Origin of the sequence: Dermacoccus sp. GAS27A (assembly GCF_044909235.1) — a bacterium.
Classification (GTDB): Bacteria; Actinomycetota; Actinomycetes; order Actinomycetales; family Dermatophilaceae; genus Dermacoccus; species Dermacoccus nishinomiyaensis.
Genome location: NZ_JBIYDW010000008.1, coordinates 108758 through 166428, shown reverse-complemented (window position 1 = coordinate 166428; position 57671 = coordinate 108758). Strand labels below are relative to the sequence as shown.

The following is a 57671-nucleotide window of genomic DNA, read 5'->3' as shown; positions in this document are numbered from 1 at the left end:
GCGGCGCGGCCTGCACGTGCACGTCGAAGGCGCGCCGCACCTACCTCAAACGACTGTCCGGCCCGCTGCTCGATCGCATCGACGTCCACCTCCAGGTCAACGCGGTCACCCGCAGCGACCTCGCGGCCGGGCCGGGGGAAGCGAGCGCGAGCGTCGCCGACCGGGTCCTCGAGGTGCGCGAGCGATCCGCCGCCCGATGGGCGCCGCTCGGGCACCGCCTCAACGCTCAGGTTCCGGGCGCCGTGCTGCGTTCGTCACCCTGGGCGCTCGAGGCGGGCGACATCGCGGTGCTCGACCAGGCGCTCGACACCGGTTCCCTGACGTTGCGTGGCTACGACCGCATCCTGCGGCTCGCGTGGACGCTGTGCGACCTGCGTGGAGCGAACCGCCCCACCCGTGAGGACGTCTTCACGGCCCTCACCCTCAGAGAAGGACACCCCGAGTCATGACCGATCTCGACCCTGTTCCCGACGACGGCATCTCGGCGTTCGGCGCTGCGACGCTCGATGCCTCGATGCTCGATCCCCAAACCCGGCGCGCCGCGCCCCTGGGCGGGACGTTGTTCTCCGTCACCGAGTCGACAACCCTGGGGGCCTGCCTCGATCCCGGCCCTGCCCACGCGGCTGCGCGAGCGGATCGAGCGGGGGCGCGCGACGATGCGCCGGCCCCGGCCATGAGTGCGGGCGAGCGGGCGGCGCGCCTCGTGTGGGCCCACATCGCGGAACCGCGCGATCCCAAGGCTCACGCCCTCGTCGACGCCCTCGGGCACGAGGAGGCGCTCTCCGCCGTCGAGGAATCCCCTGACAAATGGGAGAACTTCACGACGCGGCTACGCGCCCTCGACCTCGACGAGCAACGCCGGCGCCTCGACGTCGTGGGAGCGCGGGTGCTCGTACCCGGCGACGAGGAGTGGCCCACCGGGCTCGACGAGCTACCCGAGACGCCGCACGCACTCTTCGTCATCGGGGAGGGGGATCTCGCCTGCGCCGCAGAACGTTCCGTCGCGCTCGTCGGGGCGCGCGCCGCGACGCACTACGGGCAGCGGATCGCGGCGCAGATCGCGCTGGGCGTCGGCGCGCACGGGGTGAGCGTCGTGTCCGGGGGAGCCTTCGGCATCGACGCCGCGGCGCACCGCGGGGCGCTCGCCGGAGACGCCGACACCGTCTGCGTCGTCGCGGGAGGCGTGGATCGCGTGTATCCCACGGCGCACGAAGAACTGTTCGCGCGCATCAGGGAGCGCGGCGTCATCGTCAGCGAGATGCCCCTGGGATTCGCGCCGATGCGCCAGCGTTTCCTTCATCGCAACCGGCTCATCGCCGCGCTAGCTCCCGGGACGGTCGTCGTCGAAGCGGGGCTGCGTTCCGGATCGCTCAGCACAGCCCGGCGAGCGGAGGAACTCAACCGCGTCGTCGGCGCGGTGCCCGGCCCGGTCACGTCAGCGGCGAGCGCCGGCTGCCACGAGCTCGTGCGTGACGGAGTCGCCGTGCTCGTCACCGGGGCGGAGGACGTCATGGAACTCGTCGGCTCCTACGGCCCGCGCGCCACGACACGTGACACGCTGCCCGTGCTCGCGCGGCCCGAGGACGCCGTCGGGCCGCGGGCGCGCCTGGTCTGGGACGCGCTGCCGCTGCGTGAGCCGACCTCCCTGGAACGTGTGGCGCGCACCGCGGGACGCCCGGAGCGCGAGGTCGTCTCAGCCCTCGGGGAGCTGCTCGCGGCCGGTCTGGCAGCGCGTGAGGACGGAGGGTGGCGCAAGGCGTGAACGGATCGCCCACCCACACAGCACCAGGGGATCGCGAACGCCACTTTCGCGGTCGTTCGTGGGAACGCCCCCGGCGCTGGACCAGGGACGACGCGCGCTTCCTGCGACGTGTGCTGCGAGCGGTGTGACGCGGCGGGACGTACTCTCGTCGGGTGAGTGGACCGAGCCAGCCACGTGGGCCGAGTGAACGGGTGATCGAGCAGTTCCTCGATCACCTGAGCGCCGAACGCGACCGTTCGACCAACACGGTGCGTGCCTACTCCGTCGACCTGGCGTCCCTGCGCCTCCACCTGACGGAGGCCGGCGTCGCCTCGTGGTCCGACCTCACCCTCAACGACCTGCGCAGCTGGCTGGCCGCGCAGAGCGAGGCGGGCAACTCGCGCAGCACCCTGGCTCGACGGGTGTCGACGGTCAAGACGTTCTGTCGTTGGGCGCGCCGCAGGGGCGTCATCGCGACCGACCCGTCGGTGCGACTCAGCGCGCCGCGCCGCATGACGTCACTGCCCGAGGTGTTGCGAGTCGATCAGGCCGCCGCGATCCTCGATGCGGCGGACGAGGCAGCGGCCGCGGCCGTCCCCGCCGCACGCGGCTGCGGTGAAACAGCCGCTGATGCCGGCTCCGCCACACGCCAGTCGGTTGAGGCGGCCGTCGACGTCGACTCCGAAGCGGGTGAGGCAGGGGCAGCGCCGACGGAGACCGTCTCGCCCCATCAGTCAGCACCGACACCTGCGGCCGGTCCCGAAGAGCGCGCCGTCAGGGCTCGGGACGCCGCCGTCCTCGAACTGCTCTACGCCTCCGGCATGCGCGTGGGCGAGCTGGCCTCCCTCGACGTGAGTGCGCTCGACGAGGCGAACCAGCTCGTGCGTGTCATGGGCAAGGGCCGCAAGGAACGGATGGTGCCGTACGGTCTGCCTGCGCGGGAGGCACTGGAACGGTGGCTGAGGTGCCGTGGGGCGCTCGCGGCCGATGGGGAGCGAGCCCTGTTCGTCGGGGTGCGGGGGCGTCGGATCGACCAACGCATCGTCCGGGAACTCGTCAACCGCGCGACAGCGTCCGTCGACGGCGCGCCGACGCTGTCGCCGCACGCTCTGCGACACAGTGCCGCCACGCACCTCGTCGAGGGCGGCGCCGACCTGCGCACCGTCCAGGAATACCTTGGCCATGCCTCGCTCGCGACGACGCAGATCTATACCCACGTCTCCGCCGAACGCCTCCGGGCCGGGTTCGAACAGGCCCACCCACGCGCGTGAGGCGCGCGTGTCGAGAAACCGCGTCTCTGGTGCCGCGGGGGCCAACCCAAGCCCCCTGACGTGTCGGCGCCGCCGACGAGGCCAGATGCTCACAGGGGCGGAAGAAGTACGGGGCGTCGGTGCGCGATGAGCGTCAGCGGGTCGCGGTAGCTCTTCGGCCCCACCTTGTAACCCCAGTGCAGGCATGCCGGCTCGCAGTGCCCGGGTTCGAGATCGGCCACGTGCTCGCCGCGATGCACGCTCGCCCCCTTGGACACCTGGTGACTGACAGGTTCGTAGGTCGTGTCGAACCCCTGGGGGTGACGGATCGTCAGCACGCCGCGCCCGGCGACACTGCCGCTGAAGGTGACGACCCCGTCAGAGGGCGCGACGACGGGTGCTCCCGGTGACGAGCGCAGGTCGACGCCGCGGTGACCGGCGCCCCACACGACCTCCGGCGGGTCGAAGCGACGCACGACCTCGTGCGGCGTGACCGGCCAGGCGAACCCGGCACTGGGCGCATCGTCCAGCGCGCCGACGCCGGCTCGGGCGAGCGCTTGCGCGGTGGTTGCTTTCTGGCTCGTGTCGACGCTCGCCTGAGTGAGAGCCTGCGTGATGGGCTCTCCCCGGTGCGTGCCGACGACCGCCATGGGCTCGAGCGACGGTTGCGGTGGTGCCGAACGTCGTGGCGGCAGCGGCGCAACGCCCCGGCGTTCGACCCTTGGCCCGGTGAGCCGCGGCCCGACGGGCATCGAGGCCCTCGGTTTCTCAGCCCCGCCCACCACCGAGGGGCCCACCACCGACGATCCCACCACCGACGGGCTCACCACGGCGAACCCCACGAGGCCGGCGGAACCCACGGCGAGCAGGGACGAGACGATGCGCAGGATGGCCATGTCGGCAGTCTGCAGCGCACACGCCGTGGGGCCGCGGCGTCAGCCCGAGACCCTGTGGACGGGCCTGCAGATCACGTCGTTCGCGCGCTGCGGCCGTACGTATCCACAAGCCGCTCGATCGCAGCGTCGATGACGGAGCGCTGCTTGCAGAACGCGAAGCGCAGCACACTCGTCATGCCGGAGGCGTCCGGATCGTCGCAGAACACCGACGCCGGAATCGCGACGACCCCCGCCTCCGTCGGCAGGCGCAGCGCGAACTCGGCTGCGTCGTCGACGCCGAGGGGCGCCACGTCGGCGAGGACGAAATAGCCGCCCTGTGGCGCAACGGCGTCGAACCCGGCGCGCGTCAGTCCGTCGACGAGCAGAGCACTGCGCGCCGCCATCTCGGCGCGCTGTTCGGCGAAGAACGCGTCGGGCAGGCACAGCCCGGCCGCGATGCCGTGCTGCAGCGGCGTGCCGCTCGCAAAGGTCAAGAACTGCTTGACGCTCGCCACCGCGGCGACGAGGTCGGCAGGGCCAGTGACCCACCCGATCTTCCACCCCGTCGTGCTGAACGTCTTACCACCCGAACTGATCGTCAGCGTGCGCTCGGGCATGCCGGGGGTGCTCGCGAAGGGCATGTGCTCGTGCGGCGCGAACGCGAGGTGTTCGTACACCTCGTCGCTGATGACGACGGCGTCGTGGCGCGCGGCGTGCTCGGCGATCGTCGCGCACTCCGCCGCGGTGAAGACCTTGCCGGTCGGATTGTGCGGCGTGTTGAGCAGGACGAGCGCGGTGCGCTCGCTGAACGCCGCGGCGAGGGCGTCCTCGTCGAGCGCGAAGTCGGGGAAACGTAGCGGCACCGTGCGCCGCACGCCGCCGGCACGCGCGATGTCAGCGGCGTAGGAGTCGTAGGTGGGTTCGAACACGACGACCTCGTCGCCGGGTTCGACGAACGCGAGGATCGCGCTCGCCAGCGCCTCCGTCGCTCCGACGGTGACGAGGACGTCGGTGTCGGGGGAGACCTCCAGCCCGTACCAGTGGTGCTGGTGCGCGGCGATCGCCTCGAGCAGCGTCCGCTCACCACGCGCCGGCGGGTACTGGTTCGCGCCGTCGGCGATGGCCTGGCGGGCCGCTGCGAGCACGGCCTCGGGGCCGTCGGCGTCGGGGAAGCCCTGGCCGAGATTGAGCGCGCCGGTCTCGGCCGCGAGCGCCGTCATGCGCGAGAAGATCGTCTGCCCGCCGGCGGGGCGGATGGCGCTGCGTCGGCCCGTACGGGGCGCGGGCGAGGTCTGCGGTGCTGGCGTCGTCGAGTCGCTCATCGCTCCAATCTAGGACCCCTGGCGGCGATTTCGGGTTGCCCCCTCGAGCCGGTAGGCTGGAGACACGTCTTGTGTGCCCTGATGCGCGTCGCCCACCTGATCGCACCTCCGGCTTCGAGTTCCGTCTCGAGAGCCGGGTCGAGCAGAGGTGATGTGTGGGCGGGCCGCGAGACGAATTCGCGTGGCCTCACGCCTCGTACATCCTGCTCTCGCAGGGCGTACGTCGCGGGCCCTCGCCCTTCGGTCCGTCGATCGTGAACCTCTGTGAGGGGAATGGCCGACGGTGGGTGATGGTCGGGCCGCCAGGGCAGCAATCCGGCTGCACGAACTGAAACCTCGACATGAAAGGGGACTTCGGCATGGCCGTCGTCACCATGCGCCAGCTCCTCGAGAGCGGCGTCCACTTCGGACACCAGACACGTCGTTGGAACCCGAAGATGAAGCGCTTCATCATGACGGAGCGCAACGGCATCTACATCATCGACCTCCAGCAGTCGCTGACCTACATCAACGACGCCTACGAGTTCGTCAAGCAGACGGTCGCCCACGGCGGCACGATCCTGTTCGTCGGCACGAAGAAGCAGGCTCAGGAGTCGATCGCCGAGCAGGCCACCCGCGTCGGCATGCCGTACATCAACCACCGTTGGCTCGGTGGCATGCTCACGAACTTCCAGACGATCAGCAAGCGCCTCGCGCGCCTGAAGGAGCTCGAGGCTCTCGACTTCGACGACGTTGCCGGCTCCGGCTACACGAAGAAGGAGCTGCTGCTCCTGTCGCGTGAGAAGGCGAAGCTCGAGCTCGTCCTCGGCGGCATCCGTGAGATGTCGAAGATCCCGTCGGCCGTCTGGATCGTCGACACGAAGAAGGAGCACCTCGCCGTCGACGAGGCGCGCAAGCTGGGCCTGCCGGTCATCGCGATCCTCGACACGAACTGCGACCCCGACGAGGTCGACTACAAGATCCCGGGCAACGACGACGCCATCCGTTCGGTCGGTATCCTCACCCGCGTGATCGCCGACGCCGTCGCCGAGGGCCTCGTCGCCCGATCGTCCGGCAAGTCGGCCGCCGAGCCGATGGCCGAGTGGGAGCGCGAGCTGCTCGCCTCCGACGCCGGCGCGAAGGCCGCCGCTGACACGGACACGGAGACGGGTCCGTCGTCGATCAAGAAGGCTGCTGACGAGACGGCTGCCGCTGACTCGACGAACGCTGACGAGGCCGCTGCCGTGGCCGAGGTCGACGAGAAGACGGCGACCGAGGTCGCCGACTCCCAGGCCTGAGAAACTGGCTCGACGTTCATGACGTCTTCACCCGGCGCCGGCACTGCTCGTGGCAGTGTCGGCGCCGGGGGAGCGTAAACCCCCTGCATTCTTTCGACTCAGAGGAGCGAAACACTCATGGCGAACTACACCGCCGCTGACATCAAGGCGCTGCGCGAAGCTACCGGCGCCGGCATGATGGACGTCAAGAAGGCACTCGACGAGGCTGACGGCGACAAGGCCAAGGCCACCGAGATCCTGCGCGTCAAGGGCCTCAAGGGCGTGACGAAGCGCGAGGGTCGTTCCGCTTCGAACGGCCTCGTCGCCGCGAAGGTCGAGAACGGCGTCGGCACGCTGGTCGAGGTCAACTGCGAGACCGACTTCGTCGCGAAGGGCGACAAGTTCATCGCCCTCGCCGAGCAGGTTCTCGACCAGGCTGTCGCGGTCGAGGCCGCTGACGCCGATGCGCTGCTGAAGAGCAACATGGGCGGCAAGACGGTCGCGGAGGTTCTCGACGAGGCCAACGCGACGATCGGCGAGAAGATCGAGGTGCGTCGTGTGGCGCGTCTCGAGGGCGAGAACGTGACGGCGTACCTGCACAAGACGAGCCCTGACCTGCCGGCGCAGATCGGTGTTCTCGTGGCACTCAAGGGTGGCGACGAGGCGACGGCTCGTGACATCGCGATGCACATCGCCGCGTTCTCCCCGTCGGTGCTGACGCGCGACGAGATCGACGCCGAGGTCGTGGAGAACGAGCGTCGTGTCGCTGAGGCCACGGCCAAGGAGGAGGGCAAGCCGGAGGCTGCTCTGCCGAAGATCATCGAGGGCCGTGTCAACGGGTACTTCAAGGAGAACGTGCTGCTGGAGCAGCCGTTCGCGAAGGACGCGAAGAAGACGGTCAAGAAGGTCGCTGATGAGGCAGGCGCGGAGGTTTCGGGCTTTGCGCGGTTCAAGGTCGGTGTGTGACCGAGCCGGAACCGGAGGTTGAGGCCCAGACGCGCGCAGCGCGTCCGGGCCTCGGCCGTAGGTGAGCGCGAAGTCAGACGCCAGAAAGAATGGCGTCTGGCACCGCTCGTTCAACTCACCGCATGGCGCCAGACGAGGCCCGGATCGCGCGCAGCGCGTCCGGGCCTCGCGGCGTGAGGTGGGGGCTCGTCACGTCGCTGGAGGGACTAGCGTGTGTCCATGAGTGGCTTCATGGTGGATCTGCCGGAGTGCGTGCGTCGCGTCGAGGGGGTCTCGGGCCTGCCGGCGCTGGAGGTGTTAGGGCCGCGGTCGTCGGGTGTCGTGCAGTTGCACGGCGGTCAGGTGACGAGTTTCGTGCCGCGTGGTGGGCGTGAGCTGTTGTGGCTGAGTCCCTTGGCACAGGCGGGTCCGTCGACGGCGATCCGCGGCGGCGTCCCGGTGTGTCTCCCGTGGTTCGGTGCGGGCCGTGACGGCGGGCTGTCGCCGTCGCACGGCCTGGCGCGTCGGGCGCGGTGGAGGCTGCACTCGGTGCGCGAGGAGGGCGAGGCGGTCATCGTCTCGCTCGTGGTCACTCCCGAGGCGGTCGCGCAGCTCGACGGCGCCGAGCACTGGCCGCCGGGGCTGTTCGCAACCCTCGAGATCACGTTCGGCGATGCTCTCGGGCTGCGCCTCGTCGTGCGCAACGAGGGCTCAGACCCGCTGACGTTCGAGGCAGCGCTGCACACGTATCTCGCGGTCGACGACGTGCGCACGGTGCGTGTCGAAGGGCTGACGGGTGCGTCGATGCTCGATCAGGCCAGCGGGGAGCGCTCACGCGTCGAGGGTGACCTGACGTTCGACGGCGAGGTCGACGCCGTGGTCACGGCGCCGAAACAGCCCATCACCGTCGTCCAGGGGCGGACGGAGGGGCGGACGCCGATCTACCGCATCGAGCGCGAGAATCTGCCGGATGCGGTCGTGTGGAACCCCGCCCAGCAGAAGACCGCCTCGCTCGCGGACGTGCCCGACGACGCGTGGCCGCGGTTCGTCTGTGTCGAGGCGGCCACGATCAAGGACGACGCCGTCACCCTCACCCCCGGGCAAGACACAGCACTGGGCGCGACGTACGCTCCGCTCGCAGACTGAAGTTTTTCGGCTGCCCTCAGCAGTGTGAAAAGATTGGCCGACTCATGCCCGACGAAGCGCCAGGAGGCGAAGTGAGCGACACCGACGCGAGCGAGAGGGTGAACGCCTCCCCGGCGATCCCCAGGTACGACCGAGTGCTGCTCAAGCTCTCCGGTGAGGTCTTCGGCGGCGGCAGCGTCGGCGTCGACCCCGACGTCGTGCGGGGCATCGCTCGCCAGATCGCGCCGGCCGTGCGCAGCGGCATCCAGGTCGCGGTCGTCGTCGGTGGCGGCAACTTCTTCCGCGGTGCCGAGCTGCAGCAGAAGGGCATGGATCGTGCGCGTGCCGACTACATCGGCATGCTCGGTACCGTCATGAACTGCCTGGCGCTGCAGGACTTCCTCGAGAAGGAGGGCATCGACACGCGCGTGCAGTCGGCCATCGAGATGACGCAGGTCGCCGAGCCGTACATCCCGCGCCGTGCGATCCGTCACATGGAGAAGGGCCGCGTCGTCATCTTCGGTGCCGGCGCGGGCATGCCGTACTTCTCGACCGACACCGTCTCCGCGCAGCGTGCGCTCGAGACGAAGTGCGACGCCGTGCTCGTCGCGAAGAACGGTGTCGACGGCGTCTACTCCGATGACCCGCGCAAGAACCCCGACGCGGTGAAGCTGGATGTCGTCACGCACGCCGACGCGTTGGCGCGCGGGCTCAAGATCGTCGACGCCGCAGCGTTCAGCCTGTGCATGGACAACAAGCTGCCGATGGTCGTGTTCGGCATGGAGGGTGAAGGCAACATCACCCGCGCCCTGCAGGGTGAGAAGATCGGCACGGTGGTCTCCGCGTCCTGACGCGGGGCCGAACGTGGCTGTTCCCGAGAACGTCCGAGAAACGAGAGCGAAACCATGGATATTGACGAGATCCTCCTCGAGGCCGAGGAGAAGATGGACAAGGCGATCGAGGCCACGAAGGAGGACTTCGCCTCCATCCGCACCGGCCGTGCGAACGCGGCGATGTTCAACCGCCTGACGGTCGACTACTACGGTGCGCCGACGCCGCTGCAGCAGCTCGCGTCGTTCCAGACGCCCGAGGCGCGCACGATCCTCATCATCCCGTTCGACAAGTCGGCCATCTCCGAGATCGAGAAGACGCTGCGCGACTCCGACCTCGGCGTCAACCCGAGCAACGACGGCAACCAGATCCGCTGCATCCTGCCTGCCCTCACCGAGGAGCGCCGCAAGGACTACATCAAGATGGCCAAGGACAAGGCCGAGAACGGCCGCGTCAGCGTGCGCAACGTGCGCCGCAAGGCGAACCAGGACATCGACAAGCTGGTCAAGGATAAGGAGGTCGGCGAGGACGACGGCGCCCGCGCCGAGAAGGACCTCGACGCCATGACGAAGAAGCGCGTCGACACCGTCGACGCGCTGCTCAAGGGCAAGGAGGCCGAGCTGCTCGAGGTCTGACCTCGACGCACGCTCGCATTCGGTATGCCCGCTTCGGCGCAGCCTTCGAGCCCACCCCCGCCGGGGGTGGGCTCGAAGGTCGTGTCCGAGACGCTCGCGCCCGCCCCCGCGAAGAAGAACAAGGCCGGGCGCGACCTCAAGGCCGCCATCACGGCCGCACTCGTGCTCGGCGTGCTCGTCCTCGCGTCTCTGCTCATCCGCAAGGAGGCGTTCGTCGTTCTCGCGACGGCGGCGTCCGTCGTCGGCACGCGCGAGCTGCTCATGGCGATGCCGCCGGCCAAGTTCCGCCCGCCGTGGATCCCCGCTCTCGCCTCGGCGGCCGTCATCCCCGTCGCGGCGTACCTGCTCGGGCCGTCGGCGATGCTCGCGGCGCTCGTCGGCAGCGTGCTCGTCTTCATCGTCTGGGGTGCGGCGAGCAACCGACTCGCGCCCGACACCGCGTCGGCGGCGCTCATCGCGCTGTACGTGCCGGCGCTCGTGTCGTTCGCGATGATGCTCCTGCATGCTGACGACGGCGTCAGCCGTATCATCACGTTCATCCTCGTGACGATCGGCAGCGACATCGGCGGCTACGTCGCCGGCGTGCTGTTCGGCAAGCACCCGATGGCGCCGACCGTCAGCCCCAAGAAGTCGTGGGAGGGCTTCGCCGGGTCGTGGCTGAGCTGCGTCGTCATCGGCGTGCTGACGGTGACACTCATCCTGCACGCGCCGTTCTGGGTCGGCATCCTGCTCGGCTCGCTCGTCGTCGTCGCGGCCACCGTCGGCGATCTGTGCGAGTCGATGATCAAGCGCGATCTCGGCATCAAGGACATGAGCAACCTCATCCCGGGTCACGGCGGTCTCATGGATCGTCTCGACTCGCTCGTTCTCGCGGCCCCCGTCACCTGGGCCGTTCTCACCGCGTTCGCCAGCTGAGGCGAGGAGTTCTTCCATTGAGCACCACCGAATCGACCACGACCGACCTGCCCGAGCCGACGACGAAGCGTCCCGTTCCGGGCCAGCTGACGTTCACCGCGCCGCGGCGCGGCAAGCCGCCGAAGCACCTGGCGGACTTCGACCTCGCCGGGCGTCAGGCGTTCGCGAAGGAGCTCGGGCTGCCCGCGTTCCGCGCCAAGCAGCTGTCGAACCACTACTTCGAACGCTTCGTCGCCGACCCTGCCGAGATGACGGACCTGCCGAAGAACGGGCGCGAGGAGATGGTCGCGCAGCTCATGCCGACGCTGTTGACGAGCATCAAGACGCTCGTCGCCGACGGCGGTAACACGCTCAAGCAGGTGCACCGCCTGTTCGACGGCGCGCTCGTCGAGAGCGTCATCATGCGCTACCCCGGCCGCGTCACGATGTGCATCTCCAGCCAGGCCGGCTGCGGCATGAACTGCCCGTTCTGCGCGACCGGGCAGGAAGGGCTGACGCGCAACCTCACGACGGCGGAGATCGTCGAGCAGGTCGTCGCCGGCGCGCGGTTGCTGCGCTCCGGCGAGCTGCCCGGCCTCGACGACGACGAGCGCGAGACGCCGCTGCGCGTCAGCAACGTCGTGTTCATGGGCATGGGGGAGGCGCTCGCCAACTACCGCCAGGCGATCGACGCGATCAAGCGGCTCGTCTCGCCCGCCCCGGAGGGGCTCGGCATGTCGGCTCGCGGCGTGACGATGTCGACGGTCGGTCTCGTGCCGGCCATCGACAAGCTCGCGGCCGAGGGCATTCCGGTGACGCTGGCGCTGTCGCTGCACGCGCCCGACGACGAACTGCGCAACGAGCTGGTGCCCATCAACACGCGCTGGAGCGTCGACGAGGCCCTCGATGCGGCGCATCGCTACTTCGAGGCGACGGGGCGTCGCGTCAGCATCGAGTACGCGCTCATCAAGGACATCAACGACCAGGGCTGGCGCGCGGATCTGCTCGCGAAGAAGCTCAACGCGCGTGGCAAGGGGTGGGTGCACGTCAACCCGATCCCGCTCAACCCGACGCCGGGCTCGAAGTGGACGGCGTCGCGCAAGGGCGTCGAGCAGAACTTCGTCGAGCGCCTACGCGCGGGCGGCATCCCGACGACGGTGCGCGACACGCGTGGTTCCGACATCGACGGAGCGTGCGGGCAGCTCGCCGCCAAGACGGCCTGACACGAGCAGCTCGCCCCGATCATCGCCCCAAATGCGTCATTCGTGATGCGTTTGGGGCGATGATGCGTCAAGCCTGAGGCTGCGATGAGCTCAGGCGCCCGTCAACACCGCGAACGCCTCCGCGGGCGTCTCGACGAGGTGGAGGTGGTCGGCGAAGCGTCGCCCCGCCGCGAGCGCGGTGAGCGCCGGCCAGACGGGGACGACGTCCGTCCACTGTGCGCGCCCGACGAGGACGAGGTGCGGCAGCGGCACGTCGTCGGCGGCGTAGTACAGCGGCGTGACACTCTGGAAGATCTCCTGCACGGTGCCCGCGGCGCCCTCGAGGACGATGATGCCGCCGCTGGCGCCGGCGAGCAGGTCGTCCTCGCGCAGGGCGTTGGAGAAGAACTTGGCGATGACGTCACCGAAGACGTTGGGCGGTTCGTGGCCGTAGAACCACGTCGGGATGCCGACGCTGCGCACGTCGTCACCCGCGCCATCAGCCACGCCCAGCAGCTCGCGCGCCGCGAAAGCGCTGTGCGCCCAGGCGTCGATGCTCGGACGGAACGACTCGACGCTCGCCAGGCACTCCAGCGCCGCGTCGAGGCCGCCGACGCGGTCAGCCGCGCCGAGGTTCGCAGCCTCCATCGCGCCGGGCCCGCCGCCGGTCAGGACGACGTGGCCGCCGCCGGCGAGATCGCGCGCCAACCGGGCGATCTCGGCGTACGCGGTACTCGTGCGTCCCATCGCGTGACCACCCATGATGCCGACGGTGCGTCGGCCCTCGAGGCTCTCGTGCAGGGCGTCGCGCATCGACTCGTCGTGCAGCCCGCGCATGGCGCCCGCATAGGCGTCATGCGCCACGCGGCAGTCACGCGACCAGCGATACGCCTGCGCGTCAGGGGTGTGCGCGTAGCCGCGCGTGAGGCCCGCGTAGAGCTCGCCGGCGGAGTAGAGCCGCGCGCGGTAGGGGTCGATCGGTAGGTGCGGATCGCTGGGAAACAGGATGGCGCCGCGGTCGGTCAACGTCCGGGCCGTGGACGCCGGCACGTGGCCGCCGAGCACGACGAGACCGTCGAATCGGTTCGGCAGAGCGATCAGCGCCTCGCCGGCAGCGCTGGCGAGGTCGACGCCCTGCAGCCGCAGACCGCTGACGGTTCCGCCGTCCTGCAGATGGGCGAGCAACTCGTCCGCCGAGTGGATCTCACGAAGCATGAGGCCAAGCGTGGCACACGGGCGATTCGTCGCCGAGCACGTCGGCGAACTCACCCGGAACCTCGCCATCACGAGGCAAGATGGGTGTATGACCGACGTCACGTTCGACCACGCCTCACTCCACGCGCGCAGCGACGACCCCGAGGGGTTCTGGCTCGAGGCCGCCAGCGGCGTCGACTGGATCACCCGACCCAAGCGGGCGCTCGACGCCTCGAGCGCCCCGCTGTACCGCTGGTTTCCCGACGCGCGGCTCAACACCTGCTACAACGCGCTCGACCGGCACGTCATCGCAGGCCGCGCCGATCAGCCGGCGCTCATCCACGACAGCGCCGTCACCGGCACGAGCCGCACGTACACCTACGCCGAACTGCTCGACGAGGTCGCCCGCCTCGCCGGGGTGCTCCAGGCGCTCGGGGTGGAGAAGGGCGACCGGGTCATCATCTACATGCCGATGATCGCGGAGGCCGTCATCTCGATGCTCGCCTGCGCGCGCATCGGGGCGGTGCACTCGGTTGTGTTCGGCGGCTTTGCGCCCACCGAGCTGGCCGCACGCATCGACGACGCCCAGCCCAAGGTCGTGCTGTCCGCGAGCTGCGGCGTCGAGCGCACCCGCGTCATCGGGTACAAGCCGATGCTCGACGCGGCACTCGCCCGCGCGTCGCACGAGGTGGGGCACTGCGTCATCGTGCAGCGCCCGCAGTGCGAGGCGAGCCTGGGGGAGAAGGACTTCGACTGGGCGCAGGTCATGGCGCCCGGTGCGGTGCAGCCCGCCGGCTGCGTCGCCGTCGCGGCCACCGACCCGCTCTACATCCTCTACACCTCCGGCACGACGGGGCGGCCGAAGGGCATCGTGCGTGACAACGGTGGCCACGCCGTGGCCCTGACGTGGTCGATGAAGCACGTCTACGGCATGGAGGCCGGTGACGTGTGGTTCACGGCCAGCGACGTCGGCTGGGAGGTCGGCCACTCCTACATCGTCTACGCGCCGCTGTTCGCGGGCCTGACGACGGTGCTGTACGAGGGCAAGCCCGTCGGCACCCCGGACGCGGGCGCGTTCTGGCGCATCGTCGAGCAGTACGGCGTCGCGGGCCTGCTCACGGCGCCGACGGCGATCCGCGCGATCAAGAAGGAGGATCCGGACGGCTCGTTGATCGCCGAGCACGACCTGTCGTCGTTGCGGACGCTCTTCCTCGCCGGTGAGCGCCTCGACCCCGACACCTACGCCTGGGCGCACGACAAGCTCGGGGTGCCGGTCGTCGACAACTGGTGGCAGACGGAGACGGGGTGGCCCATCGTCGCGAACCCGGTCGGCATCGAGTCGTTCGCGCCGAAGCCCGGATCGGCGACCAAGCCCCTGCCCGGCTACGACGTGCAGGTGCTCGCGCCCGACGGCTCGCCCGTCGAACCAGGCGTCGAGGGTGCCGTGTGCCTCAAGCTGCCGCTGCCGCCCGGTACGCTCGCGACGCTGTGGGGTGGCGACGAGCGCTACGTCAGCTCCTACCTGTCCGCGTTCGAGGGCTACTACCTCACCGGTGACGGCGGCTACATCGACGACGACGGGTACGTGTGGATCATGGGCCGCACCGACGACGTGCTCAACGTCGCGGGGCATCGCCTGTCGACGGGCGCCCTCGAGGCCGCGCTCGCGGGGCACCCCGCCGTCGCCGAGTGCGCCGTCATCGGGGTCGCCGACCAGCTCAAGGGCCAGGTGCCGCGGGCGCTCGTCGTGCTCAAGGCCGGGCGGGAGTACACCGACGACGAGTTGCTCACCGTCCGCGACGAACTCAAGGCGCGCGTGCGCGCCGAGGTCGGGGCGCTCGCCTCGCTCAGCGACGTCGACGTCGTCCAGGCCCTGCCGAAGACGCGATCGGGCAAGATCCTGCGCAAGACGATGCGCCAGATGGCCGACGGTGAGACGCCCCAGGTGCCCGGCACGATCGAGGATGCCAGCGTCCTCGACGCTCTCGGTGACGTGCTGCGCCACCACTCGTGACGTTCGCGACGCCGCGCGGCGTCGTCCGCGCCGGCTATGACGAGCTGGTGCTGCACCTCGGCGCGGCGGCTGCCGATCTCGGCGCATGCCGAGAACGGTTCATCCCCGGCACCGCATCGGTGCCGGGGACGAACGCTACGTCACTCGAACTCAGCCGAGCTTTCGAAATCAGCCGAGCTTCGTCACCTCGAGCGTCACGCCGTGCTGACGCAGGCGCTCGGCGTACGGCGCCCCGAGGGCAACGGCGGGCGTGAGAACGCCGCCGTCCGCCTCGCCGGGCAGCGTCGGCAGGTCGCCGAGCGCCAGCGTCACGGCCGCCTCGCCGAGCATGACGGCCGTCGCCTTGTAGCCCGGGTCGCCCTGCGAGGAGACGATCGAGCGGTAGCGGGCGCCGCTCGTCGTCGTCGAGCGGATGTCCATGCGGAAGAAGCCCTCCTCGCGCGCTTCCTCGCTCGGGCCGCTGCCCGGCGCGGGGACGACGCGTTCGAGCAGCGGGCGCAGACGCTTGACGCCCATCGCGCCGAAGCCCGCCCCCAGCGCACCCGCGACGGCGTACGCCATCGCGCGACCCTTGACGCCCTTGCCGGCCTTCATCACCTCGCGGTAGCGGAAACCCGAGCCGTACGCGTGGCCGAGCAGCGCGTTGCTGCGGCGCACGATGCGCGTGTTGTAGGAGGCCATGAGGAACGGCGCGACCCACGCGTCGACGTCGTCGGAGTACCACACCGACAGCGAGTCCTTGAACTCGCCGTTCGGCTCGCGCGAGCGGTCGGGGGAGAGGGAGAACTTGTCGCCGGCGATCTTGCGGCGAGCGGGGTCGTCCGCGATGTCGTCGGCCTGCTGCATCGCCGAGGCGATCGTCCCGCCGCTCATGCCGCCCTTCATCGACGCGTACTCGGTCGTCGCCGTGAGCTCCCCGTCACCGGCTTCACGCGCCGTCTGGGCGAGCAGGAAGACGCCGAGGTCGGAGGGCACCGAGTCGTAGCCGCACGAGTTGACGATGCGTGCGCCGTTCGCGCGGGCCGTCGCGTCGTAGCGGTCGATGCAGTCGTGGGCGAAGAGCACCTCGCCGGTGAGGTCGACGTAGTGGGTGCCGGCCTCGGCACAGGCGCCGACGAGCGGCAGGCCGTGGCGCGCGTACGGGCCGACGGTGGAGATGACGACGCGTGCCCGGTTCGCGAGGGCGTGCAGCGACGCCTCGTCGCCGGAGTCGGCTGTCACGATGCCCCAACCGGCGGCGGCTGCGGCCTCGGTGCTCAGGTCGTCGCGCACCTTCTCGACCTTCGAGGCGGTGCGTCCGGCGAGGGCGATGCGGATGTCATTCGGCGCGTGCTCGGCGAGGTGCTTCGCGACGAGCCGGCCGACGAACCCGGTTGCGCCGTAGAGGACGATGTCGAATTCTCGCGTCGTATCAGTCATGCTCCGCAGGCTACCGGTGAGTCACCTGCGCTGCCCACATACCTGAGGGGGGCCTCGATTACTCGTGTGGCCACATTGTGTGCGAATCTGTCCGCATGATGGATGGTGTGGCATGGCGCTGAGTGCATTCGAACTGTACTCGATCGGTATCGGACCCTCGTCGTCCCACACCGTCGGTCCCATGCGAGCCGCGGGGCGGTTCCTCGAATCCCTGCGCGAGGCAGGGCTCTTCGACGACGTCGCGCGCGTCCAGGTCGAACTGTGCGGGTCGCTCGGGCAGACCGGCCACGGGCACGGCTCCGACAAGGCGGTCGTCCTCGGCCTGATGGGTGAGGACCCGGAGACGGTCGACACCGACACCGCGGACGCGCGTTTCCACGCGGTCAAGGAGACCCACCGCCTTCTGCTCGGCGGCCTGCGCGAGGTGCCCCTTGACGGCGACGACCTCGTCCTGCACCGCCGCAAGACGCTGCCCGGGCACCCGAACGGCATGATCGCTCGGGCGCTCGGCGCTGACGGATCGGTGCTGCTCGAGCGCGTCTACTACTCCGTCGGAGGCGGGTTCGTCGTCGACGAGGACGCGCTCGGCGCCGACCGTGTCGTGCAAGACACGACGCCCGTCGAGTTCCCGTTCAACACGGGCAAGGAACTGCTCGAGATCTGTGCGCGCACGGGTCTGCCGATCAGCGAGGTCATGATGCGCAACGAGCTGTCGTGGCGCACCGAGGAGGAGGTGCGCTCGGGCATGCTGCACCTGTGGTCGGTCATGGATCAGTGCATCACCAACGGTTTCTCGACCGAGGGCACCCTCCCCGGCGGGCTCAAGGTGCCGCGCCGCGCCCCCGCCATCCACCGTGCGCTGCAGCAGCAGGTCGAGCCCGGCTACCCGATCGACCCGCTCGATGTCATGGACTGGGTCAACCTGTTCGCCATGGCCGTCAACGAGGAGAACGCCGCGGGCGGCCGCGTCGTCACCGCGCCGACGAACGGTGCGGCCGGCATCATCCCCGCCGTCCTCAAGTACTACGTCAAGTTCGTCCCCGGCGCCGATGAGGACGGCATCGTCCGGTTCCTGCTGACGGCTGCGGCCATCGGCATCCTGTTCAAGGAGAACGCCTCCATCTCGGGCGCCGAGGTCGGCTGCCAGGGCGAGGTCGGTTCGGCGTGCGCGATGGCGTCCGGTGCGTTGTGCGAGGTCATCGGCGGCAACCCCGAGCAGGTCGAGAACGCCGCCGAGATCGGCATCGAGCACAACCTCGGCCTGACGTGCGACCCCGTCGGCGGGCTCGTGCAGATCCCGTGCATCGAACGCAACGCGATCGCCTCGATGAAGGCGATCAACGCCGCTCGCCTGTCGCGTCGCGGTGACGGCAAGCACACCGTCAGCCTCGACCAGGCGATGAAGACGATGCGCGAGACCGGCCGAGACATGAGCGTCAAGTACAAGGAGACGGCACGCGGCGGGCTGGCCGTCAACGTCATCGAGTGCTGACGTCCGGGCGAGCGGCGGCCGTCACCGCGTCTCACTGAGGCGCTGAGTGGCGACGCCTCGCGTCGTGAGCGATGGTTCGTCGCAGCGGGCTCGGGGGCGGTTGTCAGGCGTCTCGTACACAATGGGGGGCGTGACCACCCAGCGCACCGTCTCCCTGCTCGGCTCCACCGGTTCGATCGGCACCCAGGCGTGCCAGATCGCGCGGAACAACCCCGAGCGCTTCCGCATCGTCGCGCTCAGCTCCGGCGGGCGTGACCTCGAGCTCGTCGCGCGTCAGGCCGTCGAGTTCGACGTCGAGCTCGTCGGTATCGCCTCCGGTGACGCGGCGCGGCTCGAGACGCTCATCGCCGATGCGGCGTCGGGCGCAGGCAAGCAGGTTGTCAGCCGCGTCGTCAGTGGTGACGACGCGTCGGTGCAGGTCGCGAGCGTCGGTGCGGACGTCGTGCTCAACGGCGTCACCGGCTCGATCGGTCTGCGCCCGACGATCGCAGCGCTCGAGGCGGGCAGCACGCTGGCGCTCGCGAACAAGGAGTCGCTCATCGTCGGTGGCCCGATCGTCAAGCGTCTCGAAAGGCCCGGGCAGATCGTGCCCGTCGACTCGGAGCACTCGGCCATCGCGCAGGCGCTCACCTCCGGTACGCACGACGAGGTGCGCAAACTCGTCGTCACCGCCAGTGGAGGGCCGTTTCGCGGCATGAGCCGCGCCGAGCTGGCCGGCGTCACACCCGCACAAGCCCTGAAGCACCCCAACTTCGCGATGGGCAAGGTCATCACCACCAACTCGGCGACGCTCGTCAACAAGGGCCTCGAGGTGATCGAGGCGCACCTGCTGTTCGACATCCCGATCGATCGTGTCGAGACGGTCGTGCACCCGCAGCAGTACATCCACTCGATGGTGGAGTTCGTCGACGGCGCCGTCGTCGCGCAGCTCGGCCTGCCGACGATGCTCGTGCCGATCGCGATGGGCCTCGACTGGCCGCACCGCATCGCGGGCGTGGAGACACCGATCGACTGGACGAAGGCGATGGACTGGCGGTTCGAACCTCTCGACGACGAGGCGTTCCCCGCCGTTCGCCTCGCCCGTCAGGTGGGTGAGGCCGGCTCGACGTACCCGGCCGTCTACAACGCGGCCAACGAAGAGTGCGTCGAGGCCTTCCACGACGGGCGCATCGGCTTCCTCGACATCGTCGACACCGTCGAGAAGGTCGTCGACCAGCACGCGCCCGAGAGCGGCGAACCTGACGTCGACGCCGTCCTCGCCGCAGAGACATGGGCGCGCCGCACCGCGCACACGCTGATCGAGAAGGGGCTGCGCTGATGCTGTTCGTCCTCGGGGTGCTGTTCATGATCGTCGGCGTGGCTGCCTCGATCGCGCTGCACGAGATGGGGCACATGGTGCCCGCGAAGAAGTTCGGCGTCCGCGTGCCGCAGTACATGATCGGCTTCGGCCCGACGCTGTGGTCGAAGAAGCGCGGCGAGACCGAGTACGGCGTCAAAGGCATCCCGCTCGGCGGTTACGTGCGCATGATCGGCATGTACCCGCCGAAGGCGGGCGACCCGGACGGCTCCGTGCGCGCCTCGTCGACCGGTCGGTTCAGCCAGCTCGCCGACGAGGTGCGTGAGCAGACCTTCGAGGAGCTGCGCCCCGGTGACGAGAACCGCGTCTTCTACAAGCTCAAGACGTGGCAAAAGGTCACCGTCATGTTCGGTGGGCCGTTCATGAACCTCGTCATCGCTGCGGTCGTCATGACCGTCATGGTGTGCGGCGTCGGCCTGCCGAAGCTCACCGGCACGAAGGTGACGTCGCTGACGACGTGCCTGACGAAGGTCGAACCCGGTCAGAAGTGCCCGACGGGGCAGGAGGCGCCGGCGGCCTCGAGCGGGTTGAAGCTCGATGACGTCATCATCTCGGTCGCGGGGCAGAAGGTGAACAGCAACCTCGAGGCGACCCGCGTCATCCGCGCGCACGGCGGCGAGAAGATCCCGTTCGTCGTCGAGCGTAAAGGCCGGCAGCAGACGCTGCAGGTCACGCCGAAGACGACGAAGGTGGCGAAGCTCGACGCCGACGGCAACCCCGTCACCGACGCGGGTGGCCAGAACGTCATGATCGACGCCGGGTACGTCGGGCTGTCGATCGGTCAGTACACGTTGCAGCGTCAGGGCCCGGGTGCTGTCCCCGGCATGCTCGGCACGAGCATCAAGCAGACGGCGGGCGTCGTGCTGCACATCCCGGAGAAGATGAAGGGCGTCGCGCAGGCGGCGTTCAGCGACGAGGCGCGCGATCCGAACGGGCCGATCTCCGTCGTCGGGGTGACGCGCATCGCGGGCGACGTCGCCGAGTCGTCGAAGGTCGAACTCGGCCAGAAGGTGCTGCTGCTGCTCAACCTGCTCGCCTCCCTCAACCTCGCGTTGTTCGTGTTCAACCTCATCCCGCTGCTGCCCCTCGACGGCGGCCACATCGCGGGTGCGCTGTGGGAGGCGATCAAGCGGCCCATCGCGCGGGCGCGCGGCGTCGCCGGCCCCGTCTACGTCGACGTGACGAAGGCGCTGCCGGTCGCGTACGCCGTCTCGCTCGTCCTCATCGGGATGTCGGTGCTGCTCATCTACGCCGACGTCGTGAAACCCATCACCATCCGATGAGTCTCGGCCCGGCCCAGGGCGTCGCGCGGCAGTCGTAGGATGGGCTCATGTCGGTTTCTCTCGGTATGCCCTCGGCGCCCGCGCCGGTCATCGCTCCTCGTCGCAAGACGCGCAAGATCAAGGTCGGCAAGGTCGAGGTCGGGGGAGACGCCCCCATCTCGGTGCAGTCGATGACGACGACGCCGACGACCGACATCAACGCCACGCTTCAGCAGATCGCCGAGCTGACGGCCACCGGGTGCGACATCGTCCGTGTCGCGTGCCCGAGCCAGGACGACGCGGAGGCGCTGCCCGCCATCGCTCGCAAGGCGCAGATCCCCGTCATCGCCGACATCCACTTCCAGCCGAAGTACGTCTACGCGGCGATCGAGGCGGGGTGTGCGGGTGTGCGCGTCAACCCGGGCAACATCCGCAAGTTCGACGACCAGGTCAAGCAGATCGCCAAGGAGGCGAAGGACGCCGGGGTCTCCATCCGCATCGGCGTCAACGCCGGTTCGCTCGACAAGCGGCTGCTCGAGAAGTACGGCAAGCCGACGGCCGAGGCGCTCGTCGAGTCGGCCGTATGGGAGGCGTCGCTGTTCGAGGAGCACGACTTCCACGACTTCAAGATCTCCGTCAAGCACAACGACCCCGTCGTCATGGTGCGCGCCTACGAGATGCTCTCCGAGCGCGGCGACTGGCCGCTGCACCTCGGTGTCACCGAGGCCGGGCCCGCATTCCAGGGCACGATCAAGTCGGCGACGGCGTTCGGCGCGCTGCTGAGCCGCGGCATCGGCGACACGATCCGCGTCAGCCTCTCGGCTCCGCCGGTCGAGGAGGTCAAGGTCGGCAACATGATCCTGCAGTCGCTCAACCTCAAGCCGCGCAAGCTCGAGATCGTGAGCTGCCCGAGCTGTGGGCGCGCGCAGGTCGACGTCTACACCCTCGCCGAGCAGGTGACGAAGGGCCTCGAGGGCATGGAGGTGCCGCTGCGCGTCGCCGTCATGGGCTGCGTCGTCAACGGCCCCGGTGAGGCGCGCGAGGCCGACCTCGGCGTCGCCTCCGGCAACGGCAAGGGCCAGATCTTCGTCAAGGGTGAGGTCATCAAGACGGTGCCGGAGAGCCAGATCGTCGAGACGCTCATCGAGGAGGCCATGCGCATCGCCGAGGAGATGGGCGAGGACGCGGGCGCCGACGGCGCCGGCCCCACCGTCTCGGTCGGCTGACGCCGGCATGCTGCGACGTTCGGGGGTGCGAGCCCTCGACGCCGGCGACCGCGCCGCCGCGCGGGCGTTGTGCGACCTCGACCCGGTGACGAACGTCTTCGTCGCCGCCCGCCTCGACGAGGGCGCGCTCGGTTCGACGAGCGCTGCCTTCGGTCTCGACGGTGACGTTGGCCAGCCACTCGCGGCAGGGGCGGACGCTTCGGGGTTCGATGCCGACGGGCTGGGTCGAGGCGGCGCTCGCTCGCTCGAGTCCAGTCAACGGCCGCTGCGCTCGATGCTGTGGGCGTCGGCGAATCTGGTCCCCGTCGAGGCGAGCCCTGACGATCTGGAACGCTACGCGGCCCGCGTCAAGTGTGCGCGACGCCGCGTCAGTTCGCTGTTCGGGCCGGCCGAGCAGGTGCTGCCGCTGTGGCAGCTCGTGTCGCGTTCGTACGCGCCGGCGCGCTCGTTCCGCCCCGAGCAGCCGCTCATGGTCGCCTCGCGGGAGGCGCGCGCGCGTCAGGGCATCGAGCCCGAACCGCGCGTGCGCGTCGCCCGGCTCGACGAGGTCGACGCCATCGTGCCCGCGGCCGCGGCGATGTTCACCGAGGAGATCGGCTATGCGCCCTACGTCGGCAGTGCCGCGGCCTACCGCGCCGGGGTGCAGCGCCTCGTCATGGGTGGGCGCACCTTCGTCCTCATGGACGGTGCGCGCGTACGGTTCAAGGCCGACGTCGGATCGCTCGCCTCGGGCGTGGCACAGATTCAGGGTGTGTGGATCGACCCCGCCTGGCGCGGCCGCGGGCTCGCCGCACCGTGCATGGCGCGCGTCGTCGACCTCGTCGAGGCGGAGCTCGCGCCCACCGTCAGCCTCTACGTCAACGGGTACAACACCCCCGCGCTGCGCGCGTACGAACGCGCCGGGTTCGAACGCGTCGGGACGTTCGCGACCGTCATCCTCTGATGCGGCGGCGCCGGCACAGAGGCGTCGCGGTGGCACCGCTTCTGGATGGGACGAGCGCCCTGCCCCCGCACTTCGACCCGTTTCAACGGCGTTGTCAGGGCGATGTGATGGGGTGGGGGCATGAATCCTGTCACCGGTCTTCGTGAACTTCCGCCCCTGATGCGCGGGCTCGTCGGCGCGTACGTCGTCTCCGGCGTGACGCACCTCGTGCGCCCGCAGGTGTTCGAGCCGACCATTCCGCCGCAGCTACCCAAGGCGCGCGAACTCGTCTACCTCAGCGGTGTCGCCGAACTCGTCTGCGCCGCGGGTCTCGTCAACCCTGCGACGCGCCGAGCCGCGGGTTACGCCTCTGCCGCCCTGCTCGTCGCCGTGCTGCCCGCGAACGTCGAGATGGCGCGTCAGGCGCAGGCGAGCGTCCGACGCCGCTCCACGCCGGGCAAGCAGGCGCGCCTCGCCGGCATGCTCGCGCGGGTCCCGGCGCAGTGGCCGCTCATCAAGGCGAGCCTCGACATCGCTCGCCGCTGACGAGGGTTCGCAAGGCCGACCGTGCGCCGTGCGTGGGTCGCCGTCACTGTGGGTGACGGTTCGCGCCGGACTGATGGGCCCGCGCCGCATTGGCGGGCCCGCGCCGTGCGGTCGGCGTCGACTCCTGCGCGCAGACGCCGCCCGGGCACCGGGCCGGCGATCTACAGTGGCGTCATGACTGACGTGTTCGCGCTCACACCAACCAATCAGGCCGACGTCATGGCCGGGTTCGACGCCGTCGACGCCGACGAGGCGCTCAAGGACGCGGCGAGCGCGTTCGCCTCGCACGAGCATGCCGACGTTCTCGGCCCCCTGCGCGAGCTCGGTGTCATGGCCGGCAGCGAGGAGGCTCGCGAACACGGCATGGCTGCGAACACGTTCACGCCGCGGCATCACGCCGTCGACCGGTTCGGCGCGCGTACCGACGCCGTCGAGTTCCACCCGTCCTGGCACTGGCTCATGCGCCGCGGCGTCGAGTTCGGTCTCGCGGGCGCGCCCTGGCAGGACGCGTCGGCGGACGCTCACCTGCGGCGGGCAGCGGGCTTCATCACGTGGTCCGGCGTCGAGCCCGGGCACGTCTGTCCGCTGACGATGACCTATGCCGCCGTCCCCGCCCTGCGCGCGGACGAGGCCCTGACGCAGCGTTACGCCGACGGCCTCGCGGCGAGCGTCTACGAGCCCGGCGATCTGCCCGCGGCGAGCAAGGATGGGCTGCTCGCGGGGATGGGGATGACGGAGAAGCAGGGCGGCTCCGACGTGCGCACCAACGTCACCGAGGCCACCCCGGCCGGTTTCGACGACGACGGCGCCGCCGTCTACTCGCTGCGCGGGCACAAGTGGTTCACGAGCGCGCCGACGAACGATCTGTTCCTCGTCCTCGCGCAGGCTCCCGGCGGGCTGACCTGCTTCGTCGTGCCGCGCGTGCACCCTGACGGCACTCGCAACGCGCTGCGCATCGTCCGGCTCAAGGACAAGCTCGGCAACCGCTCCAACGCGAGCAGCGAACTCGAGTTCCACGACGCCTACGCCACCCGCCTCGGTGACGAGGGTGCCGGCGTGCGCACGATCATCGAGATGGTGAGCGCGACGCGGCTCGACTGCGTCCTCGGCTCGGCCGGGCTCATGCGTCGCGCGACGAGCGAGGCGGCCTGGTACACCGCGCGCCGTCAGGCCTTCGGCGGCGTCCTCGCCGACAAGCCCGCGATGCAGAACGTCCTCGCCGATCTCGCGATCGAGTCGGAGGCCGCGACGGCGCTCGGCATGCGCCTCGCGGCGAGCGTCGACCGTATCGAATCAGGCGATCCCGGCTGCGAGCACGAGCGCGCGTTCCGTCGCTTCGCACTGCCGCTCGCGAAGTTCTGGGTGTGCAAGCGCACGCCGATGCACGTCGCCGAGGCCCTCGAATGCCTCGGCGGCAACGGGTACGTCGAGGAGTCGGGCATGCCGCTGCTGTTCCGCGAGTCGCCGCTCAACTCGATCTGGGAGGGCTCGGGCAGCGTCAACGCCCTCGACGTCCTGCGCGCCCTGACGCGTTCGCCGGAGGCGTTCGAGGCCTTCAGCCGCGAGCTCGACGTGACCCGCGGCGACCACCCCGGGCTCGACGTCGCGACGAAACAGGTGCTCGCCGACGTCGTGTCGTTGACGCCCGACGACGCGGAGTACCGCGCCCGCGACATCAGCGCTCGAATGGCCGTCGTCCTCCAGGCGAGCCTGCTGCTGCGCAGCGCGCCGTCGAGCGTCAGCGACGCGTTCATCGCGAGCCGCGTGCAGGGGGAGTGGGGCGGCGTGTTCGGCACCCTCGGCACGTCGGCCGCGAGCGCCGCCATCGCCCGACGCGCGACGCCGCGGCCCTGACCCCCTGGCGGTCAGTCGAACAGCCCGCCGAGGCCGCCCTGCTCGTTCGTCGAGGGCATGAGCTTGGCGGCCCACTCAGCGAACGCCTGCGGGTTGCGTGACTGCAGGAGCACGCGCCCGGGCCTGACGAAGTCGAAACGAGCCCTTCACCGGACTTCATCGACTGGATCGAGCGTCCTTCGACCGCCCGACGCGTTGTGAACTGCATCCCCAGGTCGTAGGCGATGACGTGCCCGGTATGGATGACGTCACGCTCGCCCGGAGCGAGGTCCGTGGCGTCGACCGCGCCGTAGACGCTGAGGCCCTGACCGCTGGCCTCGAGGCCGAAGCCGCCCTCGCCGCCGAAGAGGTTCTTCATGCCACCGAACTGCGAGGTGACCTCCATGCCCTCACTGCTGGCCATCCAGTTGCCGCTGATGACGAAGCAGGGGCGATCGGGCTGGGTCTCGAGCGGCAACATGTCGCCGGGCAGGACGCCGGCGATGTCGACCCACCCGCCCTCGGCGGGGGCGGTGTACGTCGTCGAGAAGAAGGACTCACCGCAGAGCACGGAGCGCTTGAGCCCCTTCATGATGCCGCCGCTCGCGGCCTTGCTGGAGATCTGCACGCCGGGCGAGTGCGCAGGAGACGGGAGACGGCGAAGGACGGATTGTGACGCAGTCGAATCTGCATGGATCTCAGGAAGGCCTCGCGGCCCGAGCATCGGGTGGATGCGGGCCGTGCACGCCCTGGGCGGGCCGGGATATTGTGGGGCCGAGTCACGCGGAGCGACCGCGACACGACCCGAGGAGAGACCGTGGCCCAGCGCATGTCCAACCTGTTCCTGCGAACGCTTCGCGAGGATCCGGCGGACGCCGAGCTGCCGGGCCACAAGCTGCTCGTGCGCGCCGGCTACATCCGACGCGCCGCGCCCGGCGTGTACACGTGGTTGCCGCTCGGGCTCAAGGTGCTGCGTAACGTCGAGACCATCGTCCGCGAGGAGATGGAGGCCATCGGCGCGCAGGAGCTGAGCTTCCCCGCGCTGCTGCCGCGCGAACCCTATGAGGCGACGAACCGCTGGGACGAGTACGGCCCCAACCTGTTCCGCCTGCAGGACCGCAAGGGCGTCGACATGCTCCTCGGCCCGACGCACGAGGAGATGTTCACCATCACGGTGAAGGACATGTTCTCGAGCTACAAGGACCTGCCGACGACGCTGTTCCAGATCCAGACGAAGTACCGCGACGAGGCCCGCCCGCGCGCCGGCCTGCTGCGCGGGCGCGAGTTCATCATGAAGGACTCGTACTCCTTCGATCACACGAAGCAGGGCCTTGAGGAGAGCTACGCCAAGCACCGCGGCGCGTACGTCAAGATCTTCGACCGCCTCGGCTTCGAGTACGTCGTCGTCCACGCCGACTCGGGTGCGATGGGCGGTTCGGCATCGGAGGAGTTCCTCGCCGTCAGCCGCCACGGTGAGGACACGTTCGTCCGCTCGCCCGGCGGTTTCGCGGCGAACGTCGAGGCCGTCGTCGTGCCGCAGGCCGAGCCCGTCGAGGTGAGCGTCGGCCCTGCACACATCGAGGACACCCCCGAGACCCCGACCATCGAGACGCTCGTCGCGGCCCTCAACGCGAATCACCCGCGCGACGACGGACGCGAGTGGACGGCTGCCGACACGCTGAAGAACGTCATCGTCATGCTCGTCCACCCCGACGGCACGCGCGAACCGCTTGCGATCGGCGTGCCCGGCGATCGCGAGGTCGACGCCAAGCGCCTCGAGGCTCAGGTCGCTCCGGCTGACGTCGAGGCGTTCGAGGAGAAGGACTTCGCCGCCTACCCGATGCTCGCGAAGGGCTACATCGGCCCGGGCGTGCTCGGCGAGGAAAAGGCCTCCGGCATCCGTTACCTGCTCGACCCCAGCATCGCCGAGGGCTCGGCGTGGGTGACGGGCGCCGACGTCAGCGGCAAGCACGTCATCGACCTCGTCCACGGCCGCGATTTCACCGCCGACGGCACGATCCAGGCGGCGCAGATCAAGGAGGGCGACCCGGCCCCCGACGGTTCGGGCCCCCTGACGCTCGCGCGCGGCATCGAGATGGGTCACATCTTCCAGCTCGGCACGAAGTATGCCGAGGCGCTCGGGCTCAAGGTGCTCGACGAGAACGGCAAGCTCGTGACGGTGACGATGGGCTCCTACGGCATCGGCGTCTCCCGCGCCGTCGCCGCCATCGCTGAGGACAACCTCGACGACAAGGGTCTCATCTGGCCGCGTCACATCGCGCCGTTCGACGTCCACGTCGTTGCCACGGGCAAGGACGCCGCGGTCTTCGAGAAGGCGGAGCAGGTCGTCGCCGACCTCGAGTCGGCCGGGCTCGGCGTCCTGTTCGACGACCGTCCGAAGGTCAGCCCCGGCGTGAAGTTCAAGGACGCCGAGCTCATCGGCGTCCCGACGATCGTCGTGCTCGGGCGTGGCCTCGCCGACGGCACGATCGAGGTCAAGGACCGCCGCTCGGGCACCTCGCGTGACGTCGGCGTCGACGAGGTGGCGGCCGAGGTGCTCTCCGAAGTGCGCGGCGCCTGATCCCACCCTGCGTCACGAGAGCCACCACGGCCCGACGTGGTGGCTCTCGCGCGTCGAACGGCCGCCGCCCCGGTCACGAGCGGCGCGGGCGCGACGGTCGCGGACTGAGAGACGTTTGCGGGCACGCGGCGCGCGGCCCAGGATGACGGGGTGAACGACCCGGGAACCCTGACCCTCACCCTGCTGGCGCTCGCGGCGGCCTGTGCGGGATGGGTCGACGCCGTCGTCGGCGGGGGTGGGCTCGTGCAGTTGCCGGCCCTCATGGTCGCGTTTCCGCACGCCGCGCCGGCCCAACTGCTCGCGACGAACAAGCTGGGTTCGATCTGTGGCACGTCGGTGAGCTCGGCGACGTACCTTCGGCGGGTGCGTCCCGATCTGCGCACCGCGCTGCCGCTCGCCGTGATGGCGTTCGCCGGCTCGATGGCGGGTGCGGCGCTCGCCAGTCACATCCCGCGCAGCGCGTTCAACCCGATCATCCTCGTCGTCCTCGTCGCCGTCGGCACGTACACGCTGTTCAAGCCCTCGATGGGGCAGCTCGAGAACCTGCGGCACGCGGGCAGCCGGCGCCATTACGCGACGGCGGGTGCCATCGGCCTGGGCGTCGGCCTGTACGACGGCGCGCTCGGCCCGGGGACGGGCTCGTTCTTCGTCTTCGCGCTCGTCAGCCTGCTCGGCTACCGCTTCCTCGAGGCCTCCGCCAAGGCCAAGCTCGCCAACTTCGCGACGAACCTCGCCGCCCTCGTCGTGTTCATCCCGGCAGGTGCGGTGGCCTGGCGTGTCGGCCTCGTGCTCGGCGTCGCGAACCTCGCGGGCGGCTATCTCGGCGCCCGGACCGCCGTCTCGAAGGGGGCCGGGTTCGTGCGCGCCGTGTTCGTCGTCGTCGTGGGGGCCTTCGTCGTCAAGCTCAGCTACGACACCGCCGCGCAGTTCGGCGTGCTCTGACGCTCAGCCGCGCCCGGCGCCTCACCGGCTACCACGGCTCGAGCGTCCGGCGGCCTCGGCGGGTGCCGTCACCCGTCAGGACACCGGCTTGGCGTCGCAGCCGAACGCACCCATCGTCGCGGTCGTCTTGGCGTAGGATGCTGGGTTCTGCGACGGGGTGGCCAGCTCGACGACGCGCGTCTTCTGGTCCTGATAGGTGGGCTGGTACGTCATCGATTGGCTGATCTTGCCGTCCGCGTCGCGCGTGAAGGTGACGCTCGCGTACGCGCCGTCCGCCGTGCCCGGCAGATATGCGGCCTGCTGACCGGAGAACAGGTTGCCGAGGGCGTAGGAGACGTATCGTCCGTCGATCTTCTGGCACGGCTGCACGATGTGCGGATGGTTGCCGATGATCCAGTCGACCTGCCCGGAGCGCAGCAACGCGTCCGCATACTTCTTCTGCTCCGCCGAGACAGGCTTGTACTCGATGCCCCAGTGCATCGAGACGACGACGATGTCGGCGCCCTGCTTGCGCGCTTCGGCGGCGTCGGCCTGGATGCCTTCCGGGGTGCGCACCGAGTACAGGTTGTCCTTCAGCCAGGGCGCATCCCTGGGAGTGCCGATCTGGTCGCCGTTGATGCGGTTGTCGAGGGTGTAGCTGTACGACAGCTGCGCGACCTTGAACCCCTTGGCCTCGTAGAACACGGGCTGGCCCTTCTCGCCGGCGGACGCGGCCGGGCCGGCCGCCTGCAGACCGTTCGCGGCCATGACGCTGCGCGTGCTCGCCAGCCCTGAGAGGCCGCGGTCGTAGGCGTGGTTGTTGGCCGTCGAGCACCCGTCGAACCCGATGGACTTCACCGTCGTCACGAACTCGTGGGGCGCGTTGAAGCTCAGCTCGCGCGCCAGGTTCGTGTCGTCACGCGACAGCGGGTTCTCCATCTGGCAGATGCGTAGATCGCCCGCCTTCGTGACGGAGGAGATCTGGCCGAAGAACTGATCGAAGCGGTACCCCGTGCCGCCTGCGGCACGACGGGCCATCTGCGTGATCGACGGGTGGACGATGAGGTCGCCCGACGCGCCGATCGTGATGCTGCCCGGCTTGTTCTTGACCGGCTCCGGGGGAGCGAGCGAAGAGCTCGCCGAGGGGCTCGCACTCCCACCGGAACTGCTCGACGCGCCGGCCTTCGATGACGCCCCGGAGCTCGAAGCGCCGCCCGTGTCGTGCGAGCTGCCCGAACAGGCCGTGAGAGCGAGCAGTGAGATCAGTGGTGCGGCGGCGGCCGCGCGTCCCCAAATGCGCATGGGACGAGTTTATTCCCGGCAGGCCTGCTCAGGTCGTGAGGCCCGGGAACGGCGACACGCTGCCCCCACCGAAGCGCACCGTGCGGGCCGCGCTCGACCACGCGAGCAGCAGCCCGTTGACATCATCGGCGCTGCGCGTGCCCGTCGCCGCGACGGCGCACGCCGACATCACAGCCGCGGCCGCCTTGCCCCCATCGGCGCGGGCCGCGGCGAGCGAGTCGTAGCGGCGCGCGGGCGCAGCGGGGCTCGCGGAAGCAGACGATGACGACGACGGCGACCCCGATGACGCCGACGATTCCGCGAGCGAGCGCACGGCGTAGAGGTCGTCGAGCAGGTCGGGGACGTCGCCGCGATCGTCGGGATCGGTGCGCGCCGCCCACCACTCGAGCGCGTGGATCGTCACCGCGTTCGCCTCGAGCAGCGCCGACGACGAGGGCACCGACGCCGTCGCGGACCACGGCACGGAAACGCCACCCGGCAGCGAGCTGAGCCCGCGCGCGGCGATCGACAGGGCGAGAGGCCTCGATGTCGACGAAACCTTCTGCAGGCTCGCGCACAGCGCGGGGGAGGCCCAGTCGCTCTCGGCGCGGGTCCACGCCGTCGCGGCGGGGCTGCTGCTCGCCGAGGGCGACGACGCCGGGACGCTCGCGCGGGAGCTCTTTCCGGACGCCGACGCTGATGGCGACGCAGACGCTGACGCCGACACGCTGGGCGCGGCAGTGGCGCTGACGCTGGGCAGCGACGTCGCGCCGATGCCGCGCAGCGTCGCGTCGAGTCGTTTGAGTTCGGCGACGTGGGCGCCGCGCGCGTCGGCGGCCTCCCGGCGGTGGTTCGTCTCCTGGCTCGCCGCGCTCATCGCGACCACGAGGTGACGACGCACAGCCTCGAGGGGGCCCGAATCGGGCGCCGGTGCCGCCGTCGGCCCCGGCAGGGGCGCGTCCTTCTCCACGCGCAGCCTGCAGGCGCTCGTGGCGGTGAGGACGACGGCGGCGAGCGCGGTGCGGCGGGTGAGACGAGCGTCGGGCATGGGCACAGTCTCGCACGCACTGACCGCGCGTTCCGGCGGGCGGTGACGCCACGCGCACCGTGGGCGCGTCAGGCTCACCGTGCCTTCCCACAGGATGAACATCGCGTTATCCATCATTTGCAGTTTTGCTGAACCGAAGACAAGGTTATGTACCTCGAGCCCGAGAGAAACGACGAAGGAGCGGACGATGACGACGACGAGTGAACGTCCCCGCGCCACGCAGCGCACGGCCAAGCCCGAGGGGCAGTGGGCCAAGGGCGAGTTCGACCCGCTCAACCCGAACGAGGTCTTCAAGGCCGAGGACGCGCCCCTCAACGTGCGCGCCCGCATCCTCGAGCAGTATGCCCGCGAGGGCTTCGACAGCATCCCGGGTACCGATCTGCGCGGCCGTATGCGCTGGATGGGCCTGTACACCCAGCGCAAGCAGGGCATCGACGGCGGCAAGACGGCGACGCTGGCGCCCGAGGAGCTCGATGACGAGTACTTCATGATGCGCGTGCGCATCGACGGCGGGCAGCTCTCGCGCGAGCAGCTGCGGGTGCTCGCGAGCATCTCCACCGATTTCGCGCGCAGCACGGCCGACATCACCGACCGCAACAACATCCAGTACCACTGGATCGCGATCGAGGACGTGCCAGAGATCTGGCGCCGTCTCGAGGCCGTCGGTCTCGATACGCTCGAGGCCTGCGGTGACTGCACGCGCACCACGCTCGGTTCGCCGGTGGCCGGCGTGCACCCCGACGAGGTGATCGACGCGACCCCCGCGATCGAGTTCATCAAGGCCAACTACGTGGGCGACCCTGATCTCGCGAACCTGCCGCGCAAGTTCAAGTCGTCGATCGCGTGGCTGCCCGACGCCGCCCCTGAGATCAACGACATCAGCTTCGTCGGCGTCGTCCACCCCGACCACGGCCCCGGCTTCGATCTGCAGATCGGGGGAGGGCTGTCGACGAAGGCGTTCTTCGCGCTGCGCCTCGGTGCTTGGGTGCCGCTCGAAGAGGTGCCCGAGGTCTGGCTCGCGACCGTCAAGCTGTTCCGCGATCACGGCTACCGCCGGCTGCGCAACCGCGCGCGTCTCAAGTACCTCGTCGAGGACTGGGGCGCCGACAAGACGCGTGAGGTGCTGGAGCGCGAGTACCTCGGGCGCCCCCTGCTCGACGGGCCCGCCGCGCCCACGCCGAAGCACACGATCGACCACGTGGGTGTGCATCGTCAGAAGGACGGACGCAACCTCGTCGGGTTCGCGCCGATCGCAGGGCGCACGAGCGGTGCGGCGCTCGCGGGCGTCGCCGACGCGATGGAGGCCGCCGGCAGCGACCGGCTGCGCCTGACCGCCTACCAGAAGCTCGTCGTCCTCGACGTGCCCGACGACGCCGTCGAGCCGCTGCTCGAGACGATGCGGCCGCTCGGCTTCGACGGGCGTCCGTCGCCGTGGCGCCGCGCGACGATGGCGTGCACGGGCCTGGAGTTCTGCAAGCTTGCCATCGTCGAGACGAAGCAGCGAGCCCACGACCTCGTCGCCGAGCTCGAGGAGCGTCTCGGTCACCTCGACGACCAGCTCGAGCACCCCATCGCGATCCATCTCAACGGTTGCCCGAACAGTTGCGCCCGCATCCAGGTGGCGGACATCGGTCTCAAGGGCCAGATCATCACCGACGCGGCCGGTGAGCAGGTGCCCGGCTACCAGGTCCACCTCGGTGGTGGCCTGGGCGAGGACCTCGTCGTCGGGCGCAAGCTGCGCGCCCACAAGGTCGCCGCGAGCGAGCTGGGCGACTACGTCGAACGCGTCGTGACGCGGTACGTCGCCGCACGCGAGAGCGGCGAGAGCTTCGGCGACTGGGCCCGCCGCGCCGACGAGGAGGAGCTGCGATGACCCAGGTCGTGCGCGAGCCCGACGAGCTGCGTCGGATCGCCATTCGGGCCGCCGGCGAGCTCGACGGTGCACCGGCGGATGCCGTGCTCGATTGGGCGGCCGCGGAGTTCGGGGAACGCTTCGCCGTGGCCACCTCCATGCAGGACGCCGTGCTGACGCATCTCGCGTCCCGCAGCCTGCCGGGCGTCGACGTGCTCTTCCTCGATACCGGGTACCACTTCGAAGAGACGCTGCAGACCCGCGACGCGGTCGCCTCGACGTACGACGTCACGGTGCGCACCCTCGAACCGTCCCAGAGTGTCGCGGAGCAGGATGCGACGTACGGCGCGAACCTCTTCGAACGCGACCCCGATCTGTGCTGCGCGCTGCGCAAGACCCACCCGCTCGACGAGGCCCTCGACGGCTACGAGGCGTGGGCCACCGGGGTGCGTCGCAGCGAGGCGATCACGCGGCGCGACACACCGGTCGTCAGCTTCGACGAGCGCCGCGAACGCATCAAGGTCGCGCCGATCGTCGCGTGGAGCGACGCCGACGTCGAGGCCTACATCGCCGAGCACGCCATCGTCACGAACCCGCTGCTCACCCAGGGCTACCCCTCGATCGGGTGCGCCACCTGCACCCGCCGGGTGGCGCCGGGCGAGGACGCCCGCGCCGGACGCTGGGCGGGCCGCGACAAGGTCGAATGCGGGATCAACACATGAGCGCCGCGACCGTGTGGCTCACGGGCCTGTCCGGAGCGGGCAAGTCGACGCTCGCCGAGCGCCTCGTCGCCGCCCTGCGCGAGCGGGGCGAACGCGTCGAACTGCTCGACGGCGACGAACTGCGCACCTCCCTCAGCGCCGGCCTCGGGTTCTCCCGGGCGGACCGGAACACCCACGTGACGCGCGTCGGTTTCGTCGCCGACCTGCTCGCCCGCAACGGTGTGTGGGCGATCGTGCCGGTCATCGCCCCGTACGCCGATGCACGCGCCGAGAACCGCGCACGCCACGAACGCAGCGGTAGTCGCTACCTCGAGGTCTTCGTCGCAACGTCGCTCGAGGAGTGCGCGCGACGCGACGTCAAGGGCCTGTACGCCCGGGCCGAGGCCGGCGAACTCACCGGAATGACAGGCCTCGACGACCCCTACGAGGTTCCGACCGACCCCGAATTGCGTCTCGAGACCCAGGGCCGCTCGATCGAGGAATCCCTCGCCGAGATCCTGCGTCTCATCGACGAGGAGAGGACACCCGCATGACCGAGACGATGACGCCACCGGACGTCTCCACGAACCCCGCCGGCGAGCTGTCGACGTTGCGGGCACTCGAGGCCGAGGCCATCGAGATCATCCGCGAGGTCGTCGCCGAGTTCGAACGCCCTGCGCTGCTGTTCAGCGGCGGCAAGGACTCGGCAGTGCTGCTGCACGTCGCACTCAAGGCACTCGCTCCCGCGCCGTTGCCGCTGACGCTGCTGCACGTCGACACCGGCCACAACCTGCCCGAGGTCATCGCCTTTCGCGACGAGGTCGTCGAGCGTCACGGCCTGCGGCTGCACGTCGCGGCCGTCGAGGACTGGATCGCCGACGGGCGTCTCGTCGAGCGTCCCGACGGCACCCGCAATCCGCTGCAGACCGTGCCGCTCGTCGACACCATCGAGACCGAGCGCTTCGACGCGCTGCTCGGTGGGGCGCGCCGTGACGAGGACAGGGCGCGCGCGAAGGAACGCATCTTCTCGGTGCGCAGCGCCATGGGAGGGTGGGACCCGCGCGGGCAGCGTCCGGAGCTGTGGAACCTCTACAACGGCCGACACGCCCCCGGGGAGAACACCCGGGTCTTCCCGTTGAGCAACTGGACCGAACTGGACGTCTGGCGCTACATCGAGGCCGAGGACGTCGCGCTGCCACCCATCTACTACGCCCACGAACGGGACGTATTCCTGCGCGACGGGATGTGGTTGACACCTGGGCCGTGGTTCGGCCCACGTGACGACGAACCGCTCGTCACCAGGACGGTTCGCTACCGAACCGTCGGTGACGGCTCCTGCACGGGCGCCGTCGCCTCCGAGGCGCGGACGACGAGCGACATCATCGCCGAGGTCGCAGCCAGCCATCTGAGCGAACGCGGTGCCACCCGCGCCGACGACCGCCTGTCCGAGGCAGCGATGGAAGACCGCAAGCGAGAAGGGTACTTCTAGAGATGACGACAACCACAGCACAGCCACCCGCGCCGCATAGCGCGCGCAACGGGCTCGGCCAACTCCGTCTGGTCGTCGCCGGGAGCGTCGACGACGGCAAGTCCACCCTCGTCGGCCGGCTCCTGCACGACACGAAGAACATCCTGGCCGACACCTACGACTCGATGGTGGCCGCGAGCACCTCGCGCGGCGCCGAGCAGGTCGACCTTGCTCTCCTGACGGACGGGCTGCGCGCCGAGCGCGAACAGGGCATCACGATCGACGTGGCGTACCGGTACTTCTCCACGCCCCGGCGCACCTTCGTCCTCGCCGACACCCCGGGGCACGTGCAGTACACGCGCAACATGGTCACTGGCGCCTCCACCGCTGACGCAGCCGTCGTCCTCGTGGACGCGCGACACGGGGTCAGCGACCAGACGCGTCGTCACGCCGCGTTGATGGCGCTGCTGCGTGTTCCGCACGTCATCTTCGCCGTCAACAAGATGGATGCCCTCGAGTGGTCGCGCTCGCGGTTCGACGAGGTCCGGACCCAGGCGATCGACCTGGCCGACAGGGTGGGCCTCAGCGATCCCCGCGTCGTCGCGCTATCTGCGCTGACGGGCGAGGGGGTCGTCGCTCCGGCCCCCGACGGGTACGACCACCCGCCGCTGCTCGACCTGCTCGAGTCGCTACCCGTCCGCGATGACCTGCGGGCCGAGTCGTTCCGCATGCCGGTCCAGCTCGTCATCCGGCCTCGCACCGCCGAGCATCCGGATTATCGCGGTCTCGCCGGCCGCATCGCCTCCGGCGTCCTGCACGTCGGTGACCGTGTGCGCGCGGTGTCCTCGGGCCTGACGAGCCGAGTCGTCGCGATCGACACTCCGGTGGGCTCGCGTGAGGTGGCCGTAGCGGGCGAGTCAGTGACGGTGCGTCTGGGCGACGAACTTGACGTCGCTCGTGGTGAGGTCCTGTCGCTCGTGGCCGACCCCGATCAACCGGTTGCCGACTCCGAGGTGAGCGGAGTGCTCGCGTGGCTCGCGGCTGCGGACGGGCGTGTCCGTCAGCGCGTCCTCGTCAAGGCGGGCACCAAGGTGGTGCGCGCGGTCGTCGACGACATCACGCATCTGTGGGACGTCGAGACGAGCACGTGGCACGCAGCCGGCCCTGAAGCAGTGATGACGCTCAACACGATCGGACGAGTCCGTCTGCGTCTGGCCGAGCCCGTGGTGCTCGACCCGTACGACAGCCACCGGGCGACCGGCGCGTTCCTCGTCATCGATCCCGCGAGCGGCGCCACGCTCGGGGCCGGCATGTCGGGTGCGGGGCTCGGTTCGGGTGCGGACGACGACGCCGCGCAGCTCGAATCCGAAGAGGATTGGCTGGCTGGCTGACATGTGCGACGATCACGCACCTGTCGATGCCGTACACCGATCCCGGGCCCGATCACCCCAGATCGGGCGCCGGACGCTCCTCGGCGCCGGCCTCGCCGCCCCCTTCATGACACCGGCCCTGTCGGGGTGCGGGGCGGCTGAGGCGAGCCCGCATCGCCTGCGATTGGGGCACTTCTCGAACCTGACCCACGGCGTGGCCCTCGCAGGCATGGCCCGCGGAACGTTCGCGCGCCACCTGGGCAGCACGGCCATCGAGCGGCAGGTCTTCGACAACGGGCCCGCCGCCGTCCAGGCCATGCTCGCCGGCGCGATCGACGTCGCCTACCTCGGCCCGAACCCGGCGATCACGGCGTGGGTGCGGACGAAGGGCGCCGGAGTGCGCCTCCTCGCCGGAGCAGCGGAGAACGGCGCTGCGCTCGTTGCTCGTCCCGGAGTGAAGAAGATCGACGATCTGCGTGGGTGCAGCGTCTCCACGCCGCAGATCGGCGGCACCCAGGACGTAGCCCTCAAGACACTGCTCGCCGAGCACCACCTGACGACGGGGCCGGGAGCGGACGAGGTGGAGACCGTGTGGATGGCCAACTCACAGACTCTCGATCAGTTCCGCCAGGGGCGCCTCGACGCCAGCTACCAGGCCGAGCCATGGGTCTCTCGCCTCGTCGTCGAAGCCGGCGCGCACGTGCTCGTCGACGAACGCACCCAGTGGCCCGACCACCGATTCGTGACGACGTGCCTGCTCGTCACCCAGGAGTACCTCGAACGCGCGCCTGCTCAGGTGGAGCAGCTCCTGGCGGCCCACGTCGAGACCGTGGAATGGATCAACAGCCATCGGGGCGCCGCGAGTGTGCTGCTCAACGCCGAGATCGGCAAGCTCAGCGGCAAGAAGTTGAAGCGATCGGTCGCCGAGCGGGCCATGGACAACGTGCAGTTCTCCTGGGATCCGTTGATGGCAAACATCGCGCAGGTCGCCGAACACACGTGGCGAACGGGCGGCATCGACGTCCGTCCCGACCTGCGCGGGTTGGCGGACCTCGACCCGCTCCGGCAGGTCCTTGCTGCACGCGCCCTGCCTGCGATCACCGACGCCGGTCTCGGCGTGCACAGAAAGGGCTGACATGACGTTCGACACCACCACGGCAGGCGAGCGACACCCGATCGCCCCGCCGAGCGACGCACGCTCGACGGCACAGCCGGCCGCCGTCGACATCCGCGGTCTGCACAAGGTCTTCGGCCAGGGCGACGACGCCGTCGAGGCGATCGGCGGGCTCGACCTGAGGGTCGAACAGGGGGAGTTCGTCAGCGTTCTCGGCGCCTCCGGCTGCGGCAAGTCGACCCTGCTGTCGATCATCGCCGGGCTCGAACCCGCCAGCGCGGGCGACGTGCACGTCGACGGCCCTCAACCGGCGCTGATGTTTCAGGATTCCGCGCTCTTCCCGTGGCTGAGCGTCGGCGAGAACGTCGAGGCTCCCCTGCGATTCAGGGGCGTGCCCTCCGCCGAACGCCGCCAGCGGGCGCAGGAGCTGCTCGCGACGGTGCGGCTCGACGGCGCAGTGGATCGACGCCCCCACGAACTGTCCGGAGGCCAACGCCAACGCGTCGCCCTCGCGCGCGCACTCGCCCAGAACGCGCGCCTGCTGCTCATGGACGAACCATTCGCCGCCCTCGACGCCATGACGCGCGACCTGCTCCACGGGGAACTTAGCGACGTGTGGCATCGCGACGGCATGGCCGTCATCTTCGTCACCCACAACGTGCGTGAAGCAGTGCGTCTCGGCCAACGTGTCGTCCTGCTCTCTTCGCGCCCGGGACGCGTCAGCCAGTCGTGGGACGTCGACCTGCCACAGCCGCGTGCCATCGAGGACGCAGGCGTCGGTGAGCTGTCCCGCGAGATCACCTCGCGCCTGCGAGAGGAGATCAGTCGTCATGCCCACGCCTGAGTTCGACATGCGCGAGGAGGATCCGTTCGAGGCCAGTGCCCGACGGCACCGCTCGCCCGGCCCCACGAGATCGATGATCAGTGACGACGACGTCACCTCCGGACTAGACGCGCTCGAACAGGCTCAGGCGCGGCGCCGACGCCGCGTCGACCCGCTGTCCGTGCTAGCGCCGCTGGGTGCGCTCGCGATCGTGGTCCTCGCCTGGCAGGTTCTCGTGTGGGCACACGTCAAACCGGCCTGGGTGCTCCCTCCGGTCACCGACATCGCTCGGGCCCTGTGGACCTCCCTCACCTCGGGGGAGGCGCTCGACGCGATCTGGGTCAGCCTGCGACGCGGCGCGGTGGGCTTCGCGCTCTCTCTCGTGCTCGGCACGACACTCGGGCTCGTCGTCGGCCGCGCGAGACTGGCGCGGCGCGCCTTCCGACCGCTGCTCGCAGCGATGCAGTCCCTGCCGTCGGTCGCGTGGGTGCCCTTCGCCGTCATGATGTTCTACCTCAGCGACACGACGATGTACGCCGTGATCCTGCTGTCCGCAGTGCCCTCGATCGCCATGGGATTGATCGGCGGGTTGGATCAGGTCCCGCCCCTGTTCGAACGAGCCGGCCGGGCCCTCGGAGCGAGTCGCACGCAACTCGTGCGTCACGTCCTGCTGCCGGCGGCCATGCCGACCTATCTCGGCGGCATCAAGCAGGGCTGGGCGTTCGCCTGGCGTTCCCTCATGGCCGCCGAGCTCATCGTGCAGTCGCCCAAGCTCGGATTCGGTCTCGGTTCGATGCTCAACCAGGGGCAGGCGAACTCGGACATGCCAGCCGTGATGGCCGCGATCGCTCTCGTGCTCGTCGTCGGGTTGGCCGTGGAGGTGCTGCTCTTCGGCCCGATCGAGCGGCGCATGCTGCACCGTCGGGGCCTCGCGCCGTCGTAGGGCTGACCTGCGGCGAGCCGGGACGCTCCGGTCTCGGGCGACGACGGCTCCTCACGCGTCACGATAGACTCAGGGGCGATGCGCAGGCACGACGCCTGCGCATTCGTCACCTCACGGCTCGTGCCGCGGGCGACGGGTGCACGGCACGGCGACAACTCCAGGAGGCGCGAGTGAGCAACTCGGAACAGACGATCATCGACACGATTCTGCCGAAGCTCGAACCACTGGGTCTCCTCGTCGAGGACGTCACCGTCGTACCTGCCGGCAAGCGCCGCCTCGTGCGCGTGCTCGTCGACCGCGACGTCGCCCTCGAGAAGGCGGTCGAGGAATCGATCGAGCCCGTCACGCTCGACGAGGTCACGGACGCCACGCGCGTCATCGACGCAGAACTCGAGGCGAGCGACGTCATGGGCGAACAGCCCTACGTCCTCGAGGTCAGCTCACCCGGCACCGACCGTCCGCTGACGCTGCCGCGCCACTTCGCGCGCAACGTCGGCCGCCTCGTCACCGTCACCCTCGACGACGAGTCGAGGGTCGCCGGTCGCATCACCCGCGCCGACGACCAGACGGTGGAGGTGACGCCCGAGCGGGGCGGCAAGAAGGCGGGGGCGGCCACTGACGCCGAGCCCGCCCGACTCAATTACACATCGATCACCGGCGCCAAGGTGCAGGTGGAATTCACGCGCGGCGACGCCGCCGACGCCGTGGGAGAGGACGTCTGATGGACATCGACATGGCTGCACTGCGCGCCCTGGAGCGGGAGCGCGAGATTCCGATGGACGTCATCGTCCCCGCCATCGAGCAGGCGCTGCTGCTCGCGTACCAGAAGGAGGAGGGCTCCTACCGCCGGGCGCGCGTCGAGCTCGACCGCCGCACGGGTCATGTCGTCGTGTGGGCGCGCGAGGACGGCGAGAAGCAGGAGGACGGCACCTGGAGCGAGCCCGGCCCCGAGTTCGACGACACCCCCAAGAACTTCGGCCGGGTCGCCGCGGGTACGGCCCGTCAGGTCATCATGCAGCGCATGCGTGACGTCGAGGACGAGGCCATCCTCGGTGACTTCATCGGCAAGGAAGGCGACATCGTCTCCGGCACGATCCAGCAGAGCCTCGACTCGCGGTTCGTCAAGGTCGACTTCGGCACCGTGGAGGGCATCCTGCCGACCGCGGAGCAGGTGCCGGGGGAGACCTACCGTCACGGCGAGCGTCTGCGCTGCTACGTCGTGTCCGTGCGCCGCGGCCCGAAGGGCCCGCAGATCTCGCTGTCGCGCACCCACCCCAACCTCGTGCGCAAGCTGTTCGCGATGGAGGTGCCCGAGATCGCCGACGGTAGCGTCGAGATCGCCGCGCTCGCGCGCGAGGCGGGTCACCGCACCAAGATCGCGGTGCACGCCACGAAGCCCGGCATCAACGCCAAGGGCGCCTGTATCGGCCCGATGGGTCAGCGCGTGCGCGCCGTCATGAGCGAGCTGCAGGGCGAGAAGATCGACATCGTCGACTACTCGCGCCAGCCCGATGAGTTCATCGCCGCGGCCCTGTCGCCCTCGCGCGTCGAGTCGGTCGAGGTCGTCGACCCGAAGGCCCGAGCCGCCCGCGTCGTCGTGCCCGACTTCCAGCTCAGCCTCGCCATCGGCAAGGAGGGCCAGAACGCCCGTCTCGCGGCGAAGCTGACGGGGTGGCGCATCGACATCCGGCCCGACACCGCGCTCGCCGACGGCGGGCGTGACGACGAGTCGGCCCGCTGAGCGCGCGCCCTCAGACGTCTCGCGCGCACCCCGGCCACCGAGCGTGGCCGGGGTGCGCGCATTTCGTCGCGGAGCTGTGCGGGGGTAGGGTAGGGCTTGAACGGTGACAGATGTGAAGGTGGGGTGCGTGTGAACGTGCCGATCCCGAACGTCGAGCTCTCCCGGCCCGCAGAACCGCAGCGAACCTGCATCGGGTGCCGGGGCAAGGGCGGCCGTTCCGTTTTGCTGCGCATCGCAGTGAGCGAGGACGGCGCCAGCCTGGTGCTCGACTCGCGCAAGGCGATGCCCGGTCGAGGAGCCTGGCTCCACGCCGACACGACGTGCCTCGAACAGGCCACCAAGCGTCGGGCATGGGCACGAGCACTTCGTCTGCACACCGCGGTCCACACCGCGGCGCTGCAGGAACACGTGGCGGCCGAGATCGCCCGCCTGCCGTCGCCCGACGGCGAACACACCATGACCGAAAGCGGGTTTGACGCGATGAGCAACCGATGAGTTCTCACCGATGAACACCTACCCCTCGGCGGTCGGCTGATCCTCCGGGCAAGCAATTGCTCGAAGCCTTGGCCGCCCGTCACCATCTGACAGGAGAAACGTGGCCAAGGTTCGAGTCCACGAGCTCGCCAAGGAGCTCGGAGTCGAGAGCAAGGAACTGCTCGCGCACCTCAAGGCGCAGGGCGAGTTCGTGAAGTCCGCCAGTTCGACGATCGAAGCGCCCGTCGTGCGCAAGATCAAGGAGAACCCCCCGAAGCCGACGAAGGCCGGTGGCGACGCCGCCGACGTGCCGTCGAGCTCCCCGAAGCCGGCTGGCGGTTCGTCCGCCAAGCCCGGCGCCCCCAAGCCGGGCCCGAAGGCGCCTGCTCCCAAGGCTGCCCCCGCCGATGCCGCACCCGCGGCGCCGTCGAAGCCGGCCGAGAGCGCCACCCCGAAGCCTGCGGCCAAGACCGAGTCGGTCGCTGCCCCGGCAGCACCCGCCGCGGCGACGCCGTCCGCGCCCAAGCCCGCTGCGGCCGCACCGTCGGCACCGAAGCCCGCTGCTGCGCGCCCCGGCCCCAAGCCCGGGCCAGCCGCGAAGCCGGCGAGCACGTCGGGTCCGTCGCGTGGCGAGCGTTCGGAGCGCCCCGAGCGTTCTGGCAACCGTCCCGGCCCGCGCCCCGGCGCACCGCGTCCGGGCAACAACCCGTTCAGCTCCAACCAGGGCATGGGCCGTGGTGGCGAGCGTCGTGGCGGCGAGCGCACCGAGCGCCGTGACGGCGGTGAGCGTCGCGAGGGCGGCGCACGCCCCGGCAACAACCCGTTCGCGCCGAGCCAGGGCATGCCGCGTCCCGGCGGCAACCGTGGCCCCGCAGGCTCCGGTGGCCCCCGTCCCGCGGGTGCGGCAGGTCCGCGCCCCGGCGGTTCCGCCGGTGCCGGAGGCCCCCGTACCGGTGGTCCGCGCCCCAACCCGGGCATGATGCCGTCGCAGGCGGCCGTGCCGCGTCCCGGTGAGCGTCCCGCCCGTGGTGGCGGTGGCGGTCGTCCCGGTGCGGGTGGTCGTCCCGGCGGCGGCGGTTTCGCCGGTCGTCCCGGTGGCGGCGGTCGTGGCCCCGGTGGCCGCGGCGGCACCCAGGGTGCGTTCGGTCGCGGTGGCAGCAAGGTGCGCGGCCGCAAGAGCAAGCGCGCGAAGCGTCAAGAGTTCGAGCAGATGCAGGCGCCGTCGATCGGTGGCGTGAGCGTTCCTCGCGGCAACGGTTCGACGATCATCCAGGTGCGTCGCGGTGCGTCGCTGACGGACTTCGCCGACAAGATCGACGCGAACCCCGCATCGCTCGTCACCGTGCTGTTCCACCTCGGTGAGATGGCGACGGCGACGCAGTCGCTGGACGAGGACACGTTCCAGCTGCTCGGCGCCGAGCTCGGCTACGACATCCGTGTCGTCTCCCCGGAGGAGGAGGAGCGCGAGCTCTTCGGCCAGTTCAACATCGACCTCGACGCCGAGGCCGAGGGCGAGAGCGACGACGTGCTCGAGCAGCGTCCGCCGGTCGTCACCGTCATGGGTCACGTCGACCACGGAAAGACGCGCCTGCTCGACGCGATCCGCAACGCGGACGTCGCGCAGGGCGAGGCCGGCGGCATCACCCAGCACATCGGTGCCTACCAGGTCCACAAGGAGCACGAGGGCGTCGACCGTCCGATCACGTTCATCGACACCCCGGGTCACGAGGCGTTCACCGCCATGCGTGCCCGCGGTGCGAAGGTCACCGACATCGCGATCCTCGTGGTCGCCGCCGATGACGGCGTGATGCCGCAGACGATCGAGGCGCTCAACCACGCCCAGGCGGCGAACGTGCCGATCGTCGTCGCGGTCAACAAGATCGACGTCGACGGCGCGAACCCGGCGAAGGTGCGTCAGCAGCTCACCGAGTACAACCTCATCGCCGAGGAGTACGGCGGCGACACGATGTTTGTCGACGTCTCGGCCCGCCAGGGTCAGAACATCGACTCGCTGCTCGAGGCCGTGCTGCTCACCGCCGACGCGGCGCTCGACCTGCGTGCGAACCCGAACAAGGACGCCCGTGGTGTCGCGATCGAGGCCAACCTCGACCGTGGTCGCGGTGCCGTCGCGACGGTTCTCGTGCAGTCCGGTACGTTGCGCGTCGGTGACGCCATCGTCACGGGTCAGGCCTACGGACGCGTTCGCGCCATGCTCGACGAGCACGGCCAGAACGTCGCCGAAGCGGGCCCGAGCCGCCCGGTGCTCGTCACCGGTCTTGCCTCGGTGCCGCGCGCCGGTGACACGTTCATCGTCGCTCCGGACGACCGCACGGCCCGTCAGATCGCCGAGAAGCGTGAAGCGGCCGACCGTCAGGCCTCGCTGGCCAAGGCGCGCAAGCGCATCAGCCTCGAGGACCTCAACGAGCACCTTGCGGCGGGCAAGGTCGAGACCCTCAACCTCATCCTCAAGGGTGACGTGTCGGGTTCGGTCGAAGCCCTCGAGGACGCGTTGCTCCAGATCGACGTGGGCGACGACGTCGACCTGCGGATCATCGACCGTGGTGTCGGCGCGATCACGATGAACAACATCAACCTCGCCGTCGCCTCAGACGCCATCATCGTCGGCTTCAATGTTCGCGCCGAAGGCCAGAACGCGGAGTACGCCGAGAAGGAAGGCGTCGAGATCCGTTACTACTCGGTCATCTACCAGGCGATCGAGGAGATCGAGCTCGCCCTCAAGGGCATGCTCAAGCCGGAATACGAGGAGCGCGAGACGGGCTCCGCCGAGATCCGCGAGATCTTCCGCTCGTCCAAGTTCGGCAACATCGCCGGATCGATGGTCAGGAGCGGCGAGATCAAGCGTGGCGCCAAGGCGCGCATCACGCGCGACGGTGTCGTCATCGTCGAAGGCCTCGAGATCGCCGGTCTGCGACGCTTCAAGGACGACGTCACCGAGGTCCGCGAGGGCTTCGAGTGCGGTATCAACCTCGGTTCGCACAACGACGTCCAGACGGGCGACCTCATCACCACGTACGAGATGGTGGAGATCCCCCGAGCCTGACGCTTCGCCGTGTCCGAGGCGATGACCTCATCGCCTCGGACACATGGTCGGATGCGACCCCGCTCGAACCCCGCACACCGGGGTTCGAGCGGGGTCGCCGTCGTGTATGGCGTGAGTCAGCCGTGGCACCGGGCCACGGCGCTGCGCGGCGCCATGCGGCATCGGCCGTGCGCGGCAGATCGTGCAGAATGGGGCCCGTGACTCTTGACGCTCCCGTGCTGAACCCCGATGTCTCGACCCCGCCCGACGTGGCGCCGGACGGGCGCCTGCTGCTGCTCGCGCCGTCGTCGAACCGCGTGTACGCGGGGGACGCGGCGCGCCTCAACGCTGCGGAGATCACGCTGCTCGCGGGTGCGCTCGGCATCGAGGCGAGCGTCGAACCCGTCACCGTGGCAGGGGTCGACTACCTCGCCGTCGCCGGTGACGACGACCGGCTCGACCGCGTCGTCTCCGAGGCCAGCGGCGCGTTCGCGCTCTTCGGCGCGCGCGACGGGCTGCTGAGCCCGACCCCGCTGGAGCGACGCAGGCTCTACACCGATGACGTCGTCACGATCCAGAAGTACCAGGGCAAGACGAACGAGCAGTTCACGCACCTGCTGCTCAACGTCACCGCGGCGCTGAGCAAGCGTCCCGCACAGCTGCTCGACGGCACGCTGCACGTCCTCGACCCCATGTGCGGGCGCGGCACGACGCTCAACACGTGTCTGCTGCGCGGCCTCGACATCACCGGCATCGAGGTCGACAAGGGCGACTTCGAGCAGTACCAGGCGTTCATCACGACGTGGCTGCGCACGCACCGCCTCAAGCACGAGATCGACGCGACACAGATCCGTCGCAGCGGCCGCACGTACGGTCGCGCCCTCGAGCTAGAGACGGCTCCCAGCAAGGAGGACTGGAAGGCGGGGCGCACCCAGCAGGTGACGTACCTGTCGATGGACACCACCAAGCTGCCGGACGTCATGCGCCGCGCCAGCGTCGACGTCGTCGTCACCGACCTGCCCTACGGCGTGCAGCACGGCAGCCACGGTAGCAATGGCGAGCGGCTCGCCCGTTCACCGTTGCGCCTGCTCGATCGCGCGCTGCCCGGCTGGCACGACGCGCTGCGCACCGGCGGCACGATCGGCCTCGCGTACAACCGTCACGTCGCCGGGCCCGAGGCGATGGCAGAAGCGCTCGAGGCTCACGGCTTCACCGTCGTGCACGGCCACGGCGTGGACGGCCCGACGCAGGGGCACGTCGCCGCCGACGCCTTCCGTCACCGCGTCGACGCCTCGATCGATCGCGACATCGTCGTCGCGCGCAAGGGCTGAGCGGTACATACGGGACACCCTGATCGGTAACGGCCGCGCCCGGCTGCGTCGTCGAGCCGCCGCCTGCGCCCATCGCCTAGGGTTGGGGCAGTTCACTTCAGCATCAGGAGGCATCCATGGCCGACCAGGCCCGCGCCCGCAAGGTCGCCGACCGCATCAAGTCCCTCGTCGCCGAGTACGTCGAGTTCCGTCTCAAGGACGAGCGCGTCGGCTTCCTCACGATCACCGACGTGCGCGTCACCGGCGACCTGCAGAACGCGTCCGTGTTCTACACCGTCTTCGGCAGCGACGAGGAGCGCGCCGCGACGGCCGAAGCGCTCGCCGACAACAAGGGCCGCATCCGCAGCCACGTCGGCAAGGGCCTCGGCATCCGTCTCACGCCGACGCTCGAGTTCATCGCCGACGCGATCCCCGAGGGCGCCGCACACCTCGAGGACGTGCTCGCCCAGACGCGCGCCCGCGACGAGGAACTGGCCCGTAACCGCTCTACCGCCGCCTACGCGGGCGAGGCGGACCCGTACAAGAAGCCGGCCGAACCCGCCGACGAGGCGTGAGCGAGTCCGCTGCCCAGCAGCGCCCCCGCCGCGAGGCGCGTCCGCAGACGCCCGACGGGCTCGTCCTCGTCGACAAGCCCGCCGGATGGACCTCGCACGACGTCGTCGGCCGCATGCGGCGCCTCGCGAACACGCGCCGCGTCGGCCACGCCGGCACACTCGACCCGATGGCGACGGGCGTGCTCGTGCTCGGCGTCAACAAGGCGACGAAGCTGCTGACGTTCCTCGTCGGGTGCGACAAGGAGTACACCGCGACGATTCGCCTCGGCCAGACGACGATCACCGACGACGCGGAGGGCGGCGTCACGGCCTCGACGCCGTTGACGCGCGCGGAGCTGAGCGACGAGGCCCTCGCGGCGGCCGTCGCCTCGCTCAGCGGCGACATCGAGCAGGTGCCGAGCAGCGTCAGCGCGATCAAGGTCGACGGTAAGCGCTCCTACGCCCGCGTGCGTGGGGGAGAGGACGTCGCCCTCGCCGCGCGTTCCGTCACCGTCAGCCGCTTCGAGGTGCTCGACGTGCGTGAGGCGAGCACGGACGACGGCATGCCCGTGGTCGACCTCGACGTCGTCGTCGAGGTGACCTCCGGTACCTACGTGCGCGCCCTCGCGCGCGATCTCGGCGCCGCGCTCGGCGTCGGCGGGCACCTCACAGCGCTGCGGCGCACCCGCGTCGGCGCGTTCACCCTCGAGGATGCGGCGACGCTGGAGACGATCGCCGAGCAGGCCGGGGACGGCGGCGTCCCGCGCGTCATCCCGATGGCGCAGGCCGCGGCGGATTCCTTCGTCGTCCACGATCTCGATGTCGAGGAAGAACGCGCCCTCGGGTACGGCCAGCGGATCGCCTCGGCGCACCGCGGGGAGGAGACGGTCGCGGCGATCGCGCCCGACGGGCGTCTCGCCGCGATCCTCGACGAGCGAGCCGCCACCGCGAAGTCGCGCGTCACCTTCCCGGCCTGAGCCTGCAGGCAGCACGCGCCGCGGTCACCACCCGCGGCGCCCGCGACGCACGCCACGCTCACCCAGGTGCGAAGCTGTCGCACCGGGCGGTAAGGTGACGCTGCAACGCACGACGAGACGAAGGATGGGCGATGAGCCGTCTGACCGGCTGGTGGCACGGGTTCAACGCCCACGAGAAGCGCTCGATCCTCGGCATGGCGGGTTTCGTCGCGCTGCTGCACGTCGTGGGGTGGGGGGTGCTCGCGTTCGTCGTCGAACCGCAGAACCTGCAGATCACCTCGGACGGGCACAAGCAGCTGTTCGGCATCGGCCTCGGCCTCACCGCCTATACCCTCGGCATGCGTCACGCCTTCGACGCCGACCACATCGCGGCCATCGACAACACGACGCGCAAGCTGCTCACCGACCGTCGCGAGAACAAGCCCGTGTCGGTCGGTTTCTGGTTCTCCCTCGGCCACTCGAGCGTCGTGTTCACGATGTGTCTGCTGCTCGCGCTCGGGATCAAGGCCATCGCCGGGCCGGTGAAGGACGACGACTCGACGCTGCACCAGTGGCTCGGCGTCTTCGGCCCGACGGTCTCCGGCGTCTTCCTGTGGGTCATCGGCATCCTCAACTTCATGAGTCTCATCGGCATCGTGCGCGTCTGGCGCGGGGCGCGTGAAGGCCGCCTCGACGAGCAAGCGCTCGAGGGGCATCTCGATGGCCGCGGATTCTTCGCCCGCATCCTGCGGGGCGCGACGAAGTCGATCACGAAGCCGGTGCAGATGTACCCGACAGGGTTCCTGTTCGGCCTCGGCTTCGACACGGCCACCGAGATCTCGCTGCTCGTCCTCGCGAGCGGGGCGGCGGCCTTCGCGCTGCCGTGGTACGCGATCCTCACCCTGCCGATCATCTTCGCCGCCGGCATGAGCCTGCTCGACTCGATCGACGGCATCTTCATGTCCCGCGCCTACGAATGGGCCTTCGCCAAACCGCTGCGACGGCTCTACTACAACGCGACCGTGACGGGCCTGTCGGTGTTCGTCGCCCTCGTCATCGGCACGATCGAACTGGCCGGCGTCGTGAGCGACAAGTGGAACATCACGAGCGGCCCGGTCGCCTGGCTGGGTTCGATCCCGCTCGACTCGGTCGGGTACGTCATCGTCGCGCTCTTCGTGCTGACGTGGGCCGGCGCGCTCGCCGTGTGGCGTCTCGCACGCATGGACGAGCGAGAGCTGTCCACGGGCGGATAAGGTGGCGTCGTGCTGCGCCTGACTGATCCCCACGACCTGCCCGCCGACTTCGGGCCCACCGTCGTCACACTCGGAAACTTCGACGGCGTCCACCGCGGCCACGCCGCCGTGATGCAGCGCGTCGCGGAAGAGGCTCACGCCCGTGGGCTCAAGAGCGTCGCTGTGACGTTCGAGCCGCACCCCCTCGCCGTCCTCGCGCCCGACAAGGCGCCCGAGATGCTGACGGGCATGAAGGACCGGCTGTTCCTGCTCGAACAGCTCGGCCTCGACGCCGTCGTCGTCATGCCGTTCACCCGCGAGCTCGCCGCGCAGACGCCGCGCGAGTTCGTCGAGGCGACGTTCGTCGACGCCCTGCATGCGCGCTGCGTCGTCGTCGGCAAGGACACTCGCTTCGGCGTGAAGAACTCCGGCGACATCACGACGCTGAGCGAGCTGGGGGGCGAGTTCGGTTTCGACGTCATCGCCCTCGACGACGTCGGCCCGGGCGTGCGCTGGTCGTCCTCGCAGGTACGCGAACTCATCGCGGGCGGCAAGGTCGATGAGGCCGCCGAGGTACTCGGGCGCAACCACTGCGTCGTCGGGGAGGTCGTCAAGGGCTTCCAGCGCGGGCGCGAACTCGGTTTCCCGACGGCCAACCTCGCGCGGGACGCCGAGGGCGTCGTCCCCGCTGACGGTGTGTACGCGGGGTGGCTCGTGCGTCGCTCGCTCGCCCAGGACGACCCCGAATACCGCTTGCCCGCCGCCATCAGCGTCGGCACGAACCCGACGTTCGACATCCCCGAGCGCACGGTCGAGGCGTACGTCCTCGACCGCACCGACCTCGACCTGTACGGCGAGATCGTCGCCGTCGAGTTCGTGCAGCACCTGCGCGGCAACGTAAAATTCGACTCGATCGAGGCACTGATCGAGCAGATGACGCGCGACGTCGAGGCGGCACGCGACCTGCTCGCGCCTGCGTGAACGCAGCGCGACGCGAGCCGCGACGCGTCCTCGCCGACCTCGCACGCCTCGACCTCGGCCTGCTGACGGCGGCGGCCGGCCTCACCGTCATCGGCATCCTGCTGACGTGGTCGGCCACCGCACACGTCTCCGGCACCGCCTTCGCCGTGCGCGGCGTCATCAACGCCGTCATCGGAGTGGGCCTCGCGGCGCTCATCATGCGCCTCGATCCGCGGACGTTGCGCGCGCTCGCCCCGGCGATCTACCTCGTCGCGTTGCTCGCCCTCCTCGCCGTCCTGACACCGCTCGGCAGCACGATCAACGGTTCGCGCTCGTGGATCGAAGTGCCCGGCTTCTCGATCCAGCCGTCGGAGATGGCGAAGGTCGCGCTCGCCGTGGCGCTCGCGTCCGTCCTCGCCGACCGCGACGACCCGCGCCCCCTCGGCCTGCGGCAGCTGCGGTTGCCGCTCGCCGTCGTCGCCGTGCCCCTGGCGCTCATCATGCTGCAACCCGACTTCGGCTCAGCCGTCGTCCTCACCCTGCTCGCGGTCTCGGCGCTGCTCGTCCCCGGGGTGCGACGGCGGGTGCTGCTCGGCGCGGGCACCGCGCTCGCGGGAGTCGTCGCCGTCGCCCTGTTCACCCCCGTGCTCGCGCCGTATCAGCGCGACCGGCTGCTCGCGTTCGTCGACCCCACCGCCGACCCGAGTGGCATCGGCTACCAGGTGGCGCAGGTCAAGACGGCCATCGGTTCCGGGGGGTTGTTCGGTCAGGGCTTGTTCGAGGGACGCTCGACGCAGGGCGGGTTCATCCCGTTCCAGTACACCGACTTCGTATTCTCCGTCGCGGGGGAGGAGCTCGGGTTCGTCGGGGCCGTGGGCGTCATCTCGCTGGAGCTGTTCGTCGTCGTCCGCATGCTGCACGTGGCGCGCCGCTCGGAGGACGATTTCGCGCGCCTCGTCTGCGTCGCGCTCGCCGGATGGTTCCTCGTCCAGACGCTCGAGAACCTCGGGATGAACCTCGGTCTCATGCCCGTCACGGGGGTGCCGCTGCCGTTCGTCTCGTACGGTGGATCGAGCATGTTTTCGTGCTGGGCCGCCATCGGGCTCATCGGAAACGTCCAAATGACCCGCCGCTCTCGCCTAGGGTGAGGGCTACACCGAAGAAAACTGGCGAGTAACCACTCTGCCGAGTTGCGACTGGAGGCGCCTACCCATGGTCATGAACATCGCCGACGAGAAGTTCGAGCGCGATCTCATCGACAACCGAGCCCACAGCGTCGCGCATCTGTTCATCGACCGCGTCGCGAAGTCGGGCCAGGACGAGGCGTACCGCTTCCCGCAGGGCGGCGCCTGGAAGTCGATGACGTGGGCGCAGACCGACACGCACGCCCGTCAGATCGCGGCGGGCCTCGTCGCGCTCGGCGTGGACGCTGAGGACCGCGTCGCCATCGCCTCCTCGACCCGCTTGGAGTGGGTCCTCGCGGACCTGGGCAACATGCTCGCCGGCGCGGCGACGACGACCGTGTACCCGACGAGCCAGCTCGCCGACGTCGTCCACATCCTCACCGACTCGGGCTCGCGCGTCGTGTTCGCCGAGGACACCGATCAGGTCGAGAAGCTGCGTAGCGGGCGCGAGCAGATCCCCGACGTCGTCAAGGTCGTCGTCTTCGACGGCGAGGGTGACGGCGAGTGGGTCATGACGCTCGACGAGCTGCGCGAGCTCGGCCGCACCCGTCTCGAGGAGACGCCCGACGTCATCGACGACCGCGTCGCCGGCATCAAGCCGCAGCACCTCGCGACCCTCATCTACACCTCGGGCACGACGGGCAAGGCGAAGGGTGTGCGCCTGTCGCACGACTGCTGGACGTACGAGGCGTCCGCCGTCGACTCGACCGGTCTGCTCAACGCGGGTGACGTGCAGTACCTGTGGCTGCCCTTGTCGCACGTGTTCGGCAAGATGCTGCTGTGCCTGCCGATCCAGGTCGGTTTCCCGACGGTCGTCGACGGTCGCGTCGACAAGATCATCGACAACCTGCCCGAGACGCAGCCGACGTGGATGGGCGCCGCGCCGCGCATCTTCGAGAAGGTGTACGGCAAGATCAACACGATGATGGAGGCCGACGGCGGCGCGAAACTCAAGCTGTACCGCTGGGCCGTGGAGGTCGGCACGAAGGTGGCCAACGAGCGCGCCGACGGCCGCGAGCCGTCCGGGCGTCTCGCGATCGAGTACAAGTTGGCCGACAAGATCATCCTGTCGAAGATCCGCGCCCGCTTCGGCGGTCACGTGCGCTACTTCATCTCCGGTTCGGCGGCGCTCAACAAGGACATCGCGCTGTGGTTCTCCGCGATCGGTCTGCCGATCCTCGAGGGCTACGGCCTGTCGGAGTCGTCGGCGGCGGCGAGCGTCAACCGTCCCTACCTCGGCGCGAACCAGGTCGGCACCGTCGGTTGGCCGCTGCCGGGCACCGAGTTCAAGCTCGGTGAGGACGACGAACTGCTCGTCAAGGGTCCCGGCGTCATGCAGGGCTACTGGAACCTCGAGCGCGAGACCGCCGAGGTGCTGACGGACGGCTGGTTCCACACCGGTGACATCGGTGAGATCGCCGAGTCGGGCCACATCCGCATCACCGACCGCAAGAAAGATCTGTTCAAGACCTCGAACGGCAAGTACGTCTCGCCCGGCGCCATCGAGGCGATGTTCAAGGGCGTGTGCCCCTACGCCTCGAACCTCGTCGTCGAGGGCGATGGCCGCAAGTTCGTCTCCGCGATCATCACGCTCGACGAGGACGCCATCGCCGAGTGGGCCGAGAAGAACGGCATGGCCGGCAAGAGCTACCGCGACGTCGTGACGAGCGACGCGTGCCGGGAGATGGTGCAGGGCTACGTCGACGAGATGAACCTGCGGCTCAACCGCTGGGAGCAGATCAAGCGTTTCATCATCCTGCCGCGCGACCTGTCGGTCGAGGAGGGTGAGATCACCCCCAGCATGAAGATCAAGCGCCGCGTCGTCGTCAAGAAGTTCAAGGACGACCTGGACGAGCTCTACACCGACTGACGCCCGCCCGCCGCGCGGGCCGACGAACGGGGCATTCGAGCCGATGACGCTCGGGTGCCCCGTTCGCGTGCCCGCACGCGCGCCGAGTCCGCGCAGGTCACGTGTGCCTCAGGTCATCACCACCCTTCGTCTCGCGATAGTGTGAGGGGCGTCAAGTCCCTTTGCCGCTTACATCGGCTCGCACTCAGCGATCGGAGGTTGTCCATGTCCAGTGCCCAGCTGCTCACGTCCACCCGTGAGGTCAAGGCCGTCGTCGGGGAGCCCGAGGTCGTCGAGGACACCACCGCGTGGAGCGGGCTCAAGGCCGCATGCGAGGCCATCGCCGCGATGCAGGTCAAGGACGGCTCTCTCGCCCCCGAGGCTGACGCCGGCGCCGCAGGCGCCGAGCTCGAGCGCGCCGTGACGGCGATCGAGGCGCTCGCGCCGTCGTTCCCGCACGACGCCGCCTACCTCGACGCGCTCGTCGTCGACCTGCACCGGTGGGCCGACGACGGTTTCGGCGTGCCCGACTTCCTCGACTCGCTCGTCGCATTCGACCCGCAGAACCAGCGCGAGGACGGCGTTCGCCACCTCGTCGTGTTCCCGATGTACACCCAGAACGGTTCGCCGAACCGTCACCTCGAGGCCGTCCTCGTCGAGGTGATCTGGCCGGAGTTCATCGACACCCTCGAGCGCGAGTACGAGAACCCGCTGTTCGTGCCGCTGCGCTTCGTCGACTTCACCTCCGGCTACGACACGAACTCGGCCGTGCTGTTCCCCGAGACCGTCGCGACGCGTGAGACGCCCGTCTTCACCTGGGGTGCGATCTTCCAGGACCGTGAGGCAGCGCGCTACCGGCGCGTCGTCAGCGAAGCCGCGCGCATCACGAAGCTCGAACTGCCGAGCGGGGCGCAGGCGATGCTCGAGGATCAGTCGCTCACCGAGGCGACCTTCATCATGTGGGATCTCATCCACGACCGCAGCCACATGCGCGGCGATCTCCCGTTCGACCCGTTCATGATCAAGCAGCGCATGCCGTACTTCCTCTACTCGCTCGAGGAGTTGCGCTGCGACCTCACGGCGTTCCGTCACTGCGTCGACCTCGAGCGTCGTCTCGGCGAGCGCGTCGTCGCGGGGGAGAACCTGACCGCCGTGGAGCGTGACACGCTGACGCATGCGCGCGGCGTGCAGTACGCCGTCCTGCTCGACCGCATCTTCCGGTTCGCGCTCACCGGCGGCCGTGTGCGCAACTACGACGGTCTCGGCGGGCAGCTGCTGTTCGCGTGGCTGCACCAGCGTGGCGTGATGAACTGGACGGACTCGAAGCTCACGGTCGAGTGGTCGCGCCTGCCCGCCTGCATCATCGAACTCGCCGACGCCGTCGACGAGCTGTACTGGCGCTCGATCGACCGCCCCAAGGTCGCGCACTGGCTCGCGGCGTACGAGCTGATCCGTTCCGTTCTGACGCCGCACCCGGCGTCGGTGTGGGCGCGCGGGCTGCCCGACGAGGTGCTCGCGGGGCCGCCGAAGGGCTACACCGACGCGGTGCTCGACGACGAGTTCCCGCTGTCGATGTTCTTCGAGGCGCTCGAGCGCAAGATGGCGCCCGTCATCGCCTCGACGCGAGGCATCACGGGCCGCGATGACTGAGGAGACGACGATGAAGCACGAACCGTTCGAGGCGCTGCACGACACCGCGCGGCGCGACTTCGCGTCCGACAACTACGCGGGGATGCACCCCCGCGTCGTCGAGGCGCTCGCCGCGGCCAACGGCGGCCACCAGGGCGCCTACGGTGCGGACGACTACACGCAGCGGCTGCAGGAGGTCGTGCGGGGCCACTTCGGTGACGACGCGATCGCCTACCCGGTCTTCAACGGCACGGGCGCGAACGTCCTCGCGCTGCAGTCGATGCTGCCGCGCTGGGGCGCCGTCATCGCCGCGACGACGGCGCACATCCATGTCGACGAGGGTGGCGCGCCGGAGCGCACCGGCGGGCTCAAGCTGCTCACGGTCGAGACCGAGGACGGCAAGCTCACCCCAGAACTCATCGACCGCGAGGCATGGGGTTTCGGGGACGAGCACCGCGCCCAGGCCGGCGTCGTGTCGATCACGCAGTCGAGCGAACTGGGTACGCTCTACACGCCCGACGAGATCGCCGCGATCGCCGAACACTCGCACCGATTGGGGCTGAAGGTGCACCTCGACGGCGCGCGGTTGTCGAACGCCGCCGCCGCGCTGGAGGTGCCGCTGCGCGCCATCACGACGGACGCCGGCGTCGACGCCATCAGCCTCGGTGGCACGAAGAACGGCGCGATGCTCGCCGAGGCCGTCGTGGCGCTGACGCCCGAGGCGTGTGCGGGGCTCGGGTTCTCGCGCAAGTTCCTCATGCAGCTGACGTCGAAGATGCGCTTCGTCTCCGCGCAGTTGCTCGCGCTCTACGACGGTGAGCTGTGGCGCGAGAACGCGACGCAGGCCAACGCTGCGGCGCGGCGCCTGCGGGCCGGGATCGAGGCCGAGCAGGCGCGCGGTGCGCTCGGTGAGGTCGCGTTCACGCAGCCGACGCAGGTCAACGCCGTCTTCGCGACGCTGCCGGCCGACGTCGCGAACCGACTGCGCGAGAGCTACCGGTTCTACGACTGGGACGAGGCGCGCGGCGAGGTGCGCTGGATGTGCTCGTTCGACACCCGCGACGAGGACGTCGACGCGTTCGTCGCCGCGCTCGTGGCGGCGTCACGCCGTGGAGGTGAGACGGGCAGCGCCTGAGCGGGCGCCCCGGCGACGATTGGGCGCTCGTCCTGGGCCGAACTACCCTGGTGGACATGTCTGGTGAGTCTGTCTTCCACGATCTCGAGCCGCTGCTGGAGCAGGTGAACAAGCCGATCCAGTACGTCGGTGGCGAGCTCAACGCCCAGGTCAAGGACTGGAACTGCGGCGGCTACGGCCCCGACGGACAGGAGCTGACGACGCGCTGGGCCCTCATGTACCCCGACGCCTACGAGGTCGGCGTGCCCAACCAGGGCGTCATGATCCTGTACGAAGTGCTCAACGAGCGTGACGACGCGCTCGCCGAGCGCACCTACTCCATGTGGCCGGACATGGAGGCGAAGATGCGTGAGGCGGGCGTGCCGCAGTTCACCGTCGACGGCCACCGCAGCGTGCGCGACTTCGACGTGCTCGGCATGTCGTTCTCGACCGAGCTCGGCTACACGAACATGCTGACGGCGCTCGACCTCGGCGGAATCCCCCTGCACGCCGACGAGCGCACGATCGACGACCCGATCGTCCTCGCGGGCGGGCACTCAGCGTTCAACCCCGAGCCGATCGCCGACTTCATCGACGCCGCCGTCATCGGTGACGGCGAAGAGGCCGTCCTGCTCATCACCGACATCATCAAGGAGTGGAAGCTCGCCGAGCGCCCCGGCGGGCGTCGCGGGCTGCTGCTCGAACTCGCGCGCACGGGCAGCGTCTACGTGCCGTCGATGTACGAGGTCGACTACCTGCCCGACGGGCGCATCCAGCGTGTCGTGCTGAGCGAGGAGGCGCACGGTGTGCCGTGGCGCGTCGCGAAGCACACCGTCATGGATCTCGACGAGTGGCCTTACCCGAAGCAGCCGCTCGTGCCGATGGCCGAGTCCGTCCACGAGCGGATGAGCGTCGAGATCTTCCGCGGCTGCACGCGTGGTTGCCGTTTCTGCCAGGCCGGCATGATCACGCGCCCCGTGCGCGAGCGTTCGATCACAGGCATCGGCGAGATGGTCGAGGAGGGCCTCGCCGCGACCGGCTTCGAGGAGGTGGGCCTGCTCTCGCTGAGCTCCGCCGACCACACCGAGATCGCCGAGATCTCCAAGGGCCTCGCCGACCGCTACGAGGGCACGCAGACGGGTCTGTCGCTGCCGTCGACGCGCGTCGACGCGTTCAACATCGACCTCGCCAACGAGCTGACGCGCAACGGCCGCCGCTCGGGTCTGACGTTCGCGCCCGAGGGCGGCAGCGAGCGCATCCGCAAGGTCATCAACAAGATGGTCTCCGAGGACGACCTCATCAACACCGTTGCCGCCGCATACGGCGCGGGCTGGCGTCAGGTGAAGCTGTACTTCATGTGCGGCCTGCCCACCGAGACCGACGAGGACGTCCTGCAGATCGCCGACATGGCGCGCCGCGTCATCGAGACCGGGCGCCAGGTGAGCGGCCGTAAGGACATCCGCTGCACCGTCTCCATCGGCGGGTTCGTGCCGAAGCCGCACACGCCGTTCCAGTGGTGCGCTCAGCTGTCGGCCGAGGCAACGGACGAGCGGCTCAAGAAGCTCAAGGACGCCATCCGAGCCGACAAGAAGTTCGGTTCGAGCATCGGCATGCGCTACCACGACGGCAAGCCCGGCATCGTCGAGGGCCTGCTGAGCCGCGGCGACCGCCGCGTCGGCGCCGTCATCGAGGCCGTGTGGCGTGACGGCGGTCGCTTCGACGGCTGGAGCGAGCACTTCAGCTACGAGCGCTGGATGGAGCAGGCCGACGCGGTCTTCGCCGCCTCCGAGCACCCGATCGACGTCGACTGGTACACGACGCGTGAGCGCGGCGAGCTCGAGGTGCTGCCCTGGGATCACCTCGACTCCGGTCTCGACAAGGACTGGCTGTGGCAGGACTGGCAGGATGCCCTCTCCGAGGAAGAAGTCGACGACTGCCGCTGGACGCCGTGCTTCGACTGCGGCGTGTGCCCGCAGATGGACACCGACATCCAGATCGGCCCCACGGGCAAGACGCTGCTGCCGCTCACCGTCCTCGGTGAGGGTGCGAAGAAGTTGGCCGCCGCGGACCACGCGCACTGACGTGGGCGCGGCTTCATGACGATGCGACTCGTCTCGACGGGGCGCCGGTGAGACGCCGATGAGCCCACGACGTGCTCGCCGCGGCGTCCACAGGCGCGATGCGC

49 protein-coding genes and 1 pseudogene (2 of these 50 running past the window's edge) are annotated in these 57671 nt (G+C 69.9%); 43 read left to right on the top strand and 7 right to left on the bottom strand.

Going from position 1 to position 57671, the window contains the following annotated elements:
- The 3 genes from ABH936_RS10375 to ABH936_RS10365 form a co-directional block, all read left to right on the top strand.
- Window positions 1-449: the 3' end of a YifB family Mg chelatase-like AAA ATPase gene (locus ABH936_RS10375; protein WP_200874211.1), read on the top strand. It extends 1087 nt beyond the left edge of the window; 449 of the gene's 1536 nt are visible here — the last part of the coding sequence; its start codon lies off the left edge, out of view; its stop codon occupies window positions 447-449.
- A complete protein-coding gene (gene dprA / locus ABH936_RS10370) occupies window positions 446-1762 on the top strand; it encodes a DNA-processing protein DprA (RefSeq protein ID WP_051805991.1) in 1317 nt (438 codons plus the stop codon). Before ABH936_RS10375 ends, dprA begins: the two co-directional genes overlap by 4 nt.
- A gap of 191 nt (window positions 1763-1953) precedes the next feature.
- Window positions 1954-3012: a tyrosine recombinase XerC gene (locus tag ABH936_RS10365; protein ID WP_051805989.1), complete on the top strand. Its 1059-nt coding sequence runs from the start codon at window positions 1954-1956 to the stop codon at window positions 3010-3012.
- 89 nt (window positions 3013-3101) lie between these two features.
- On the opposite strand, the gene ABH936_RS10360 is transcribed toward ABH936_RS10365, so the two are convergent.
- A complete protein-coding gene (locus ABH936_RS10360) occupies window positions 3102-3641 on the bottom strand; it encodes a M23 family metallopeptidase (protein WP_051805987.1) in 540 nt (179 codons plus the stop codon).
- A gap of 317 nt (window positions 3642-3958) precedes the next feature.
- Window positions 3959-5188, bottom strand: coding sequence for an aminotransferase class I/II-fold pyridoxal phosphate-dependent enzyme (locus ABH936_RS10355; protein WP_038568793.1), 1230 nt, complete (start codon window positions 5186-5188; stop codon window positions 3959-3961).
- 359 nt (window positions 5189-5547) lie between these two features.
- Between ABH936_RS10355 and rpsB the strand changes: the two genes are divergently transcribed.
- The 7 genes from rpsB (at window position 5548) to rlmN (ending at window position 12097) form a co-directional block, all read left to right on the top strand.
- Complete coding sequence (gene rpsB / locus ABH936_RS10350) at window positions 5548-6465, top strand: 30S ribosomal protein S2 (RefSeq protein WP_404603216.1); 918 nt, start codon at window positions 5548-5550, stop codon at window positions 6463-6465.
- A 117-nt stretch (window positions 6466-6582) separates the two neighbouring features.
- A complete protein-coding gene (tsf, locus tag ABH936_RS10345; RefSeq protein WP_038568786.1) occupies window positions 6583-7410 on the top strand; it encodes a translation elongation factor Ts in 828 nt (275 codons plus the stop codon).
- 219 nt (window positions 7411-7629) lie between these two features.
- Window positions 7630-8535, top strand: a complete 906-nt coding sequence (locus ABH936_RS10340; protein ID WP_404603215.1) for a D-hexose-6-phosphate mutarotase — start codon at window positions 7630-7632, stop codon at window positions 8533-8535.
- A 71-nt stretch (window positions 8536-8606) separates the two neighbouring features.
- Window positions 8607-9365: a UMP kinase gene (gene pyrH, locus ABH936_RS10335; protein ID WP_006944885.1), complete on the top strand. Its 759-nt coding sequence runs from the start codon at window positions 8607-8609 to the stop codon at window positions 9363-9365.
- A 54-nt stretch (window positions 9366-9419) separates the two neighbouring features.
- The gene (gene frr, locus ABH936_RS10330) at window positions 9420-9980 is read left to right on the top strand and encodes a ribosome recycling factor (RefSeq protein WP_006944866.1); all 561 of its coding nucleotides are present in this window, start codon (window positions 9420-9422) and stop codon (window positions 9978-9980) included.
- Between the two features lie 81 nt (window positions 9981-10061).
- The gene (locus ABH936_RS10325) at window positions 10062-10895 is read left to right on the top strand and encodes a phosphatidate cytidylyltransferase (RefSeq protein ID WP_006944862.1); all 834 of its coding nucleotides are present in this window, start codon (window positions 10062-10064) and stop codon (window positions 10893-10895) included.
- A 17-nt stretch (window positions 10896-10912) separates the two neighbouring features.
- Window positions 10913-12097 (top strand): 23S rRNA (adenine(2503)-C(2))-methyltransferase RlmN, encoded by a 1185-nt coding sequence (rlmN, locus tag ABH936_RS10320; protein WP_144694524.1) that lies wholly within the window; start codon window positions 10913-10915, stop codon window positions 12095-12097.
- Between the two features lie 90 nt (window positions 12098-12187).
- Here the strand turns inward: rlmN and ABH936_RS10315 are convergent, their stop codons facing one another.
- The gene (locus ABH936_RS10315; protein ID WP_404603214.1) at window positions 12188-13291 is read right to left on the bottom strand and encodes an LOG family protein; all 1104 of its coding nucleotides are present in this window, start codon (window positions 13289-13291) and stop codon (window positions 12188-12190) included.
- An 88-nt stretch (window positions 13292-13379) separates the two neighbouring features.
- On the opposite strand from ABH936_RS10315, the gene ABH936_RS10310 reads away from it, so the two are divergent.
- Complete coding sequence (locus ABH936_RS10310) at window positions 13380-15284, top strand: acetate--CoA ligase (RefSeq protein ID WP_404603213.1); 1905 nt, start codon at window positions 13380-13382, stop codon at window positions 15282-15284.
- Between the two features lie 168 nt (window positions 15285-15452).
- Here the strand turns inward: ABH936_RS10310 and ABH936_RS10305 are convergent, their stop codons facing one another.
- Window positions 15453-16703 carry a saccharopine dehydrogenase family protein gene (locus ABH936_RS10305; protein ID WP_404603212.1) on the bottom strand — a complete coding sequence of 417 codons (1251 nt, stop codon included), beginning with the start codon at window positions 16701-16703 and terminating at the stop codon, window positions 15453-15455.
- A gap of 112 nt (window positions 16704-16815) precedes the next feature.
- Here ABH936_RS10305 and ABH936_RS10300 point away from each other — a divergent pair, with 112 nt between their 5' ends.
- The 7 genes from ABH936_RS10300 to ABH936_RS10270 all read left to right on the top strand — a co-directional run bounded on the left by ABH936_RS10300 (window position 16816) and on the right by ABH936_RS10270 (window position 25362).
- Window positions 16816-18195 carry an L-serine ammonia-lyase gene (locus ABH936_RS10300; RefSeq protein ID WP_038568766.1) on the top strand — a complete coding sequence of 460 codons (1380 nt, stop codon included), beginning with the start codon at window positions 16816-16818 and terminating at the stop codon, window positions 18193-18195.
- A 121-nt stretch (window positions 18196-18316) separates the two neighbouring features.
- Window positions 18317-19513 (top strand): 1-deoxy-D-xylulose-5-phosphate reductoisomerase, encoded by a 1197-nt coding sequence (gene dxr, locus ABH936_RS10295; protein WP_404603211.1) that lies wholly within the window; start codon window positions 18317-18319, stop codon window positions 19511-19513.
- Window positions 19513-20835: a M50 family metallopeptidase gene (locus ABH936_RS10290; RefSeq protein WP_404603210.1), complete on the top strand. Its 1323-nt coding sequence runs from the start codon at window positions 19513-19515 to the stop codon at window positions 20833-20835. The genes dxr and ABH936_RS10290 overlap by 1 nt, the downstream gene beginning before the upstream one ends.
- A gap of 47 nt (window positions 20836-20882) precedes the next feature.
- The gene (ispG, locus tag ABH936_RS10285; protein WP_062257398.1) at window positions 20883-22040 is read left to right on the top strand and encodes a flavodoxin-dependent (E)-4-hydroxy-3-methylbut-2-enyl-diphosphate synthase; all 1158 of its coding nucleotides are present in this window, start codon (window positions 20883-20885) and stop codon (window positions 22038-22040) included.
- 7 nt (window positions 22041-22047) lie between these two features.
- Window positions 22048-22983, top strand: coding sequence for a GNAT family N-acetyltransferase (locus ABH936_RS10280; RefSeq protein ID WP_404603209.1), 936 nt, complete (start codon window positions 22048-22050; stop codon window positions 22981-22983).
- Between the two features lie 120 nt (window positions 22984-23103).
- Window positions 23104-23508 (top strand): hypothetical protein, encoded by a 405-nt coding sequence (locus tag ABH936_RS10275; RefSeq protein ID WP_006944879.1) that lies wholly within the window; start codon window positions 23104-23106, stop codon window positions 23506-23508.
- Between the two features lie 174 nt (window positions 23509-23682).
- Window positions 23683-25362, top strand: a complete 1680-nt coding sequence (locus ABH936_RS10270; RefSeq protein WP_404603208.1) for an acyl-CoA dehydrogenase family protein — start codon at window positions 23683-23685, stop codon at window positions 25360-25362.
- Between the two features lie 175 nt (window positions 25363-25537).
- On the opposite strand, the pseudogene ABH936_RS10265 reads toward ABH936_RS10270, so the two are convergent.
- Window positions 25538-25933: pseudogene (locus ABH936_RS10265) on the bottom strand (AIM24 family protein); the annotation flags it as partial.
- A gap of 225 nt (window positions 25934-26158) precedes the next feature.
- On the opposite strand from ABH936_RS10265, the gene ABH936_RS10260 reads away from it, so the two are divergent.
- The gene (locus ABH936_RS10260; protein WP_404603207.1) at window positions 26159-27922 is read left to right on the top strand and encodes a proline--tRNA ligase; all 1764 of its coding nucleotides are present in this window, start codon (window positions 26159-26161) and stop codon (window positions 27920-27922) included.
- A gap of 150 nt (window positions 27923-28072) precedes the next feature.
- Window positions 28073-28864 (top strand): TSUP family transporter, encoded by a 792-nt coding sequence (locus tag ABH936_RS10255; RefSeq protein ID WP_404603206.1) that lies wholly within the window; start codon window positions 28073-28075, stop codon window positions 28862-28864.
- A gap of 75 nt (window positions 28865-28939) precedes the next feature.
- Here ABH936_RS10255 and ABH936_RS10250 read toward each other — a convergent pair whose 3' ends face one another.
- Both ABH936_RS10250 and ABH936_RS10245 read right to left on the bottom strand, forming a co-directional pair.
- The gene (locus ABH936_RS10250) at window positions 28940-30145 is read right to left on the bottom strand and encodes a CapA family protein (protein WP_404603205.1); all 1206 of its coding nucleotides are present in this window, start codon (window positions 30143-30145) and stop codon (window positions 28940-28942) included.
- 28 nt (window positions 30146-30173) lie between these two features.
- Complete coding sequence (locus ABH936_RS10245; protein WP_404603204.1) at window positions 30174-31172, bottom strand: hypothetical protein; 999 nt, start codon at window positions 31170-31172, stop codon at window positions 30174-30176.
- Between the two features lie 187 nt (window positions 31173-31359).
- Here ABH936_RS10245 and ABH936_RS10240 point away from each other — a divergent pair, with 187 nt between their 5' ends.
- The 23 genes from ABH936_RS10240 to ABH936_RS10130 all read left to right on the top strand — a co-directional run.
- Complete coding sequence (locus ABH936_RS10240; protein ID WP_404603202.1) at window positions 31360-33045, top strand: nitrite/sulfite reductase; 1686 nt, start codon at window positions 31360-31362, stop codon at window positions 33043-33045.
- Entirely contained in the window at window positions 33042-33746 is a 705-nt protein-coding gene (locus tag ABH936_RS10235) for a phosphoadenylyl-sulfate reductase (protein ID WP_404603200.1), read from the top strand. Before ABH936_RS10240 ends, ABH936_RS10235 begins: the two co-directional genes overlap by 4 nt.
- On the top strand, window positions 33743-34279 hold the full coding sequence (gene cysC / locus ABH936_RS10230) for an adenylyl-sulfate kinase (protein WP_404603199.1): 537 nt from the start codon (window positions 33743-33745) through the stop codon (window positions 34277-34279). Before ABH936_RS10235 ends, cysC begins: the two co-directional genes overlap by 4 nt.
- A complete protein-coding gene (gene cysD / locus ABH936_RS10225) occupies window positions 34276-35214 on the top strand; it encodes a sulfate adenylyltransferase subunit CysD (protein WP_038568740.1) in 939 nt (312 codons plus the stop codon). The genes cysC and cysD overlap by 4 nt, the downstream gene beginning before the upstream one ends.
- 2 nt (window positions 35215-35216) lie before the next feature.
- Entirely contained in the window at window positions 35217-36584 is a 1368-nt protein-coding gene (locus ABH936_RS10220) for a sulfate adenylyltransferase subunit 1 (RefSeq protein ID WP_038568738.1), read from the top strand.
- Between the two features lies 1 nt (window position 36585).
- Window positions 36586-37698, top strand: coding sequence for an ABC transporter substrate-binding protein (locus ABH936_RS10215; protein WP_404603198.1), 1113 nt, complete (start codon window positions 36586-36588; stop codon window positions 37696-37698).
- A 1-nt stretch (window position 37699) separates the two neighbouring features.
- The gene (locus ABH936_RS10210) at window positions 37700-38521 is read left to right on the top strand and encodes an ABC transporter ATP-binding protein (RefSeq protein WP_404603197.1); all 822 of its coding nucleotides are present in this window, start codon (window positions 37700-37702) and stop codon (window positions 38519-38521) included.
- Window positions 38508-39443, top strand: a complete 936-nt coding sequence (locus tag ABH936_RS10205; RefSeq protein ID WP_051805979.1) for an ABC transporter permease — start codon at window positions 38508-38510, stop codon at window positions 39441-39443. Before ABH936_RS10210 ends, ABH936_RS10205 begins: the two co-directional genes overlap by 14 nt.
- Before the next feature lie 170 nt (window positions 39444-39613).
- Window positions 39614-40165 (top strand): ribosome maturation factor RimP, encoded by a 552-nt coding sequence (rimP, locus tag ABH936_RS10200; protein ID WP_404603196.1) that lies wholly within the window; start codon window positions 39614-39616, stop codon window positions 40163-40165.
- The gene (nusA, locus tag ABH936_RS10195; RefSeq protein ID WP_006944857.1) at window positions 40165-41184 is read left to right on the top strand and encodes a transcription termination factor NusA; all 1020 of its coding nucleotides are present in this window, start codon (window positions 40165-40167) and stop codon (window positions 41182-41184) included. Before rimP ends, nusA begins: the two co-directional genes overlap by 1 nt.
- Window positions 41185-41313: 129 nt before the next feature.
- Window positions 41314-41679, top strand: a complete 366-nt coding sequence (locus tag ABH936_RS10190) for a YlxR family protein (protein ID WP_235181931.1) — start codon at window positions 41314-41316, stop codon at window positions 41677-41679.
- 100 nt (window positions 41680-41779) lie between these two features.
- Window positions 41780-44719 (top strand): translation initiation factor IF-2, encoded by a 2940-nt coding sequence (gene infB, locus ABH936_RS10185; protein ID WP_038568733.1) that lies wholly within the window; start codon window positions 41780-41782, stop codon window positions 44717-44719.
- Between the two features lie 197 nt (window positions 44720-44916).
- The gene (locus tag ABH936_RS10180) at window positions 44917-46029 is read left to right on the top strand and encodes a TRM11 family methyltransferase (protein WP_200874210.1); all 1113 of its coding nucleotides are present in this window, start codon (window positions 44917-44919) and stop codon (window positions 46027-46029) included.
- A 116-nt stretch (window positions 46030-46145) separates the two neighbouring features.
- Window positions 46146-46583, top strand: coding sequence for a 30S ribosome-binding factor RbfA (gene rbfA, locus ABH936_RS10175; RefSeq protein WP_006943469.1), 438 nt, complete (start codon window positions 46146-46148; stop codon window positions 46581-46583).
- On the top strand, window positions 46580-47539 hold the full coding sequence (truB, locus tag ABH936_RS10170; protein WP_074039840.1) for a tRNA pseudouridine(55) synthase TruB: 960 nt from the start codon (window positions 46580-46582) through the stop codon (window positions 47537-47539). The genes rbfA and truB overlap by 4 nt, the downstream gene beginning before the upstream one ends.
- Before the next feature lie 131 nt (window positions 47540-47670).
- The gene (locus ABH936_RS10165; RefSeq protein WP_404603194.1) at window positions 47671-48771 is read left to right on the top strand and encodes a HoxN/HupN/NixA family nickel/cobalt transporter; all 1101 of its coding nucleotides are present in this window, start codon (window positions 47671-47673) and stop codon (window positions 48769-48771) included.
- A 9-nt stretch (window positions 48772-48780) separates the two neighbouring features.
- On the top strand, window positions 48781-49731 hold the full coding sequence (locus ABH936_RS10160) for a bifunctional riboflavin kinase/FAD synthetase (protein WP_074039843.1): 951 nt from the start codon (window positions 48781-48783) through the stop codon (window positions 49729-49731).
- Complete coding sequence (gene rodA / locus ABH936_RS10155; protein WP_404603193.1) at window positions 49728-50858, top strand: rod shape-determining protein RodA; 1131 nt, start codon at window positions 49728-49730, stop codon at window positions 50856-50858. Before ABH936_RS10160 ends, rodA begins: the two co-directional genes overlap by 4 nt.
- A gap of 64 nt (window positions 50859-50922) precedes the next feature.
- The gene (locus ABH936_RS10150; RefSeq protein ID WP_404603192.1) at window positions 50923-52764 is read left to right on the top strand and encodes an AMP-dependent synthetase/ligase; all 1842 of its coding nucleotides are present in this window, start codon (window positions 50923-50925) and stop codon (window positions 52762-52764) included.
- Between the two features lie 204 nt (window positions 52765-52968).
- On the top strand, window positions 52969-54393 hold the full coding sequence (locus ABH936_RS10145) for a DUF6421 family protein (protein ID WP_404603191.1): 1425 nt from the start codon (window positions 52969-52971) through the stop codon (window positions 54391-54393).
- 10 nt (window positions 54394-54403) lie between these two features.
- Complete coding sequence (locus ABH936_RS10140; protein ID WP_062257591.1) at window positions 54404-55507, top strand: low specificity L-threonine aldolase; 1104 nt, start codon at window positions 54404-54406, stop codon at window positions 55505-55507.
- Window positions 55508-55563: 56 nt separating this feature from the next.
- A complete protein-coding gene (locus tag ABH936_RS10135) occupies window positions 55564-57567 on the top strand; it encodes a TIGR03960 family B12-binding radical SAM protein (RefSeq protein WP_404603190.1) in 2004 nt (667 codons plus the stop codon).
- A gap of 58 nt (window positions 57568-57625) precedes the next feature.
- Window positions 57626-57671 carry the start of an OpgC domain-containing protein gene (locus tag ABH936_RS10130; protein WP_074039850.1) on the top strand. The gene runs 968 nt beyond the window's last position, so only the first 46 of its 1014 coding nucleotides appear in the window; the start codon lies at window positions 57626-57628; its stop codon lies off the right edge, out of view.

Coding starts and splice junctions, on each gene's coding strand:
- ABH936_RS10275 (WP_006944879.1), top strand. CDS start 23,104: ATGAATCCTGTCACCGGTCTTCGTGAACTTCCGCCCCTGATGCGCGGG.
- ABH936_RS10145 (WP_404603191.1), top strand. CDS start 52,969: ATGTCCAGTGCCCAGCTGCTCACGTCCACCCGTGAGGTCAAGGCCGTC.
- ABH936_RS10310 (WP_404603213.1), top strand. CDS start 13,380: ATGACCGACGTCACGTTCGACCACGCCTCACTCCACGCGCGCAGCGAC.
- ABH936_RS10235 (WP_404603200.1), top strand. CDS start 33,042: ATGACCCAGGTCGTGCGCGAGCCCGACGAGCTGCGTCGGATCGCCATT.
- ABH936_RS10240 (WP_404603202.1), top strand. CDS start 31,360: ATGACGACGACGAGTGAACGTCCCCGCGCCACGCAGCGCACGGCCAAG.
- cysC (WP_404603199.1), top strand. CDS start 33,743: ATGAGCGCCGCGACCGTGTGGCTCACGGGCCTGTCCGGAGCGGGCAAG.
- ABH936_RS10140 (WP_062257591.1), top strand. CDS start 54,404: ATGAAGCACGAACCGTTCGAGGCGCTGCACGACACCGCGCGGCGCGAC.
- ABH936_RS10215 (WP_404603198.1), top strand. CDS start 36,586: ATGTGCGACGATCACGCACCTGTCGATGCCGTACACCGATCCCGGGCC.
- ABH936_RS10245 (WP_404603204.1), bottom strand. CDS start 31,172: ATGCCCGACGCTCGTCTCACCCGCCGCACCGCGCTCGCCGCCGTCGTC.
- ABH936_RS10210 (WP_404603197.1), top strand. CDS start 37,700: ATGACGTTCGACACCACCACGGCAGGCGAGCGACACCCGATCGCCCCG.
- ABH936_RS10290 (WP_404603210.1), top strand. CDS start 19,513: ATGCTGTTCGTCCTCGGGGTGCTGTTCATGATCGTCGGCGTGGCTGCC.
- ABH936_RS10315 (WP_404603214.1), bottom strand. CDS start 13,291: ATGCTTCGTGAGATCCACTCGGCGGACGAGTTGCTCGCCCATCTGCAG.
- tsf (WP_038568786.1), top strand. CDS start 6,583: ATGGCGAACTACACCGCCGCTGACATCAAGGCGCTGCGCGAAGCTACC.
- ABH936_RS10270 (WP_404603208.1), top strand. CDS start 23,683: ATGACTGACGTGTTCGCGCTCACACCAACCAATCAGGCCGACGTCATG.
- ABH936_RS10150 (WP_404603192.1), top strand. CDS start 50,923: ATGGTCATGAACATCGCCGACGAGAAGTTCGAGCGCGATCTCATCGAC.
- ABH936_RS10280 (WP_404603209.1), top strand. CDS start 22,048: ATGCTGCGACGTTCGGGGGTGCGAGCCCTCGACGCCGGCGACCGCGCC.
- ABH936_RS10300 (WP_038568766.1), top strand. CDS start 16,816: ATGGCGCTGAGTGCATTCGAACTGTACTCGATCGGTATCGGACCCTCG.
- nusA (WP_006944857.1), top strand. CDS start 40,165: ATGGACATCGACATGGCTGCACTGCGCGCCCTGGAGCGGGAGCGCGAG.
- ispG (WP_062257398.1), top strand. CDS start 20,883: ATGTCGGTTTCTCTCGGTATGCCCTCGGCGCCCGCGCCGGTCATCGCT.
- rbfA (WP_006943469.1), top strand. CDS start 46,146: ATGGCCGACCAGGCCCGCGCCCGCAAGGTCGCCGACCGCATCAAGTCC.
- ABH936_RS10305 (WP_404603212.1), bottom strand. CDS start 16,703: ATGACTGATACGACGCGAGAATTCGACATCGTCCTCTACGGCGCAACC.
- rpsB (WP_404603216.1), top strand. CDS start 5,548: ATGGCCGTCGTCACCATGCGCCAGCTCCTCGAGAGCGGCGTCCACTTC.
- ABH936_RS10135 (WP_404603190.1), top strand. CDS start 55,564: ATGTCTGGTGAGTCTGTCTTCCACGATCTCGAGCCGCTGCTGGAGCAG.
- ABH936_RS10250 (WP_404603205.1), bottom strand. CDS start 30,145: ATGCGCATTTGGGGACGCGCGGCCGCCGCCGCACCACTGATCTCACTG.
- frr (WP_006944866.1), top strand. CDS start 9,420: ATGGATATTGACGAGATCCTCCTCGAGGCCGAGGAGAAGATGGACAAG.
- ABH936_RS10360 (WP_051805987.1), bottom strand. CDS start 3,641: ATGGCGGTCGTCGGCACGCACCGGGGAGAGCCCATCACGCAGGCTCTC.
- dprA (WP_051805991.1), top strand. CDS start 446: ATGACCGATCTCGACCCTGTTCCCGACGACGGCATCTCGGCGTTCGGC.
- ABH936_RS10340 (WP_404603215.1), top strand. CDS start 7,630: ATGAGTGGCTTCATGGTGGATCTGCCGGAGTGCGTGCGTCGCGTCGAG.
- ABH936_RS10205 (WP_051805979.1), top strand. CDS start 38,508: ATGCCCACGCCTGAGTTCGACATGCGCGAGGAGGATCCGTTCGAGGCC.
- ABH936_RS10165 (WP_404603194.1), top strand. CDS start 47,671: ATGAGCCGTCTGACCGGCTGGTGGCACGGGTTCAACGCCCACGAGAAG.
- cysD (WP_038568740.1), top strand. CDS start 34,276: ATGACCGAGACGATGACGCCACCGGACGTCTCCACGAACCCCGCCGGC.
- ABH936_RS10220 (WP_038568738.1), top strand. CDS start 35,217: ATGACGACAACCACAGCACAGCCACCCGCGCCGCATAGCGCGCGCAAC.
- ABH936_RS10355 (WP_038568793.1), bottom strand. CDS start 5,188: ATGAGCGACTCGACGACGCCAGCACCGCAGACCTCGCCCGCGCCCCGT.
- dxr (WP_404603211.1), top strand. CDS start 18,317: ATGGGGGGCGTGACCACCCAGCGCACCGTCTCCCTGCTCGGCTCCACC.